This is a genomic window from Brevibacterium gallinarum, from assembly GCF_014836885.1.
In the GTDB taxonomy this organism is placed as follows: domain Bacteria; phylum Actinomycetota; class Actinomycetes; order Actinomycetales; family Brevibacteriaceae; genus Brevibacterium; species Brevibacterium gallinarum.
In genome coordinates, this window is sequence record NZ_JACSPY010000018.1 from 1 (window position 1) to 53,737 (window position 53,737).

Annotated in this window: 44 protein-coding genes, 1 tRNA gene and 1 pseudogene; 17 read left to right on the top strand and 29 right to left on the bottom strand. The window is 67.1% G+C overall.

Annotation, left to right across the window (positions count from 1 at the left end):
- The 8 genes from H9634_RS12965 to H9634_RS13000 all read right to left on the bottom strand — a co-directional run.
- Positions 1-617: IS3 family transposase (locus H9634_RS12965; RefSeq protein ID WP_191727212.1), on the bottom strand; the 617-nt coding region annotated here is incomplete at its 3' end.
- Positions 618-1,059: 442 nt separating this feature from the next.
- Positions 1,060-3,012, bottom strand: a complete 1,953-nt coding sequence (pknB, locus tag H9634_RS12970; RefSeq protein WP_191727213.1) for a Stk1 family PASTA domain-containing Ser/Thr kinase — start codon at positions 3,010-3,012, stop codon at positions 1,060-1,062.
- A gap of 18 nt (positions 3,013-3,030) precedes the next feature.
- On the bottom strand, positions 3,031-4,662 hold the full coding sequence (locus H9634_RS12975) for a protein kinase domain-containing protein (RefSeq protein ID WP_191727215.1): 1,632 nt from the start codon (positions 4,660-4,662) through the stop codon (positions 3,031-3,033).
- Positions 4,659-6,128, bottom strand: coding sequence for a peptidoglycan D,D-transpeptidase FtsI family protein (locus tag H9634_RS12980; protein WP_191727217.1), 1,470 nt, complete (start codon positions 6,126-6,128; stop codon positions 4,659-4,661). Before H9634_RS12980 ends, H9634_RS12975 begins: the two co-directional genes overlap by 4 nt.
- A complete protein-coding gene (locus H9634_RS12985; protein WP_191727219.1) occupies positions 6,125-7,753 on the bottom strand; it encodes an FtsW/RodA/SpoVE family cell cycle protein in 1,629 nt (542 codons plus the stop codon). Before H9634_RS12985 ends, H9634_RS12980 begins: the two co-directional genes overlap by 4 nt.
- A gap of 2 nt (positions 7,754-7,755) precedes the next feature.
- The gene (locus H9634_RS12990) at positions 7,756-9,303 is read right to left on the bottom strand and encodes a PP2C family protein-serine/threonine phosphatase (protein WP_318245117.1); all 1,548 of its coding nucleotides are present in this window, start codon (positions 9,301-9,303) and stop codon (positions 7,756-7,758) included.
- Complete coding sequence (locus H9634_RS12995; RefSeq protein ID WP_191727221.1) at positions 9,300-9,809, bottom strand: FHA domain-containing protein FhaB/FipA; 510 nt, start codon at positions 9,807-9,809, stop codon at positions 9,300-9,302. The genes H9634_RS12990 and H9634_RS12995 overlap by 4 nt, the downstream gene beginning before the upstream one ends.
- A complete protein-coding gene (locus H9634_RS13000) occupies positions 9,809-10,753 on the bottom strand; it encodes an FhaA domain-containing protein (RefSeq protein WP_191727223.1) in 945 nt (314 codons plus the stop codon). The genes H9634_RS12995 and H9634_RS13000 overlap by 1 nt, the downstream gene beginning before the upstream one ends.
- 323 nt (positions 10,754-11,076) lie before the next feature.
- Between H9634_RS13000 and H9634_RS13005 the strand changes: the two genes are divergently transcribed.
- Positions 11,077-11,160, top strand: a tRNA-Leu gene (locus H9634_RS13005).
- A 186-nt stretch (positions 11,161-11,346) separates the two neighbouring features.
- Here H9634_RS13005 and H9634_RS14795 read toward each other — a convergent pair.
- The gene (locus tag H9634_RS14795) at positions 11,347-11,475 is read right to left on the bottom strand and encodes a hypothetical protein (RefSeq protein ID WP_263598816.1); all 129 of its coding nucleotides are present in this window, start codon (positions 11,473-11,475) and stop codon (positions 11,347-11,349) included.
- 20 nt (positions 11,476-11,495) lie between these two features.
- Between H9634_RS14795 and H9634_RS13010 the strand changes: the two genes are divergently transcribed.
- Positions 11,496-11,879: a M20/M25/M40 family metallo-hydrolase gene (locus H9634_RS13010; RefSeq protein WP_191727225.1), complete on the top strand. Its 384-nt coding sequence runs from the start codon at positions 11,496-11,498 to the stop codon at positions 11,877-11,879.
- A 39-nt stretch (positions 11,880-11,918) separates the two neighbouring features.
- On the opposite strand, the gene H9634_RS13015 is transcribed toward H9634_RS13010, so the two are convergent.
- Positions 11,919-13,301 (bottom strand): aminotransferase class I/II-fold pyridoxal phosphate-dependent enzyme, encoded by a 1,383-nt coding sequence (locus H9634_RS13015; RefSeq protein ID WP_318245118.1) that lies wholly within the window; start codon positions 13,299-13,301, stop codon positions 11,919-11,921.
- Between the two features lie 578 nt (positions 13,302-13,879).
- Here H9634_RS13015 and H9634_RS13020 point away from each other — a divergent pair.
- The 5 genes from H9634_RS13020 to H9634_RS13040 are packed head-to-tail and all read left to right on the top strand — an operon-like array spanning position 13,880 to position 17,888.
- A complete protein-coding gene (locus H9634_RS13020) occupies positions 13,880-14,359 on the top strand; it encodes a hypothetical protein (RefSeq protein ID WP_191727228.1) in 480 nt (159 codons plus the stop codon).
- Positions 14,356-15,183 (top strand): nitrilase-related carbon-nitrogen hydrolase, encoded by an 828-nt coding sequence (locus tag H9634_RS13025; protein WP_225210951.1) that lies wholly within the window; start codon positions 14,356-14,358, stop codon positions 15,181-15,183. The genes H9634_RS13020 and H9634_RS13025 overlap by 4 nt, the downstream gene beginning before the upstream one ends.
- A gap of 47 nt (positions 15,184-15,230) precedes the next feature.
- Positions 15,231-16,163, top strand: coding sequence for an ABC transporter substrate-binding protein (locus H9634_RS13030; protein WP_225210952.1), 933 nt, complete (start codon positions 15,231-15,233; stop codon positions 16,161-16,163).
- On the top strand, positions 16,160-17,089 hold the full coding sequence (locus tag H9634_RS13035) for an amino acid ABC transporter permease (RefSeq protein ID WP_191727230.1): 930 nt from the start codon (positions 16,160-16,162) through the stop codon (positions 17,087-17,089). The genes H9634_RS13030 and H9634_RS13035 overlap by 4 nt, the downstream gene beginning before the upstream one ends.
- Entirely contained in the window at positions 17,082-17,888 is an 807-nt protein-coding gene (locus H9634_RS13040) for an amino acid ABC transporter ATP-binding protein (RefSeq protein WP_318245119.1), read from the top strand. Before H9634_RS13035 ends, H9634_RS13040 begins: the two co-directional genes overlap by 8 nt.
- A gap of 91 nt (positions 17,889-17,979) precedes the next feature.
- Here H9634_RS13040 and H9634_RS13045 read toward each other — a convergent pair whose 3' ends face one another.
- Both H9634_RS13045 and H9634_RS13050 read right to left on the bottom strand, forming a co-directional pair.
- Positions 17,980-19,350, bottom strand: a complete 1,371-nt coding sequence (locus tag H9634_RS13045; RefSeq protein WP_191727232.1) for an aspartate aminotransferase family protein — start codon at positions 19,348-19,350, stop codon at positions 17,980-17,982.
- 15 nt (positions 19,351-19,365) lie between these two features.
- Entirely contained in the window at positions 19,366-19,836 is a 471-nt protein-coding gene (locus H9634_RS13050) for an Lrp/AsnC family transcriptional regulator (protein WP_175293494.1), read from the bottom strand.
- A 225-nt stretch (positions 19,837-20,061) separates the two neighbouring features.
- On the opposite strand from H9634_RS13050, the gene H9634_RS13055 reads away from it, so the two are divergent.
- The 8 genes from H9634_RS13055 to H9634_RS13090 all read left to right on the top strand — a co-directional run bounded on the left by H9634_RS13055 (position 20,062) and on the right by H9634_RS13090 (position 30,172).
- Positions 20,062-21,552, top strand: a complete 1,491-nt coding sequence (locus H9634_RS13055; protein ID WP_191727234.1) for an aminobutyraldehyde dehydrogenase — start codon at positions 20,062-20,064, stop codon at positions 21,550-21,552.
- On the top strand, positions 21,549-22,802 hold the full coding sequence (locus tag H9634_RS13060; RefSeq protein WP_191727236.1) for an ABC transporter ATP-binding protein: 1,254 nt from the start codon (positions 21,549-21,551) through the stop codon (positions 22,800-22,802). The genes H9634_RS13055 and H9634_RS13060 overlap by 4 nt, the downstream gene beginning before the upstream one ends.
- The gene (locus tag H9634_RS13065; RefSeq protein WP_191727238.1) at positions 22,795-23,982 is read left to right on the top strand and encodes a polyamine ABC transporter substrate-binding protein; all 1,188 of its coding nucleotides are present in this window, start codon (positions 22,795-22,797) and stop codon (positions 23,980-23,982) included. Before H9634_RS13060 ends, H9634_RS13065 begins: the two co-directional genes overlap by 8 nt.
- A complete protein-coding gene (locus H9634_RS13070) occupies positions 23,979-24,908 on the top strand; it encodes an ABC transporter permease (protein WP_165884120.1) in 930 nt (309 codons plus the stop codon). The genes H9634_RS13065 and H9634_RS13070 overlap by 4 nt, the downstream gene beginning before the upstream one ends.
- Positions 24,905-25,747 carry an ABC transporter permease gene (locus H9634_RS13075; protein WP_191727239.1) on the top strand — a complete coding sequence of 281 codons (843 nt, stop codon included), beginning with the start codon at positions 24,905-24,907 and terminating at the stop codon, positions 25,745-25,747. Before H9634_RS13070 ends, H9634_RS13075 begins: the two co-directional genes overlap by 4 nt.
- A gap of 2 nt (positions 25,748-25,749) precedes the next feature.
- On the top strand, positions 25,750-27,147 hold the full coding sequence (locus H9634_RS13080; RefSeq protein ID WP_191727241.1) for an NAD(P)/FAD-dependent oxidoreductase: 1,398 nt from the start codon (positions 25,750-25,752) through the stop codon (positions 27,145-27,147).
- A 65-nt stretch (positions 27,148-27,212) separates the two neighbouring features.
- Positions 27,213-28,658 (top strand): TIGR01777 family oxidoreductase, encoded by a 1,446-nt coding sequence (locus tag H9634_RS13085; RefSeq protein WP_191727243.1) that lies wholly within the window; start codon positions 27,213-27,215, stop codon positions 28,656-28,658.
- A 137-nt stretch (positions 28,659-28,795) separates the two neighbouring features.
- On the top strand, positions 28,796-30,172 hold the full coding sequence (locus tag H9634_RS13090; RefSeq protein WP_191727245.1) for an NAD-dependent succinate-semialdehyde dehydrogenase: 1,377 nt from the start codon (positions 28,796-28,798) through the stop codon (positions 30,170-30,172).
- 95 nt (positions 30,173-30,267) lie between these two features.
- Here the strand turns inward: H9634_RS13090 and H9634_RS13095 are convergent, their stop codons facing one another.
- The 14 genes from H9634_RS13095 to H9634_RS14800 form a co-directional block, all read right to left on the bottom strand.
- On the bottom strand, positions 30,268-31,062 hold the full coding sequence (locus tag H9634_RS13095; RefSeq protein ID WP_191727247.1) for an ABC transporter ATP-binding protein: 795 nt from the start codon (positions 31,060-31,062) through the stop codon (positions 30,268-30,270).
- Positions 31,059-32,198 (bottom strand): FecCD family ABC transporter permease, encoded by a 1,140-nt coding sequence (locus H9634_RS13100; protein ID WP_191727249.1) that lies wholly within the window; start codon positions 32,196-32,198, stop codon positions 31,059-31,061. The genes H9634_RS13095 and H9634_RS13100 overlap by 4 nt, the downstream gene beginning before the upstream one ends.
- The gene (locus tag H9634_RS13105; RefSeq protein WP_191727251.1) at positions 32,195-33,298 is read right to left on the bottom strand and encodes an ABC transporter substrate-binding protein; all 1,104 of its coding nucleotides are present in this window, start codon (positions 33,296-33,298) and stop codon (positions 32,195-32,197) included. Before H9634_RS13105 ends, H9634_RS13100 begins: the two co-directional genes overlap by 4 nt.
- Before the next feature lie 12 nt (positions 33,299-33,310).
- Positions 33,311-36,934, bottom strand: a complete 3,624-nt coding sequence (locus H9634_RS13110) for an ATP-binding cassette domain-containing protein (protein WP_191727253.1) — start codon at positions 36,932-36,934, stop codon at positions 33,311-33,313.
- Between the two features lie 2 nt (positions 36,935-36,936).
- Positions 36,937-37,206, bottom strand: a complete 270-nt coding sequence (locus H9634_RS13115; protein WP_191727255.1) for a MoaD/ThiS family protein — start codon at positions 37,204-37,206, stop codon at positions 36,937-36,939.
- Positions 37,203-38,447 carry a molybdopterin-synthase adenylyltransferase MoeB gene (gene moeB, locus H9634_RS13120; protein ID WP_191727256.1) on the bottom strand — a complete coding sequence of 415 codons (1,245 nt, stop codon included), beginning with the start codon at positions 38,445-38,447 and terminating at the stop codon, positions 37,203-37,205. The genes H9634_RS13115 and moeB overlap by 4 nt, the downstream gene beginning before the upstream one ends.
- Entirely contained in the window at positions 38,447-40,444 is a 1,998-nt protein-coding gene (locus H9634_RS13125) for an alpha/beta fold hydrolase (protein ID WP_191727258.1), read from the bottom strand. The genes moeB and H9634_RS13125 overlap by 1 nt, the downstream gene beginning before the upstream one ends.
- Positions 40,441-41,808, bottom strand: a complete 1,368-nt coding sequence (locus H9634_RS13130) for an MATE family efflux transporter (protein WP_191727260.1) — start codon at positions 41,806-41,808, stop codon at positions 40,441-40,443. Before H9634_RS13130 ends, H9634_RS13125 begins: the two co-directional genes overlap by 4 nt.
- Positions 41,805-42,941 (bottom strand): TfuA-like protein, encoded by a 1,137-nt coding sequence (locus H9634_RS13135; RefSeq protein ID WP_191727262.1) that lies wholly within the window; start codon positions 42,939-42,941, stop codon positions 41,805-41,807. Before H9634_RS13135 ends, H9634_RS13130 begins: the two co-directional genes overlap by 4 nt.
- Entirely contained in the window at positions 42,938-44,242 is a 1,305-nt protein-coding gene (locus H9634_RS13140) for a YcaO-like family protein (RefSeq protein WP_191727263.1), read from the bottom strand. Before H9634_RS13140 ends, H9634_RS13135 begins: the two co-directional genes overlap by 4 nt.
- Positions 44,239-44,865, bottom strand: a complete 627-nt coding sequence (locus H9634_RS15015; protein WP_191727265.1) for a hypothetical protein — start codon at positions 44,863-44,865, stop codon at positions 44,239-44,241. Before H9634_RS15015 ends, H9634_RS13140 begins: the two co-directional genes overlap by 4 nt.
- 524 nt (positions 44,866-45,389) lie before the next feature.
- Positions 45,390-46,766: a YcaO-like family protein gene (locus H9634_RS13150; protein ID WP_191727267.1), complete on the bottom strand. Its 1,377-nt coding sequence runs from the start codon at positions 46,764-46,766 to the stop codon at positions 45,390-45,392.
- Positions 46,763-47,614, bottom strand: coding sequence for a hypothetical protein (locus H9634_RS13155; RefSeq protein WP_191727268.1), 852 nt, complete (start codon positions 47,612-47,614; stop codon positions 46,763-46,765). The genes H9634_RS13150 and H9634_RS13155 overlap by 4 nt, the downstream gene beginning before the upstream one ends.
- A gap of 108 nt (positions 47,615-47,722) precedes the next feature.
- Positions 47,723-47,848, bottom strand: a complete 126-nt coding sequence (locus H9634_RS14800) for a hypothetical protein (RefSeq protein WP_263598817.1) — start codon at positions 47,846-47,848, stop codon at positions 47,723-47,725.
- Between the two features lie 284 nt (positions 47,849-48,132).
- Here H9634_RS14800 and H9634_RS13160 point away from each other — a divergent pair, with 284 nt between their 5' ends.
- Both H9634_RS13160 and H9634_RS13165 read left to right on the top strand, forming a co-directional pair.
- Entirely contained in the window at positions 48,133-48,867 is a 735-nt protein-coding gene (locus tag H9634_RS13160) for a type 1 glutamine amidotransferase (RefSeq protein WP_191727269.1), read from the top strand.
- Between the two features lie 189 nt (positions 48,868-49,056).
- Positions 49,057-50,718 (top strand): alanine/glycine:cation symporter family protein, encoded by a 1,662-nt coding sequence (locus tag H9634_RS13165; protein ID WP_191727270.1) that lies wholly within the window; start codon positions 49,057-49,059, stop codon positions 50,716-50,718.
- A 123-nt stretch (positions 50,719-50,841) separates the two neighbouring features.
- Here H9634_RS13165 and H9634_RS13170 read toward each other — a convergent pair whose 3' ends face one another.
- From H9634_RS13170 to H9634_RS13180, 3 genes and pseudogenes are all read right to left on the bottom strand, one after another.
- Positions 50,842-51,591, bottom strand: coding sequence for a sulfite exporter TauE/SafE family protein (locus tag H9634_RS13170; protein WP_191727271.1), 750 nt, complete (start codon positions 51,589-51,591; stop codon positions 50,842-50,844).
- Positions 51,592-51,642: 51 nt separating this feature from the next.
- Complete coding sequence (locus H9634_RS13175; protein WP_191727272.1) at positions 51,643-52,311, bottom strand: biliverdin-producing heme oxygenase; 669 nt, start codon at positions 52,309-52,311, stop codon at positions 51,643-51,645.
- Positions 52,312-52,405: 94 nt separating this feature from the next.
- A pseudogene (locus tag H9634_RS13180) lies at positions 52,406-53,737 on the bottom strand (hypothetical protein); the annotation flags it as partial.

A 53,737-nucleotide genomic window follows, 5' to 3' on the forward strand; every position in this document is an offset into this window, starting at 1 on the left:
AGCATCGAGCCCACACCGCTATCGGAGGCCTCACCCCAGCCGACCGCGTTCACAACCTCACGGGGAACTACATCTAGCGCCAGGAGCGGCAGGCCGTCGGTGTGGAGGGTTGCAGAGACGGCCCAGCCGACGATTTTGCGGGTGCACACATCAGTGATGAACGCGACGTAGCAGAACCCGGCGAGGATCCGCACGTAGGTGATGTCTGCAACCCACAGACGGTGCGGTCGGTCTGCAGTGAAGCGGCGTTCGACGAGGTCTGGGCGGGCATCGGGCACCTGGGCAGGTCGTGTGGTGACTGGTTTGCGGCCACGCCTCACTCCCTGCAGGTCAGCTGCTCGCATGAGGCGGGCGACCTGGTCACGGCCCACGTCCCAGCCGGCGCGGCGCATCGCGTGGTGCATCTTCGGCACCCCGTAGACGCTGTAGTTCTCACTGTGGGTCCGTCGGATCTCCGGCAGGAGCACTTCATCCCGCAGCGTCCTGGCAGAGGCTGGACGCGCCTTGGCGGCCCGGTAGCCGCGGGAGGTGATGAACCCACATTCTGTCGCGCTGAGCACGCGACAGACGGCCTCGACCCCGAACTGATCACGGTGCTCGTCGATGAACCGGATCATCTCGTCGTGGGGCGGTCGAGTTCCGCGGCGAAAAAGCTGAAGCCTTGCGCAGGATCTCGCTCGCGCGGCGCAGCTCGAGGTTCTCCTTGCGCAGCTTCGTGATCTCCTCGGCCTCAGCGGTGCTGAGTCCTGGGGCTTCGCCACGATCGATACGTCCCACCGAGGGCTTCGCCCACGGCGGTGCAGGCGACCCAACCGGAGCACTGCTCGGTACGGATGCGCTCTTTTGTGAGCTCCAGGGCTCGGGTCTTGAACTCAGGACTGTACTTCTGGGGCATGTTCCGATTCTCCTTGAGGAAATAGATCGGAACAAAACCCCGGACGCTTCAATTCGGCGAGTTATTTCGTTTGTGTCTCCGCTGCTCTCAGCGCGCAGCTGGGCTCACTCCTGAATGCATTGACCGGCCGGAGGAATCCCGGCCGGTCAGTCGTCACGCACAGCTCAGCTGGTGAAGCCGAAGCGTCCGCGCATGCGGTTCAGGGCATCGTCTGCGACCTCGTCGAGCCGGTTGCCCGGGTTGAAGGTGTTGTCCGGCCACGGCCACTCGAGGCCGCCGCCATCGTCATCGTCGTCGGTCGGCTCCGGTGACGGAGTCGGGGTCTCGGTCGGCTCCGGCGGGGCCTTGGCGATCGTGATGGTGATGGTGGCATGCTGCTCGACCTCCTCACCGGCATCGGCGCTCTGCCTGAAGACCTTGCCCTCTTCGTGATCGGCGGTCTCCTCTTCCCTGACGTCGCACTCCAACTGGTAGTCCTCGCTTTTGAGCGCGTCGCAGGCCTCCTGCTCGGTCCTGCCGAGCACATCGGGCACATCGATCCGTCCGGTCGAGAGCACCAGGTCGACGTTGGAGTCCTTGTCGACCTCGGTGCCGGCCTTCGGGCGCGTCTCGATGACTGTGCCGGCTTCGACGTCCGGTGAGTTCTCGTCGATGTTGTTGCCGGCCTTGAGGTCGGCGTCGTTGATGCGCTGGCGGGCCAGCGACTCGGTCTCCCCGGACACGTCGGGCACGGAGACCACGTCGGGGCCGGTGGAGACGTAGACCTTGATCGTGTCGCCGTGTTTGACCTGGGAGCCGGCCGGAGGATCGGTCTTGACGACGTTGCCCTCCTTGATCTCATCATCGGCGATCGGCTCACGATCAGGTGTGAGGTTCTGGTTGATGAGGTAGCTGTCGGCATCATCGGCTGAGCGGTCGCGCAGATCCGCCAGCTCGAAGGTCACCGGCTCCCGTTCTTTCGTGGCGTTGTAGACCCACAGGCCGAGCCCGGCGAGCACGACGGCGACAAGCGCAGCACCGATCCACATCCAGGTCTTGCGCTTGCGCTCCTTCTCCTCATCGACACCGTCCTCATCCTCCGGCACGGTGGCGACGGCGTTCGTCATCGGCGCGGTGTTCATCGCCTGAGTCGGCACACCGGTGGCGTAGGCCGACTGCGGGGTGCCGAGGCCGGCTGCGGCTGCACCGAGCCCGGCACCGGCCAGGGCGGCCGGCGGGCTGAACATCTGGGTCGCGTCATCGGCATCGCCGTCGAGCGAAGTCGGGCGGCCGTCGCGCACGGCCAGCACGTCCTCGCGGAAGGTGAAGGCATCCTGGTAGCGGATGTCGCGGTCCTTCTCCAGGGCGTGCATGAGCAGCCGGTCGAGCGCAGGCGGCACCTCGGGGTTGAACTCCGAGGGAGCCTTCGGTCGCTCGCCGACGTGCTGGTAGGCGACCGCGAGCTGCGAATCGCCCTGGAAAGGCGGCCGGCCGGCGACGAGTTCGTACAGCAGGCAGGCGGTGGAGTACAGATCCGAGCGGGCGTCGACGATCTCGCCGCGCGCCTGCTCAGGTGAGAGGTACTGGGCGGTGCCGACGACCGACTGGGTCTGGGTCAGGCTGCCGGTGTCCTCCAGGGCGCGGGCGATGCCGAAGTCCATCACCTTGATGTCGCCCTCAGGGGTGAGCATGACGTTGGCGGGTTTGATGTCGCGGTGGACGATCCCGTTGCGGTGGCTGTACTCCAGCGGGCCGAGCACACCTGCGGTGACGTCGAGGGCCTCGCGGATCGTCAGGCTGCCATGGGTGGAGATCACCTCGCGCAGCGTGTGCCCCTCGACGTACTCCATGACGATGAAGGGCACCTGCATGGTCGAGCCGCCGGATTCGGAGAAGACCTCCTCACCGGAGTCGTAGACGGCCACGATGCCGGGGTGGTTGAGACCCGCGGCCGCCTGCGCCTCGCGCTTGAGGCGGGCATGGAAGGACGGGTCGCGGGCGAGGTCGGAGCGCAGCAGCTTGATGGCAACACGACGGCCCAGGCGGGTGTCGAGGCCCTCATGGACCTCGGCCATGCCGCCCCGTCCCAGCAGCCGATGCACTTCGTATCGGCCGGAGAGTATCCGCGGTTCGCTCATGCTGTTCCTTCTCGTCTGTCAGTTTCCGCCGCGGCCGGAGTTCTGTCCCGGTCCGCTGCCGTTGTTGCCACCGCCGTTGCCGTTGCCGTTGCCGTTGCCGCCGTCACCGCCACCGTCGCCACCATCATCGCCGCCGTCGTCCGGCGGCTGGGTGGGCTCAGGTTCGGGTTCCTGCGTCGGCTGCGGGCTGCGCGTGGGCTCACGTTCCTGCGTCGGCTCCGGGGCGCGGGTCGGCTCCTGGCGCTGCGGTCCTTCCGACACTTCGATCGTGACGGTGTCACCAGGGGCAAAAGTGTAGCCGTTGCTGCCCTCGCGGACATCGACGACCGTGCCGGCAGGCTGATCGGAGGTCACCATCGTCGACTTGACCTTCAGCCCCAGCTGCTCGAGGTTCGAGGTCGCCGAGGCTTCGGAGAGGCCGATGTAGTCGCTGGGCTTGATGGTGATCTCCTCCTGCGTCGGCGTGGCCGTCGCCGTCGGAGCAGGAGCCGGTTCGTTGTCCTTGGGGCCGAAGAACAGCCAGCCGATCCAGGCGAGACCGGCCAGCAGCAGGATCACCAGGATCGTGACGATGATCGCCGGGGCCTTCGACTTCTTCTCGTCCTCGTCGGCCTCCGGGTCCTCGGCCAGCTGACGGTCGGACCCGTACGGGGCGACGGCAGCCGCACCGGTATGGCTGCCCGGCTGATAGGCGCGGGTCTGCTGGGTGGCCGGCATGACGCGGGTCGAGGAGTCCTCAGGCTGGCTGAACACACGGGTGACCGCCTCGGAAGCGGCTGCGGCAGCCGCTCCAGCGGCGAGCATCTGCGGGACCGCCGCCTCGGCTGCGGGCACATCGCCGTTCATGAGAGCACGCGCTGCAGTCGCCAGAGCGGCACCGGAGGCCGGGCGCTTCTCCGGCTGCTTCGACAGCAGCGAGTCGACCAGCCGGCGGACCGGTTCGGAGACCGTCTCCGGCAGCGGCGGGTGCTGGCGGTTGACCTGCGCGATGGCGATCTCGACCTGCGAGTCGCCGGTGAACGGGCGGTTTCCGGCCAGCGCCTCGTAGGCGATGATGCCGAGTGAGTACAGGTCCGACTTCGGTGTCGAGCCCTTGCCGGTCGCTTGCTCTGGGGCCAGGTACTGGGCGGTGCCCATTACCTGGCCGGTCTTCGTCAAAGGCGCCTGGTCAGCGACCCGGGCGATGCCGAAGTCGGTGATCTTGACCCGGAAGTCCGGGGTGATGAGCAGGTTGCCGGGCTTGACGTCGCGGTGGACGACCCCGGACATGTGCGCTGCATGCAGCGCCTGCGCGGCCTGCGCGACGATCGAGAGCGTATCGGCCTCGCTCATCGGGCCGCGGTCGAGCAGAGCGGCCAGCGACTCACCGGGCACGAACTCCATGACGAGGTACGGTGAGCCGTTCTCCTCGCCGTAGTCGTACACACCGGCGATGCCGGGATCGGACACAGCACCCATCGAACGCGCCTCGGCCCGGAAGCGGGCGAGGAATCCCTGATCGGACAGGTACTCGTCCTTCATGATCTTCGCGGCGACCTCGCGTTCGAGGACGGTGTCGCGTCCGCGCCACACCTCGCCCATGCCGCCGACGGCGATCCGGCTGGTGAGCTCGTAACGGCCGCCGAGCAGCGTGCCTGGTTCTGGCCTCATGAATCCATCACCGCTTCCATGACTGATTTTGCGATCGGGCCCGCGACGCGTCCACCGGAGGCCTCATTGCCGGCATTGCCGCCGCTTTCGACGACGACTGCCACGGCGACCTGCGGGTCGTCTGCCGGGGCGAAGGAGGTGAACCATGCATGCGGTGCCCTGCCCTTCGCGTGCTGTGCCGTGCCGGTCTTCGCTGCGACATCGACACCGGGGATCTTCGCGGCTGTGCCGGTTCCCGAGTCGACGACGTTGACCATCATGTCCGTCAGCTGACCGGCGGTGTCGCTGCTGATCGGGTTGGAGAAGGTCCGCGGCCGCGGCTCCTCGATGAGATCGAGGGTGCGGGCATTGCGGATCTGGGAGATGAGCTGGGGCTGCATGAGCTCTCCGTCGTTGGCGATCGCCGAGGCGACCATCGCCATCTGGATGGGGGTGGCGCGCACCTCGAACTGGCCGAGCGACGACTGGGCGAGCTGCGGTTCGTTGACATCGGAGGGGAACGACGAGGCAGTGACCGCCAGCGGCATGTCGAAGCTCTCCCCGAACCCGAACTTCTTCGCCTGCTCATTCATCGCATCAGCACCCAGGTCCATGCCCAGCTGCGCGAAGGTCGTGTTGCACGACTTCGTCAGCGCATGGTCGAGGCTGGCAGTGCTGCCATTGCCGCAGGAGGCACCGCCGGCGTTGCGGATCGTCGCCGAGGTCTGCGGCAGGTCGAGAACGGTCGGCGAGGGCAGCTCGGAGTCCTTGCTGTACTGCCCGGATTCGATGGCGGCCGCGGCAGTGACGAGCTTGAACGTCGAGCCCGGCGGGTAGAGGTTGCCGCCGATCGCCCGGTTGTAGGCCGGGTTGGCGTCGTTGTCGATGAGCGAGTTGTACGCATCGAGGGCGGCGTCCCGGTTGTGGGTGGCCAGCGCGTTCGGGTCCCAGCCCGGCGTCGAGACCATGGCGAGGACCTTGCCGGTCTTCGGGTCGAGGGCGACAGCGGCGCCGCGCTGGCCGCTCAGGCCGTCCCAGGCGGCCTTCTGGGCCTTCGGGTTGATGGTGAGTTCGACGGCGGCGCCGGCCGGCTGCTGGCCGGTGAGCAGATTGGAGACCTTGTCGTAGAACAGCGCATCGTCGGTGCCGGAGAGCAGTCCGTTCTCGGTGCGCTCGAGCCCAGAGGTGCCCGAGGTGATGGAGAAGTAGCCGGTGAGGCTGGCGTACATCTCCGCCGACATCCCCTCGGCACCGTATCTGCGCTGGAACTTGTACGGGTCGTCGACGGGCTCGGAGTAGGCGATCGGGGTGCCGTCGACGAGGATCGGCCCGCGGTCGCGGGAGAGCTCGTCGAGCAGCGTCCGGTTGTTCAGCGGATTGTCCTTCAGCGACTGCGCGGCGAAGTACTGCACGTAGCTCGTCGAGCCGAACAGTAGCGCGAACATCACGAAGCCGACGACGGCCAGATGCTTGAGCGGGTTCTTCACTGGTTCTCACCTCCGCGCTGGAAGTTCGTCGTCGGGGTGTCATCGGCGTCGATTCCCGCGCCCGAGGCGGGGGTGGGGTGCTGCTCGCCGGTCGCGTACACCTCGGGAGGGGTCACCGGTGCGTCATCGGGACGGCGGACCTTGCGCTTGGAGCGCAGCCGGCCGAGCGTCGAAGCGAGCGCCGATTCGTGGGCCTCGTCCTCGTCGACGGGCTTCTGGATGGTGAGCACGCCGGTCTGGAACTCCTCGGCCGGGCGGCGGGCGTTGTCGCTCATTCGCAGCATCAGGCCGATGATGATCCAGTTCGCGATGAGCGAGGAGCCGCCGTAGGCCAGGAACGGGGTGGTCAGGCCGGTGAGCGGGATGAGCCGGGTGACGCCGCCGATGACGATGAAGCACTGCAGGGCGATGGTGAAGGACAGGCCGGTGGCCAGCAGGGTGCCGAAGCCGTCGCGCAGCTGCTGGGCGATCTTCATGCCGCGTTCGAAGAGCACGACGTAGAGCAGCAGGATCGCGAACATGCCCACCAGTCCGAGCTCTTCGCCGAGGGAGGCGTAGATGAAGTCGGATTCGGCATAGGGCACGATGTGGGGCCGGCCGTTGCCCAGGCCCGCACCGGTCAGTCCGCCCTTGGCCATGCCGAACAGGCCCTGCACGAGCTGGTAGGACCCGCCGATCTCACGGTTGTACATGTCCGGGTTGAGCGCATCGAGCCAGCCGTCGAGACGCTGCTGGACGTGGCTGAAGATGCGCGAGGCGATGAGCGCACCGGCGGTGAACATGCCCAGGCCGAGGAAGATCCAGGCCTTCTTGCCGGTGCCGACGTAGAGGACGGCGACGAAGAGGCCGAAGAACAGCAGCGAGGTGCCGAGGTCGCGCTGCAGGACGAGGATGCCGACGCTGGCGATCCAGGCGATGATGATCGGCCCGAGGTCGCGTGGGCGCGGGAACTGCATGCCGAGGAACTTGGGTCCGGCGAGCACGAGCTGGTCGCGGAAGCTGACGAGGTAGCCGGCGAAGAAGATCGCCAGGCAGATCTTGGCGATCTCACCGGGCTGGAAGGACATGCCGCCGATGCCGATCCATATGCGGGCGCCGTTGATGGTCTTGCCGAGGCCGGGCACGAGCGGCAGCATGAGCAGCACGAGGGCGGCTAAGCCGGTGAGGTAGGTGTAGCGGCGCAGCATCCGGTGATCGCGCAGGAACGCGATGACGAGGGCGCACAGGATGATCCCGAGGGTCATCCAGATGAGCTGGGAGACGGCGGCATTCGATTCGCGTCCGGCGGCGGTCTTGGCGACGTCGATGCGGTAGATCATCGCCAGGCCGAGTCCGTTGAGCAGCACGGCCAGCGGCACGAGGACCGGGTCGGCGTAGCGGGCCCGCCACCACACGATGAGGTGCAGGGCGAGGGCGAGGGCTGCCAGCCAGCCGGCGTACTGGTAGACGTTGGCCGGCACGGTCTGTTCGCTGCCGAGGCCCACGAGTGCGTAGGCCCCGGCGGAGATGACGACGGCCAGCGCGGTCAGCAGCAGCTCGGAGATCCGCAGCGCCTGCGGGCTCCGGTGCCGCTGGGACGTCGTCCCGGCCGGGGAGAGTGCGGGAGCGTCAGGTGCGTAGCTCATGCTCACCCGCCCGTGCCCGAGGGCCGTTCGGGCACGCCCTGCCCTTGCTGGTCGGTGCTGTCCGGGTTCGGTTCGCCGGTGTCCTCCGGCGGCGGTGCCGGGTCGGTTGAGGCGTCGGCGGCGCCGGCGCTCATCTTCTTCGCGGCGTTCTGCTCGGCCTCATCGCGCAGGTTGCCGATGAGTCTGTCGGCATCGGCGCGTGAGCTGGCCGGGATGGTCTGCTCGATGCGGCGCTGCGAGTACGCCGAGAGGTCATCGACGCGCACATCGGTGGTCTCGTCGAGTTCGGAGAGTTCGATCGGCCCGAGCTTCTGGGCGATGCCGCGGTAGACGGCGACATTGCCGGCATCGGCGGCGACGTAGTACTGCCCGCGGATGAAGGTGTAGCCGACGACGCCAGCGAGCACGAGTGCTGCGAGCACGGCGATGGTGACGATGATGCCGAGCAGCGGGCGGCGCCTGGGCCGCTCGTCGTCGTCCCAGTCCTCGTCGTGGCGGACGATCTCCTGGGTCTCAGCGGCGGTCGCGGTGCGCGTGCCGCGACCGCGGGCAGCTGAGCCGGCGGTCCCGGCGGCGGAGGCCCCGGCGGGGCCAGCGGCCGTGCCCGAGGCGGTGCTCGCCGCGGCAGGTGCGCCGTTGTCGGGCCGGTCGACGATGTCGAGTGGGCGGGTGTCGGTGTTCTCCTCGCCGATGGTGTCGAACTGGCCGGTGTCGATGAGCTCGGTGGGGGTGTCCTTCTGGCCCAGCAGCGCGAACTGGGGGTTGTCGCGCACTGAGCCGACGGATTCGCCGCTGATGGTCTCAGCGCTGTCGTCGGCCTCGACGACGTCGCCGATGACGACGGTGATGTTGTCCGCGCCACCGCCGTCGAGGGCCATCTCGACGAGCCGGTCGCAGCAAGCACCGGGATCGTCGACGGTGGCCAGGGTGTGCTTGATCTCGTCGATGTCGGCGAAGCCGGTCAGACCGTCCGAGCACAGCATCCAGCGGTCGCCGAGGCGGGCCTCGCGGATCGACATGTCGAGGTCGGGGGCCGCGCCGACGTCGCCGAGCACGCGCATGACGACCGAGCGCTGCGGGTGCTGTTCGGCCTCTTCGGCGGTGATGCGGCCTTCGTCGACGAGCATCTGCACGAAGGTGTGGTCGTGGGTGACGAGATCGAGTTCGCCGTCGCGCAGCAGGTAGCCGCGCGAGTCGCCGATGTGGGCCAGCGCCAGCTTCGAACCGGCACGCAGCAGCGCGGTGACGGTGGTGCCCATGCCGGCGAGTTCGGGCTTCTCGGTCACGGAGTTGGTGATGCGCTCATTGGCGTCGAGGATCGCGGTGCGCAGGGCTTCGGAGGCGTCGTGTTCGTGATCGTCGGCATCGAGGTCGGCGAGCCGGGCGACGGTGATCGCCGAGGCGACGTCACCGCCGGCGTGACCGCCCATGCCGTCGGCGATGAGGAGGAAGTTCGGCCCGGCATAGCCGGAGTCCTGGTTGTTCTTGCGCACGGCGCCGACGTGGGAGCGGGCTGCTGAGCGCAGCGTGATGGGATGGGGACTGCTCACGAACGTAGCTCCATGGTGGTGTGGCCGACGGTCACGGCGGTGCCGGGGGAGATGGGGACGGGGCTGGACAGGCGCTGTTCGCCGATGAAGGTGCCGTTGGTGGAGCCGAGGTCCTCGACGTACCAGCGGCCGCCGGAGGGGACGAACCGGGCGTGGTGGCCGGAGGCGAAGTCGTCGTCGAGGACGACGGTGTTGTCATTCGAGCGGCCGAGCGTGATCGGGCCGGTGCCGAGTGCGATGACCATGCCCTGCATGGCTCCGGAGGTGATGACGAGTGAGTGCGGCGGGCTGGCCGCCGGCGGGTGGCTGGCTGCCGCCGGCTGCGGGGCCGGGCCCGGCGCGGGAGCGGGGGAGGGGCCGCTGCGGCGGCCGCGTTTGGAGGCGCGGTTCCTGCTGCGGCGCGGGCCGAAGAGGTCTTGGCGCAGGACACCGGCGATGAGGAAGACGAAGAGCCACAGCAGAACGAAGAATGCCAACCGCAGCACCAGGACGGTGAACTCGCTCATCAGCCTCCCATTTCCCTGTGCCTGAAGAGCACCTCGGTGTCCCCGGCAGTGATCCGGGCGCCATCGGTGAGTGTGACGGAGGTGATGCGGCGGCCGTCGAGCAGCGTGCCGTTCGTCGACCCGAGGTCGGTGGCCGTCGCGTGGCCGTCGCGCACGGTGATCTCGAAGTGCCGGCGCGAGACACCGGAGTCATCGAGGACGATGTCGGCGCTGTTCGAGGAGCGGCCGAAGACGGTCGTGCCCTCGCCGAGGCGGTAGCTGCGGCCGTTGATCTCGGCGCTGCACTGGATGTTCGAACCCGGTCGCGGATGACCGGCGGCACTGGAGCCGGCACCGCCCGGAGCCGCGGCACCGGGGCGAGCCGCGCCTCGGGGGCGGCCCATCGCCGGGGCCGGGGCGCCGGCGTAGGCGGGCGCCTCGTCGTAGCCGGATGCCTGCGGGGCGACCTGCGGGTTGGGGCGCGAGGAGGTGTGCCCGGAGCGCTGCTCCCATTCCTCGGCGACGATGGGGTTGGCGCGGCTCTCGGGGTCGTAGCCGCCGCGGTTGGGCGGCTGCGCGGCCGGCGAGCCGTCCGGGCGCAGGGTGTTCGAGCGCACCCGGTAGATGCCGGTGTCGAGGTCCTCGGCGCGTTCGAAGCCGACGTTGATCGGGCCGACGAAGCTGTAGCCCTGTTCGACGGCGTGGTCGCCGACGACCTGGCGCAGGTCGCGGCGCAGCTCGGCCTGGATCGGCTCGAGGCGCTCATAGTCCGAGGCCGAGAGTTCGATGGTGTAGCTGTTGGCCGTCAGCGTGCGGCCGCGGGAGACGACGGCGGCGCGGTTGTCGGATTCGGTGCGCAGCGCCCCGGCGAGCTCGACGGGCTCGACCTGGGAGCGGAAGGCCTTGGCGAAGGCACCGTTGACGACGCGTTCGATACGTCTTTCGAAGCGGTCGAGTACGCCCATCGGTGCCTCCTTCCTGGTGCGCTGCCGAGGCATCTCGGCTGGTGGTACAGTCTGTGGCCGTGCGCGCACGCTGAGGGGCTCAGCGTGCGAGCTGTCAACACTCCATGCTAACGCGATCGCTTGTCAATCACATGCCATCGGCTCTGTATATCTGCCCAGAAAGGCCTCAGGGTGCCGTGCCTGAGCTTCTGACCTGGGATTTCGCCGGTGGCGCGGGGCGATTGGCGGGGTCAGAGCGCCGTCTCACGGGGCCGGCAGATGTGACTCGAGTCGCCGGATTGGAACTGTCGCGTCAGTGGTGTTAGAGTTTCCTGGTGCTGCTCGCGCGAGTGGCGGAATTGGTAGACGCGCTGGCTTCAGGTGCCAGTGATCGCAAGATCGTGGGGGTTCAAGTCCCCCCTCGCGCACGTTGTGAAAACAGCCCCTCACCAGGCATGATGCCGGTGAGGGGCTGTTGCGTTCCGGGCTGGTCGGCCCGGCGAGCAGTGCGACTGTGGTGCCCGACTCTGGCCCGTGACCCTGGTCCGTGCGGCCCAGGTTCGGGTGGCCCAGGCCTGAGGGGTCCAGATCCGGGCGGCTCAGGGCCTCACGGTTCAGGCTGTCGCGTCCGTCGCCTCTGGCGCGTCGGGCTCCAATAGCGTCGGATCGGGCTCATCGGCGCCGATCGGCTCCGGCCGGCGGATCCCCAGCGCGACGAGGTAGGCGATGAGACTGCCGAGCATGCCGAACACCGCATACGGCCATGAGGAACGCCCCGTACAGCGCCAGCAGCCAGACCGGGATGCCGGCGATCGCCGAAGCCCACCAGATGAGCGCCGAGATCGAGGTCATGCCCGACTACCCGGTCACCGTCAATGACGCGACCGAGACCGCGTACGCCTGCCGGGTCATCGAGGCGACGTTCGGGGAGGGTGCGTGGACCGAACTGCCCGAACCGCTGACCGGATCTGAGGACTTCTCCCATGTGCTCGCCGAGGTCCCGGGCACCTATGCGCTCGTCGGCACCGAACCGTACGGAGACGCCAACGAGACGAACCACTCGCCGCGCGCCTCCTTCGGCGACACGGCGCTCGACGACGTCGCCGAGTTCCTCGCCAATGCCGCCTGGCTGCGCGGACGGGTGTGAGCGTTAGCTGCGTTTCAATCCAGGCCAGCACCGATCGGATCACGCAAGGTGTGGGCTGGGCGCCTCAGAAGCGATTGCGATGGCTGCAGCCGCAGCGGGAATCTTTTCGGCGCTCAGTGCCCCGACTGTGACACGTATGAATGGTTGTTGCCGTTTGATGCGTGTGAGCTCCGACGAGGTAACCGCGTAGCCGTGCGCCGCGAGCACGAGCTGGGCCCCAGCGTCATCACGTACCGGTAAAGCCATCACAAGGCCGTCGTGTGAAAGCGGTGTGACGCCGTGCTCAGCTAGGGACTCGACGAGCGCTGCGCGTCGATCTGAGTAGGCGCGCCGTGCGTAGTCGACTGCTTTGATCGAGTCTTGATCCGTCAGTAAGAAGGCCAGCGCATTCTGTAAGATGCGGCTCACCCACCCCGCTCCATAATGCAAAGTGTCGCGAGCCAGCTCTATAGGACGTGGCTTGCAGCTGCCGATGACTCCGATGCGCAAGTCAGGGCCATGCGACTTAGAGAAGCTTCGGATGAGGACCGTCATTTCCGGTAGGAGCTCGCCCAAGCTGACGAGCGGTTGTTCTGAAATGTCGCCCGATCCGTCGTCTTCGATGATGAGCGTTTCGTGACGAGCCAGAACAGTTGCAAGCTCCTGCCTGCGTTCCGGGGTCATGGAAACACCGAGCAACGCGCTGCAGCGAGGCTCGCAAATGAACGCAATAACCCCGCTGGAAAGTACCTCTGCGGCGGAGGAAGGCAGCGGTCCTCGAGAGTCAGTCGCAACGGGGACTGGCCGAAGCCCACACCGGTCGAGGATGTCGAGGGTGCGGGGTGAGGCTGGATCCGCGACTGCAACACGGTCGCCTGGTGAAGCGAGGCCTTGCAGTAGGAGTAGAAGGCCCTCGTACCCACCGCTGACGGCTAGCCAATGTCTTGCTGGGAACGGCCAGAGTTCGAGTAGAGCTTCCCTCAGTGCCGGAGTGATGTCCTGGCGGGAGTAGCTATGTAGGTCGGGATCAGCTTGTGTCGCGAACGTTAGAGCTGATGACAGATCCGGTAGGAGAGCCGGATCGGGAGTGGCGTAAGTCAGGTCGGCCGTGCCCTTAGGCCAGTAGCCGGAAATGTGGTCAAACCGCCTCGGGCCGACGTTTGGCGCAGACGACGAGATCCAGGACCCCTGCCGTCCTGCTCCTTCCACGTAACCGCGAGTTCGGAGCGTCTTCCAAGCGGCGGAAACAGTCGCGCTACTGACGTGGAGAGCTCTGGCCAGGTCCCGAACTTTTGGCAACCGAGCTCCAGTCGAGACTTCCCCGTTTCGGATCATCTGAGTGACGGCTGCGGCGATTCCCGCTGCGGAAGCCTCGCGAGTGCGCGTCATGACCATCTCCACGGTGATCGCAACTGGTTCGGACGCCATGGGCCCCTCTTTCATTGTTCAGAATCAATAGTAGCTATTGTTTCTCAATCATACTGAACTTAATGTTAACCACACCACATCGTCGAAAGGTCTAAAAGTTGTCAGAGCCACTTAGAGTCGGAACTCGCCAGTGGGACCACGTTTTTCCCATCGCTATGGGGGACGTGGGAAGCCCGTCTGGACGTCAGGTGAACCTCACGAGACTGGATCACACCCCTGATCTCTGGACAGACTCGGCCTATGTTGCCGGCGAGACCTCACTGAGCCGTTACATTCGCCGTCGTGTAGCCGGGGATGACTCGGTTATCGCACTTCCGATATTCCTGATGCGTGGGTTCCGGCACCGGTGCATAATCGTGCCCGAGTCGTCAGAAGCAAGGGCGATTCCCGACCTAGCGCGAGCCAGGATCGGGGTCACCGGGTGGCCAGACTCGGGCAACACGTGGACCCGAGCTCTACTCACGGAGTCGGGCATCGAGCTGTCTAGCGTCGAGTGGACGGTAGGACGGTTGACGCCGCAGCATCCGGTGACCGATCGGTTTGATGGCGTGAGGCCACGGAGCGATCTTTCCGTCCGGACCAGCGACAAACCGATGACCGAGATGCTTGCAGACGGTCAGCTTGATGCAGTTTTCAGCCCGTTCCTTCCTCCAGGGTTCCGTGACCCCGATAGCGGGATGCGACTGCTGTTCGACGACGTGACACGTGAAGAACAGAAGTTCCTTCAGAAGCACGGTTATGTTCCGGGGATCCACGTTTTGGCTGTCAGAGCCGAAGCCTTGCGTACCGATCCGACTCTCCCCAACGAGCTCGGGTGCATGTTTCGTCAGTCCGAGCAGGTCGCGGCAGCACGGCATCGCAAGCTGTTGGACGTCACGCCGTGGCTGAACAGTGCATTCGATCTGCTTGACGCTACAGGATTTGGAGAGCCCAATCGCGTTGGCGTCGGAGCAAATCGCACTATGCTTCACGACTTCTTAAGGCATATGTCCACTCAAGGTCTCATTTTGGAGTCGCCGAGCCTGGACCAGTTATTCCCGTACGACTTGACCGAGGAAGGTGAGATGCGATGAGCGGAGATCCCAATACAGAGATCAAGGTAGCTGTCGGCCAGTTCCCCGTCGCTGAAGACTGGCAGACCAATATTGATATGGCGGGGTTCTTGATGGACAGAGCAGAGACTGCGGGGGTAGACCTCCTTGTTCTACCAGAGGGGATCATGACCCGGTTTATCGACCGCAAGGAACTGATTCGAGACGCCGCTCAGGCACTTGATGGCCCCTTTGTCACAGCAATGCTCGATCTCTCCCGCGACCGTCGTGTGACCGTCATCTTCGGTATTCATGAAAGCTCAGCTGAGCCGCGCCCGTTCAACACCCTCGTTGCGATCCAGAATGGGGAAGTGCGAGGGGTCTATCGGAAGTTGCATCTCTACGATGCTTTTGCGGCGGTCGAATCCGAGAACGTCCGATCTGGTGATGAACGACCGCCGATAATCGATGTTTGTGGCTTCAACGTCGGGCTCATGACCTGCTACGACGTTCGATTTCCTGAGCTAGCGCGCGACCTAGCGGACCGGGGCGCTGAAATTGTCGCTTTGCCAGCGGCATGGGCGGCTGGCAGAACAAAAGAGTTTCAGTGGGCGACCTTGGTATCGGCGCGCGCACTCGATGCAACGGTCTTCGTGGCCGCATCAGGTGAGTCTGGGCCAGCTTGCGTTGGCGGCTCACGGATCATCGATCCGCTTGGCATGCCGCTCGCGACCTGCACGCAGGAGACCGATCTTGCCACTGCCACGTTGAGCAAGCACCAGTTGAAAGAAAGTCGCATAAAGCTGCCGGTGCTGCAACACCGTCGGTACGAGTTGTCATTTAAGCCCGAGCACACCGTCGCCTGATTGCCATTCACAGCCGACGCTCCGAAAGTGAAGAGTTAGGAATAGTCATGAACTCCACCATCAAGTCGAAGCCGATCTGGACAGCGATCGCGATGAGCGCCGCGCTCACCTTGACCGCGGGCTGCACAGTGGATGAGTCCGGTGACAAGGACGAACCCGGAGGCGATTCAATCGAGGTGAAGAAGCAGGAACTCAACCAGAAGCTCCACGATCAGCTGCCTGACAAGATCAAGGACGCAGGATCCGTGACGTCTGTGAACACCGGTTCATTCCCTCCATACACGATTGTCGACGGAGAGAACAAAGTTACAGGCGCAAGCGCCGACCTCGCTGAAGCAATGGGTCAGATGCTTGGAGTAGACGTCGAGCATCAAACAATCGATGGCCTGGCCAGCGTGCTGACGGGTATGGAGGCTGGTCGGTACGACCTCAGTATCGGCCCGACCGGCGACTTCCCGGAACGACAGGAGCAGGCGACGTTCATTGATTGGGTGCAGGAATATGTGGTCTTCGCCGTCCAAAAGGGTAACCCTCAGGATATCGACGGTCTCGATACGACGTGTGGTCGGAAAATTGCTGTTCAAGCAGGCGGATCCGCCGAATCGGTGATCAAGGAACAGTCTTCAACGTGCGAGAACGGGGGCAAAGAGTCAATCGAGGTCCAGTCCTATAAAGACCAGCCGAGTGCCATCCTCTCGGTGCAGTCCGGGAGAGCCGACGCGTTCTTTTCCTCGCGGGCACCCCTGACCTATTTCGTCAACGACTCCGGCGGCAAGCTGGAACTTGTAGGCACCGAAGACAAGAACGGCTTCGATGACCTCTACCAAGGGATCATGGTGCCTAAAGACTCTGAGATGACTGATGTCCTGTTGGCCTGCCTCGAGGAACTTCACGCTAACGGCACCTACGACGCCATCATGGACAAGTGGGATCTAGACGCCAACAAGCTCGACACCCCTGGTATCAACCTGGCGAAATGATGATGACTGAACGCACTGAACACCTGGATATCAGCAACGCTCACAGGAAGAGGCACCCGTGGCAGATCGTTGGAGCGGCTGTTGCCCTGCTTCTTGCTGGGCAGGTCGTCTATCTACTTTTCACAACGCCAAACTTTGGCTGGGATGTAGTCGCGACCTATCTTTTTGAGAAGTCGATCATGCGCGGTTTGGGCATGACGCTTCTCCTGACTGTTATCGCGATGACCATCGGAATCATCCTTGGTGTGATCCTTGCGCTTTGCCGTATGTCAGACAACCCGGTACTGAAGCCACTAGCTGCCTTCTACATCTGGTTCTTCCGAGGTACGCCGACGCTGATCCAGCTGATCTTCTTCTACAACCTCTCAGCGCTGTTTCCAGTTTTGGCGGTTGGTGTTCCCTTCGGTGGGCCGACGTTTGCGGAGGCTCCTACGAACCGGATCGTGACAGCCTTCCTGGCAGCGATCCTGTGTTTGGGCCTGAACGAGGCGGCGCTGATGGCTGAAATAATCCGAGGCGGCTTGATGTCGGTAAAGCGTGGGCAGCGTGAAGCTGCCGCGGCCATCGGAATGTCGCCCTTCAGGAGCTTCCATCGGATCGTGCTCCCTCAGGCTATGAGGTTCATCATTCCTCCGACCGGGAACCAGGTGATCTCGATGGTGAAGAGTACAGCGTTGGTGAGTGTTATCGCTTTGGCAGATCTGCTCTACTCGGCCCAGGCAATCTACAACCGAAACTTCGAAACCATACCGCTTCTGATAGTCGCTTGTATCTGGTATCTCGTCGTCACGTCACTACTGAATATCGGGCAGCACTTCATCGAACGGCACTACGGAAAGTCTGACCAACCGACCGGTGGAACGAGCCTCCGCACCAGGCTTTCCAGAATCTTCGCAAGTCAGAAGGAGGTGGCGGCACGTGTCTGACCAGCCGAAGAGGACGATCGAGGCGAAACAGCACACGACGGAGCCGGTTTTGCAGGCAATCGGTGTCGAAAAGCGCTTCGGTGACGCATCGGTGCTGAAGGGAATCGATCTCGAAGTCGCCGAAGGGGAATCAGTGGTCATCCTCGGGCCCTCCGGATCGGGAAAGTCCACCTTTCTTCGGTGCGTCAACCTTCTGGAACAACCTGACGGTGGGCGGATCCTTGTGAAAGGCCAGGATGTCGGTTACACAGTGAAACGCGGAAGGCTCCACCAGGTTCCGCCGCGCGAGCTTGCACGGCGTCGAGCCCAGATTGGGATGGTGTTCCAGCAGTTCAATCTCTTCTCCCACATGACAGTTCTTGAGAACATCACAGAAGGACCAGTAGGAGTTCTCGGCCGCAAGCGTTCCGACGCAAATGGCCGCGCCACTGAGTTGCTCGAATTGGTTGGGCTTGCTGGCCGCGAGAAGGCATATCCAGAGCAGCTATCAGGCGGACAGCAGCAGCGCGTTGCGATCGCTAGGGCACTCGCAATGGACCCAGCATTGGTTCTCTTCGACGAACCGACGTCTGCGCTCGATCCTGAGCTCGTTGGTGAAGTACTGGCAACGATGCGAACACTAGCTGACGGTGGTCTGACAATGGTTGTGGTGACACATGAGATCTCGTTCGCTCGTGAGGCGGCCGACCGAGTCGTATTTATCGATGGCGGAGTGATTGTGGAAGAGGGCCCGCCAGAGAAGGTTCTAGACAACCCGCAGCACGTCCGAACGCGCGAGTTCCTAGCCAGATTCCTCTGATCAAATCAAACCGACCGAAGACCCGCCGAACGACTGTTCGGCGGGTCTTCGGCTTTTGGCGCAGCGACCGTGAGTTAGCCGTGCGCCCCGATCAGATCATCTCCCACGCGTCGGTGAGCACCGAGCGGATGATCTGCTCCATCTCCTCGAACTCCTCCGGGCCACAGGTGAGCGGCGGGGAAAGCTGGATGACCGGTTCGCCGCGGTCATCGGCGCGGCAGTACAGGCCGCGCTCGTACAGTGCAGAGGAGACGAAGCCCTTGAGGACGCGCTCGCACTCCTCAGCGGTGAAGGTCTCCTTCGTCGCCTGATCCTTGACCAGCTCGATGCCGTAGAAGTAGCCCTCGCCGCGCACGTCGCCGACGATCGGCAGGTCGAGCAGCTTTTCCAGCGTCTTGCGGAACGTCGGTGCGTTCGTGGCGACCCGGGTGTTGAGCTCTTCGCTTTCGAAGATGTCGAGATTGGCCATCGCGACGTGGCAGGCAACGGGGTGACCGCCGAATGTGTAGCCGTGGTAGAACGTCTCCCCGCCCTTGCCGAAGGGTTCGAACAGACGATCCGATGCGATCATCGCACCGAGCGGGGCGTAACCGGAGGTGATGCCCTTGGCGCAGGTGATGATGTCGGGGACGAAGTCGAAGTCGTTGCAGGCGAACATCGAGCCGATGCGGCCGAAGGCGCAGATCGTCTCATCGGAGACGAGCAGCACGTCATGCTCATCGCAGATCTCGCGCACCCGCTCGAAATAGCCCGGCGGCGGCGGGAAGCAGCCGCCGGAGTTCTGCACCGGCTCGAGGAACACGGCTGCCACCGAATCGGCGCCCTCGAATTCGATGGCCTCCTCGATGCGGTCGGCGGCCCACTGGCCGAAGGCCTTCTCATCACCGGCGAAGCGGTCATCGGCCCGGTAGAAGTTCGTGTTCGGCACCTTGTGGGCACCGGGCACGAGCGGAGCGAACTGATTGCGCAGATCCGGCAGCGAGGTGACGCTCAGCGCACCGTGCGGAGTGCCGTGGTAGGCGGTGGCGCGGGAGATGACCTTGTGCTTTCCGGGCTTGCCGGTGAGCCGGAAGTAGTTCTTCGCCAGCTTGAGCGCCGACTCGACCGAGTCGCCGCCGCCGGAGGTGAGGAACACGCGGTTGAGGTCACCGGGGGCGTAGCCGGCCAGGCGCTCGGAGAGCTGGATGGCCGGTTCGTGGGTGTAGGACCACAGGGGGAAGAAGCCGAGCTTCTTCGTCTGGTTGTAGGCGGCCTGGGCGAGTTCCTCACGGCCATGGCCGACCTGGACGACGAACAGCCCGGCGAGACCGTCGATGAGCTTTCTGCCGGTGTCGTCGAAGATGTGGTGGCCCTCGCCGTGGGTGATGACCGGGGTGCGGCCGCCCTCGAAGAGGTGCTTGTGATTGGCCATGTGCATCCATACGTGATCGCGGATGCCGGTTTGAAGGTTGTGCTGTTCCACGTGGTTCTCCACTTCCTAGCGTGTGCCCCAGTTGTACTTCTGGTCCCAGAGCTTGAGGTACATCATCGTTTCGGTCGATTCGACATGCTCGATCGAGCGCAGCTGCCGCAGCAGGCTCAGCAGTTCATCGTCATCAGCGCAGACGACTTCGATGAGGATGTCGTAGACCCCAGCGGTGACGACGGTGTAGTCGACCTGCGGCAGCTGGCTGAGGATCTCGGCGGTCTCAGTGATGTCTCCGCTGACCTTCACCCCGATCATCGCCTGCCGGTGAAAGCCCAGCTGCAGGGGAGAGGTGACGGCCACGATCTGCATGACCCCGGCTGCGGTGAGCTTGGAAACCCGCTGGCGCACGGCCGCCTCGGACATGCCGATGTCGCGGCCGATCTCGGCGTAGCTGCGCCTGCCGTCCTGCTGAAGGGCCTCGATGATCGCCTTCGACTTGGCATCGAGCTCCGTATCCGGCGCAGGGGTCTCAGCGGTCATGACGCCTCCTTCAGAACTCATCATAACAATGTAATCAGTGGTTCTGACCATATCTGATTGCGAAAACAGCTTGCAAGAGTGACCAGAAGTACGAAATCAGTAGACATTGCGGGGAGGTGTCGTTACTCTGGTGAAACGCTGATGTGCCTCGCCTCACACCACGGCACCACCTGTGCCGGGGCAGGACCCCAGTTCAGCACCACCGACACGGAGGTTCGAAGACCCATGCACGTCATCAACGGGCAGCGCACCCCCGGCACAGGACCGGAGTTCGTCCGCTGCTCACCGGCCACCGGCGCAGAGGTCGCCCGCTACCGCCTGGCCAGCCCTGCCGACGTCGACGCAGCGGTCACCGCGGCAGCCGAGGCCTTCCCCGGCTGGAAGAACACCACACCCGGCGAGCGCTCCGATCTGCTCTTCGCCCTCGCCGCAGGACTCGAGGCCCGCGCCGCCGAACTCGCCGAGCTCGAATCGGCCCAGACGGGCAAGTCGATCCGCCTGGCCACCGAGTTCGATGTGCCCGGCAGCATCGACAACGCCCGGTTCTTCGCCGGCGCCGCCCGCCAGCTCACCGGACTGGCCGCAGGCTCCTACTGGCCGAACTCGACGTCGATGACCCGGCGGGAGCCGATCGGCGTCATCGGCTCGATCGCCCCGTGGAACTACCCGCTGCAGATGGCGGCCTGGAAGATCTTCCCCGCTGTGGCCGCCGGCAACACCATCGTGCTCAAGACCTCCGAGCTGACACCGGGCACCTCGCTCATCCTCGCCGAGGTCGCCGCCGAGGTCGGCTTCCCGCCCGGCGTCATCAATGTCATCGCAGGCGACGGGCAGAGCGCCGGAGAGGCGCTCGTGCGCGACGCGCGGGTCGTCATGACCTCCTTCACCGGCTCGACGGCTGTCGGCCGGAAGGTCATGGAGATGTGCGCAGCCAAGGGTGCGCGCGTCCACCTCGAGCTCGGCGGTAAGGCCCCGTTCGTCGTCTTCGACGACGCCGATGTCGAAGCCGCAGCCCGCGGCGCAGTCGCCGGCTCCCTCATCAACGGCGGCCAGGACTGCACCGCCGCCACCCGCGCGATCGTCCACCGCAGCATCTTCGAGGACTTCTGCACCCGCGTCACCGAGCTCATGAACGGCGTCATCATCGGCGATCCCGACGATGCGACCACCGACCTCGGCTCCCTCATCAGCACCGAGCACCGCGACCGGGTCGCAGGAGCCGTCGACCGCGCCCGCGAAGCCGGCGCCCGGATCCGGTGCGGGGGCACAATCCCAGCCACCGCCTCGGGCGCGGGGGAGAGCGCCTACTACGCACCGACCCTCATCACCGGCATCGGCACCGACGCCGAGGTGTGGCGTGAGGAGATCTTCGGTCCCGTGCTCGTGGCCATGCCCTTCGACGACGATGACGAGGCGATCGAACTGGCCAACGACACCGTCTATGGGCTGGCCGCCAGCGCCTGGACGACCACGACCCGCCGGGCGCTGCGCACGGCAGCCGAGATCGAGGCCGGCTGCGTGTGGATCAACGAGCACATCCCGATCATCTCCGAGATGCCGCACGGCGGATACAAGGCTTCTGGCTTCGGCAAGGACATGTCGCAGTACTCCTTCGAGGAGTACACGCAGGTCAAACACGTCCTCATCGACGAAAGCCCAGGCGCCCACCGCGACTGGCAGGACATCATCTTCACCACCGACAAGGAGCGGGCATGAGCGCGCACACCGAGACCACCGCCGCACAGCCTCCCGGCACCAGGGCCGGCACCGCGGGCACCCGCCACAGCGGCGAGGGCCCCGGGCAGCTGGAGATCCGCGGGGTGACCAAGCGCTTCGGCAGCCACACCGCCCTGAGCGAACTCGACCTCACCGTCGAGGCCGGGGAGTTCCTGTCCCTGCTCGGGCCCTCCGGCTGCGGCAAGACGACCCTGCTGCGGATGATCGCCGGCTTCGAGGAGCCGACCACCGGGCACATCCTGCTCTCCGGCCAGGACCTTGTCGGCGTGCCGGCTCACCGCCGGCCGGTCAACACCGTCTTCCAGTCCTACGCTCTGTTCCCGCACATGAGCGTGTCCGACAACGTCGCCTATGGGCTCAAGCAGAAGCGCGTGCCCAAGACCGAGATCCGCGAGCGCGTCATCGAAGCGCTGCGGCTGGTGCAGATGGACGGGTTCGCCGACCGCAAGCCCGACCAGCTCTCCGGCGGCCAGCAGCAGCGTGTCGCCCTCGCCCGGGCGCTGGTCAATCGGCCGCAGGTGCTGCTGCTCGATGAGCCGATGTCGGCACTCGATCGCAAGCTGCGCGAGGAAATGCAGATTGAGCTCAAGCGCCTGCACGCCGAACTCGGTATGACCTTCGTCTTCGTCACCCACGACCAGGAGGAGGCGCTGGCGATGAGCGACCGGATCGTCGTGCTCAACGCCGGGAAGATCCAGCAGGTCGGCACCGCCGAGGAGATCTACTCCAGGCCCGCCAACCGGTTCGTCGCAGGCTTCATCGGCAAGCAGAACTTCGTCTCCGCCACCCTCGACTCGATCGACGGCGACACCGCCGTGCTGCGCACCGCCCGCTCCCTCATCACCGTGCCGGCCGGACTGCTGGGACCAGAGGCGAAGCCCGGCGGATCCGTTGAGGCGGCCGTGCGCCCGGAGATCATCGACGTCACCCCGCTCGACGCCGCCGGCAGCGACAGCACGGCCAGCGGTGACAGCAGGGGCGGCAGCGACAGCAGAGCCGGCAGCGGCAGTGCGGCCGGCGGTGACAGCAGGGAGCTCACCGATGCCGTCGACGGGGAGGTCGTCGGGGTGTCCTTCCTCGGCGACGTCGTGCAGTACATCGTCCGGCTGCGCGACGGTCATGAAGTCCTCGCCCGCGTCCCGGCACTCACGAGCGACCACCTCGGGCCCGGCGCCCGGGTGCGGCTGTCATGGGGACGCAACCAGGCGCAGGTGTTCTGCGATGGCTGAGCGCGACCACCGGGTGCGCTTCCTCGCACCCCGCTCCGAGGCCCCGCGCATCCGCCGGCAGCTGCTGAGCGCTGCCGGTCCGAGCCGGCGGGCCTTCCTCACCGGCGTGGGGCTGGCCGGGCTGGCCGGGCTCAGCGCCTGCGGGCAGACCGGCCGGATGGCCAGCTCCCCGCCGGCCGACGGCGAGATCGAGGCGAAGCTCAACCTGTACTCATGGGGCGACTACGACGACCCCGAGATCATCAGCGAATTCAGCGACACCGCCGGCGTGCGCGTGCAGGTCGACTCCTACGGCTCGAACGACGAGCTGATGGCCAAACTCGCCGGCACCCGCGGCACCTCCGGCTACGACATCGTCGTGCCGACCGGCTCACGAGTGCAGCAGATGATCGAACACGACCTCATCCAGCCGCTCGACCTGACGCGGATCCCGAACTTTGCGAACATGGACCCGAACTTCACACACCAGGAGTTCGACCCGGAGAACCGGTACTCGATCTGCAAGGCCTGGGGCACCACCGGCTACGTCTACGACCGCACCGTCATCGACCGGGAGCTGACCAGCTGGCAGGACTTCATCGACGCCGCCGGCAAGGAGGCCTCCGGCTCGACCGCGATCCTCGAAGACCCCTGGGAGCTCACCGCGATCGCCCTCGCCTCGATGGGCGAGGACGTCAACACCGTCGACGAGGCGATCCTGGAGAAAGCCAAGACGATCGTCGTCGACGACATCGCCCCGCATGTGCGCGCCTATATGGGCAACGCCGCCCAGGGCATGACCCAGGGCGGGCTGAGCCTGCTGCACGCCTTCAACGGCGACGCCCGGCAGGGACTGCTCGAATCCGATGACCCGGACCGCTGGCAGTTCGTCTTCCCGACCCCGGTCGCCAACCTGTGGATGGACAACTGGTGCCTGGCCACCGGCGCCCCGCACCCGGATGCCGCCTACGCCTTCATCAACCACATGATCAGCCCTGACGCCGCGCTGCGCAACGTCGACTACATCGGCTACCACGTCGGCACCCAGGGCCTGAAGGAGGAAGCCGCCGACTTCGACTTCCCCGACATCATCTTCCCCGAACAGGAGATCCTCGACCGGCTCGTGCCCTCCGAAGAAGGGGCCGGCATCCAGCCGCGGGTTGAGATCTACACCGCCGCACAGACGAGGAGTTCAGCATGAAGCGCTTCGCCGCCCGCATCCTCGGCCCCGGAGCGCTCGCGTTCCCCACCTGGGCCTACGTCGTGTTCTTCTTCGTCATCCCCGTCGCCCTCGTGCTGTGGTACAGCTTCGGGTACAAGCCCGACGAATTCACCACCGTGTCGATGGAGCAGCTGAGCTTCGACCGCTACTCCGAAGCGCTGACCTCCTCATCGCTGGCGACCTTCCTCGCCACTTTGCGGATCTCGATCGTCGGCACCATCATCTGCCTGCTCATCTCCATCCCGTTCGCCTACTGGCTGGCCGTCAAAGTCCGGCCCGAACGGCGCGGACTGCTGCTGGCGCTGGTGATGGTGCCGTTCTGGACGAACTTCCTCGTGCGCACCCTCGGCTGGCAGATCATGCTCTCCAACGAGGGCTTCGTCTCCAAGACCCTCCAGGCCATCGGCTTATCCGACGGAGGCCTCGATATCCTCTACACCCGCACCGCCGTGCAGATCGGCGTGGTCTACAACTACCTGCCGCTCATGATCCTGCCGCTGTTCGTGGCCATGGACGCAGCCGGACGGCACCTGCGCGAAGCCAGCTACGACCTCGGCGCCGGACCCTGGAAGACCTTCTTCACCGTCACCCTGCCGCTGGCCATGCCTGGCGTGGTCTCCGGCTGTCTGCTCGTGTTCATCCCGCTCAACGGCGACTACGTCACCGCCACCGTGCTCGGCGGGGCGAGCGGCTCGATGGCCGGCCAGCTCATCGCCAACCAGTTCAACACCGCCCAGAACTGGGCCCTCGGCGCGGCGATGGCCGTCATCCTCATGCTCGCCACGCTCATCGTCGTCGCGCTCGGCGGGCTGCTGCTGTGGGCGCTGCGCTCACTGATGGAGAGGCTGAACTCGGTGCGCATCACCCCACCCGAGCCGGCCGTGAGCGAAGGGAGCCGCGCATGAGACGCCAGACCCGCGACCTCGGGTTCACCCTGTGGGGTGTGCTCGTCTTCATCTACCTCTTCGCCCCGATCGCCGTCATCGTCGCCTACTCCTTCAACACCGGGCGCATCCTCGCCTCCTGGCAGGGATTCGGCTTCGACGCCTACATCTCCGGCATCAACAACGACGTCATCGTCTCCTCGGTCATCACCAGCCTGCAGGCCGCCGTCGGCTCCGCGCTGCTGGCCACCGTGCTCGGCACCCTCGGCGGCATCGCGCTCGCCCGCGCCAGGCTCGGCACCTGGTGGGCCCTCGGCCTGACCGGACTGCTGGCGACCACGCTCGTGACCCCGGAGATCGTCGACGGCATCTCGTTCCTGCCGTGGTTCGTCACCCTCGGCGTGGACGCCGACCTCACCTGGTTCAACAACGGGCTTGTGCGCCTCATCGTGTCCCATGCGATGTTCTCCGTGGCCGTCGTGACCTTCATCGTCCGCGCCCGCATGGCCGGCGTCGACACCTCCCTGCAGGAGGCCAGCGCCGATCTCGGCGCGACCCCGTGGACGACCTTCCGCCGGGTCACCCTGCCGATCGCCGCCCCCGGCGTGATGGCCGGTGCGCTCATGTCGTTCACCCTCAGCCTCGACAATACGATCCTCTCCAGCTTCGTCCAGCAGCCCGGCTACACGCCCTGGCCGGTCTACATCTTCTCCGCCGTGCGTGTTGCCCTCCGCCCGGAGGTCGCCGCGATCTCGACGGTGATGCTGCTGCTGACCCTGCTCGCCCTCGCCCTCGTCGGCCTCGTGCTGCGCCGCTCGGGCGAATCATCCACCGACATCGTCAAGACCATCGTGAGGTAGCCATGCCCATCACCCCTGAGATGATCTCCGCAAGCCTCGCCGGCGTCTCGCACGTCCCGTTCTGGCTCGATGACCCCGCCAGGCCCGAGGCGGTGGACGCCCTGGCAGGCGACCGCAGCTGCGATCTCGCCGTCGTCGGCGGCGGATTCACCGGCCTGTGGACGGCCCTGCAGGCCAAGGAGCGCGACCCCAGCCGGCATGTCGTCCTCCTCGAAGGCGGCCGCATCGGCTGGGCCGCCTCCGGGCGCAACGGCGGATTCTGCGAAGCCAGCCTCACCCACGGCCACGAGAACGGCGTCAAGCACCTGCCGGAGGAGAACGACGAGCTCACCCGGCTCGGCTACGAGAACCTCGACGCGATCGAAGACGCTGTCGCCCACTACGGGCTCGACTGCGACTTCGAGCGCACCGGACTCATCCAGATCGCCACCGAGGACTACCAGATCCCCAGCCTGCGTCAAGCGCATAACCCGGAAGAAGGCGAGGTCTACCTCGACCGTGAAGCACTGCGCGAGCGCATCGACTCCCCGACCTATCTGGGCGGGCTGCGGCTCGATCGGGAGTGCGCGATCATCAACCCGGCCAAACTGTGCTGGGAGCTGCTGCGGGTGTGCCGCGAGCTCGGCGTCGAAGTGTACGAGAACACCATCGTGCGCAGCCTCACCGACAGCGGCGACACCGTCACGCTGACCACCGACGCCGGCACCCTCACCGCCGGGCGCGCAGCACTCGGCACGAACGCGTTCCCCGCACTGCTCAAGCGGGTCAAGTGGCACACCGCACCGGTATACGACTACGCGCTCATGACCGAACCGCTCAGCGCTGAGCAGTGGGCGGCGATCGGCTGGGACGGCCGGGAGGGTCTGGCCGACTCGGCCAGCCGGTTCCACTACTACCGGCGCACCGTCGACGGCCGGATCCTGTTCGGCGGCTGGGATGCCGTGTACTACTACGGTCGGCGCGTCTCCAGCAGATTCGACACCCGGCAGGAGACCTTCGAAACCCTCGCCCGGCACTTCTTCGAGACCTTCCCGCAGGCCACCGGCATCCGCTTCACCCACGCCTGGGGCGGGGCGATCGACACCTGCACCCGGTTCTTCTCCTTCTTCGACACCGCCTACGCGGGCAAGGTCGCCTACGCCGCCGGGTTCACCGGCCTCGGCGTCGGGGCCTCCCGGTTCGCCGGCACCGTCATGCTCGATCTGCTCACCGGTGAGCCGACTGAGCTGACCGAACTGGAGATGGTGAAGAAGAAGCCGCTGCCGTTCCCACCCGAGCCGTTCATGTGGGCCGGCGCGAAGATGACGACCCGCGCACTCATCAAGTCCGATGAGAACGAAGGCAGGCGCGGCCCGCTGCTCAAGACGCTCGACGCATTCGGAGTCGGCTTTGACTCATAGCGTCCGCCGGGGCTGTGTCCGCTGGGACTGTGCTCACTGCCAGGTTCTCCTGAAAGAGTAGGACCATGGCAGTCTTCACGAGTTCGCTGGTCGTTCCGTATCCTCTGCACACCGTCTTCGCATGGCATCGACGGCCCGGGGCGCTGACCCGGCTGAGCCCGGAATGGGCGATGCAGATCGAACAGGAAGCCGAGCCCTTGACGCCGGGCTCGCAGGCGTCGATGAAGATCACCCTGCCCGGCACGCACGGGCTCGTGCGCACCCCCTTCTCCGTCGAACACGCCGCCGGGCCGAGTGAGCACTCCTTCATCGACCGGCAGGTGCGGGGTCCGCTGAGCTCCTGGGAGCACACCCACACCTTCACCGAGGTGACCGGCGCTGAATCCGTCGGCTCGGCCTTCACCCGCATCGACGACCACATCGACTACAGCTTCGCTCCCGGGATCCTGCCCGGGGCGACCGAGATCGACGCGACCGCGATGGAACCGACACTGCGGGCGATCTTCAGCGCCCGCAGCGAACGGCTGCTCGCCGACCTCGCCTACCAGGATGAGCTCACCGCGATCGGCGGGCCGCAGCGGAAGAAGATCCTCATCGCCGGTGCCTCAGGCACCGTCGGCTCACAGGTCGCCGCCCTCCTGTCGACCGGCGGACACGAGGTGCGCACACTGGTGCGCGACACCCCGCGGAAGGCCTCCGAGATCAAGTGGAATCCCGACCTCGGCATCCTCGACCCCAACGCACTGGCCTGGGCCGATGTCGTCATCCACTTGGGCGGGGCGACGATCGGCACCCGCTTCTCACCGGCGGCCAAGGACCGGATCATGCGCTCGCGGCGCGATTCGACGAAGCTCATCGTGCTCACCATGGAGCAGCTGTCGGAGACCCGCCGGCCCGAGGCGTTCATCTGCGCCTCGGCGATCGGCTACTACGGCTACGACCGCGGCGACGAAGAACTCAGTGAAGACGCCGGTTCCGGCGGCGGGTTCCTCGCCGAGGTGTGCCGCGCCTGGGAAGAGGAAGCCGCCCAAGCCGAAGCGCTCGGCGTGCGCTGGGTGTCCGTGCGCACCGCCCAGGTGCTCACCGCACTGTCAGGACCGCTGCGCCTGCAGCTGCCGCTGTACCTCTCCGGCCTCGGCGGGCGGATCGGCGACGGCCAGCAGTGGATGTCGTGGATCTCGCTCGACGACATCGCCCGCATCTACGCCCGCGCCGCCGTCGACCCGACGATGAGCGGGCCGGTCAACGCCGCAGCCCCGCAGCCGGTGCGCCAGGCCGAGTTCGCTCAGGCGCTCGCCGGGCTGGCCTCGATGCCGGCATTCGTGCAGACCCCGCGCCTGGGTCCCGAGATGCTGCTGGGCAAGCAGGCCGCCCAGGAGCTCGTGCTCGCCGACCAGCGGGTGGTGCCCACCCGGCTCGGCGAACTCGGCTACCGGTTCCGGTACCCGGAGATCCGGCAGGCGATGGCCGACGCCCTCGGCTTCCCCGACACCGACCACACCGACACCTGAGACCACCAGTTGAGCCCACCGCCTGAGACCACCAGTTGAGCCCACCAGCTGAGCCCACTGCCTGAGCCCAGACCACCCGACCCCGACAGATCCACGCGCCCACCACCTCGGGCGCGGCCGAACCGAAAGGACACCCCATGAGCAGCGCAGGATACCGCGTGCAGAACCCCGCCTCCGGCGAGATCGTCGAGACCTTCGACACCGCCAGCCAGGCCGACGTCGATGCCGCCCTCGACCGCGCCCACACCGCCTACCAGTCGTGGCGGGAGATGACGATCGAAGAGCGCGGCGAGATCGTCTCGCGGGTGGCGAACCTGTTCACCGAACGCAAGGACGCACTCGCCCAGATCATCGCCGAGGAGATGGGCAAGCCGCTGCCCGAAGGCGAGGAGGAGGCCGAATACTGCACGGCGATCTTCGAGTACTTCGCCGAGCACGGCCCGAAGCTGGCCGCTGACCAGGAGATCCCGACCTTCTCCGACGGCAAGGCCTACGTCGAACGCCGCCCGATCGGCGTGCTGCTGGGCATCATGCCGTGGAACTTCCCCTACTACCAGGTCGCCCGCTTCGCCGCACCCAACCTCATGCTCGGCAACACCATCATCCTCAAGCACGCCGAGATCTGCCCGCGCTCAGCGCAGGCGATCCAGCAGATCATGGACGACGCCGGCGTGCCGGCCGGGGTGTACAACAACCTCTTCGCCAGCCACGACCAGATCGCCGAGATCATCGCCGACCCACGCGTGCAGGGCGTCTCGCTCACCGGCTCCGAACGCGCCGGCTCCGTCGTCGGTGCGCTGGCCGGCAAGCACCTGAAGAAGGCCGTGCTCGAACTCGGCGGCTCCGACCCGTACGTCATCCTCGACACCGATGACGTCAAGGAAGCGGCGCAGACCGCCTGGGAGACCCGGATGTACAACACCGGCCAGGCCTGCAACTCGAACAAGCGGATGATCGTCATGGACGACATCTACGACGAGTTCGTCGCCGAGCTCACCCAGCTCGCCGAAGGCATGACCCCCGGCGGGCCGGGTGATGACTACGCCACCACGTACACCCCGCTGTCCTCCGCCGAGGCCGCCGACCGCCTCGACGAACAGGTCCAGCAGGCCGTCAAGGACGGCGCGACACTGCGCGCCGGCGGCACACGCGGCGACGGCGCCTACTACGCTCCGACCGTCATCACCGACGTCACCAGCGACATGGAGGCCTACCGCGAGGAGCTCTTCGGGCCGGTGGCCGTCGTGTACAAGGTGTCGTCGGATGAGGAGGCGCTCACGCTGGCCAACGACACCGACTTCGGCCTCGGCGGTGCGGTGTTCTCAAAGGACAAAGCCCGGGCGGAGAAGATCGCCCAGCAGCTCGACGTCGGCATGTCGAACGTCAACACCCCAGCCGGTGAGGGCGCCGAGGTGCCTTTCGGCGGCGTCAAGCGCTCCGGTTTCGGCCGCGAGCTCGGCCCGCTGGGCATGGACGAGTTCGTCAACAAGCGCATGTACTACGTCGCTGACTGACCTCAGCGGCACAGCACAGAGCTGAGCCTGCGGGGCTCCCCTCCACCGGGAGGGGAGCACCGCGGTCGTGCGTTCGCAGCCGATGACGTATGCCGTCAGTCGATGATGAGCCGCTGGGCGCCGGCCACTTCGATCCACTGCGCGTCGACATCGAAATGCGCGGCAATCACCTCAGGGGTCAGCACCTGCCGCGGCCGGCCGGTCTCCTGCACCTGCCCGCCAGCCAGCAGCACGACGCGATCGCCGAACTGCGCGGCTGCCGTGAGATCGTGCAGCGCCACGACGACGGTGCGGCCCTCGTCGCGGGCCAGGGCGGTGAGCAGCCGCAGGATCGTGCGCTGGTGGCCGATGTCGAGGTGATTGGTCGGCTCATCCATGATGATGAGCTCGGTGTGCTGCGCGAGCACCCGCGCCAGGTGCGTGCGCTGGCGCTCACCGCCCGACAGTGTCGCCAGATCGCGTGCCGCCAGGTGGGTGACTGCCGCCTTCTCCATCGCCTGTGCGACGTGGCGGTCGTCATCGGCACTCAGCCTGCCGAAGGGCCCCTGCAAGGCAGTGCGGCCGAGCTCCACCGCTTCGCGCGTGCGGGTGCCGAGGGCGGCATCCTGCTCCTGGGTCAGAACGCCGATGCGCCTGACTCGCTCGAGTCTGGAGAGCTCCGTGAGGCGGCGACCGCCGAGTCGGATCTCACCAGAGAACGTCCGGGCGCCGAACACGCCGCCGAGCAGCGTGGATTTCCCTGAGCCGTTCGGACCCACAAGCACGGTCACCTCACCGGGAGCGGCATGGAAGCTGACATCGCGCACGAGGATCGTTCGCCCGACTGAGACCGTGACCTGTTCGACGGTGAGTGCCCCGGCGGTGCACTGCGTGCTGTTCGTGTGCTTCACAGGGTGCCCCGCATGCGTGTGATCATGAGGACGGCGAAGACGGTGGAGCCGATGATCGCAGTGATGACGCCCAGCGGGATCTCCGACGGCGGTGTGATGACGCGGGAGACGACGTCAGCCCACGTGAGGAAGGCCGCGCCGGTGGCTGCGGCGGCCGGCAGCAGCCGGCGATGCGCAGTGCCGACGACCAGGCGCACGGCATGGGGGATGACGAGCGAGACGAAGCCGATGCCGCCGGCAGCAGCCACGCCGACACCGACGATGAGCGCGCAGATGGTGATGAGCTCTGCGCGCAGCCGGCCCGGGTGCGTGCCGAGCGCATGTGCGGTGTGATCGCCGAAGGCCAGTGTGTCGAGGCGGCGCGCACGCACCAGCAGATAGGCGATCCCGCACACGAGGACGAAGACCGGCAGCAGCATATCGCCCCACTGCGCACCAGCGACCGAGCCGAGCTGCCAGAAGATCGCCGAGCGCAGCTTGCGGTCATCACCGGCTGCGATGATGACGAAGTCCGTCAGCGCTGCGAGCAGGAACGACACCGCCATGCCTGCGAGCACGAGCTTGAGCGGAGACGCTGCACCGCGTGCCGAAGCGAGCAGGATCGTGAGCGCGAAGCCGACCCCGGCACCTGCGAAGGCCCCGGTGGGGATCGCAAGGCTCAGGGCTGCGCCCGGGGCCAACGCGATCACCCCGACAGCGCCGAGCGCAGCCCCCGAAGTGCCTCCGAGGATCGACGAATCGGCAAGCGGATTGCGCACAACCGCCTGCAGTACACAGCCGACGAGCCCCAGCGACGCCCCGATGATCGCAGCGAGCATCCCGCGCGGCAGCCTCAGCTCCGCGACGAGCAGATCCCCGTCGGGCACATAGTCCACTCCCCATGCACGCCGGTAGGCGATCCCGAGCACGTCGATGAGGCTCCGCTCACCGGAGCCGACCATGCCGGAGGCTCCGAACCCGGCGACGACAAGCGCGAGCATACCGATGACAAGTGCGGCGGTGAGGGCATCGCGCGCGCGATGCCGGCGCGGTGCGCGCACCGCACGTGCGGCCTCGGATCTTCCTGCGCCGGTGGATTCGGTCCTGGCGGACTGGGTATCGGCAGGCGTGCCGGCCGCCGGGCGCAGGATCTTCATTCGCCCTGCGCACCTCGAGCGGACTCCCCGCCGGCCTGCGCATGCTCCCCGCCGGAGACCTGCGCGGCGGCCTCGGCCATCTGGATGATGCCGTCGATTGCCTGCGGGCCGGGCACGTTGCGCGAGTAGTCGAGGGTGATCACCCGGCCGTCGGTCTTCACGGCGTTCATCTTCGCCAGTGCCGGGTTCGACTTCAGATGCTCGAGAAGCCCATCGCGGACCTCATCGCCGCCACCGCCACCGGAGAAGATGATGTCGGGATTGCGGGTCGCGACGTCCTCCCACGATGGAGTGACAAAGGCCTTCTTCTCATCGGCGTAGGCATTCTCCAGACCGGCGCGGGTGAGCAGCTCGTCGGCGAAGCTGCCGCCGCCGGAGACATAGGGCTTCGAAGGATCCTGGTTGCCGTTGATGACGGCCGTGGGCGGGGTGCCGGAGGGCTTCTCAACGGCATCGATCGAGGACTTCCACTCATCGGTGAGCTTCTCACCGGCGTCCTTGGCGCCGATCGCTTCACCGATCGTGCGCACGTCGGTGAGGTAGCCGTCAACCGTGGCGTCGGGCTCGTTCTCGCAGGCCTCGGAGAGGTTGAGGTACGGGATCTTCAGCTCGTCGAGGCGCTTGACGAGGGAGCCGCCCTCGTCGTTGAACCCGTAGGCGACGATGAGGTCCGGCTGCAGGTCGAGCACCGCCTCGGCCGAGGGGAACGGGAAGGTGCCGCCGAGGTTCTCCGTCTTCTTCGCCTCCGCGGCCAGGTTCTCCGGCAGGTCGTCCGGTGCCGCGCCGAAGTACCCGGCGACCTGGTCACCGGCACCGAGTGCGAAGAGCGTTTCCGCCGCGCCGTCGAAGCCGACGATCTTCTCGGGCTTCTTCTCGATTGTCACGTTCTGGCCGCAGTTCTCGACGGTAACCGGGAATCCGTCGCCAGCTTCGGTGGAGGCATCCTGTTCGGGCTTGCTCGGTGCACAGCCGGTGAGCAGAGCCGCAGTCAGAGCGGTGGCAAGCGCCGCCGCCGAGGCGGGTGCCGGTCCTCGCAGCCGGTTGCGCAGGCGTGCGGAACGGTGGATGCGTTCGATGGCGGAGGTGTCATGAGTGTTCATTCTGGGCCCTTCTCATGGGTTGGTTGGGTGATTGGAAGAGAACCGGCGGCCAACGCCTGCAGGCGCCGGTCTGGCGTCGCCGGGAAGCTGCGTGATGGCAGACAGCTGTGGGGTGACGAGAGAGCTGTAGGCCGGGCAGCCGCAGAGCAGCTCTGCGTGGGTGCCGGCCCCAGCCAACCTCCCGGCATCGAAGACGAGGATGTGGTCAGCGAGCAGGACAGAGGACAGCCGGTGCGCGACGAACAGCACGGGGATGCGCTCGGACAGGCCGCGCAGCGCCGCATGCAGGCGGGCTTCCCCATCGACGTCGAGTTGGCTGACCGCTTCGTCGAGGATGAGCGTGCGCGGGGCTGCAAGCAGTGCCCGAGCCAGTGCGAGACGCTGTCGCTGCCCGCCGGAGAGCGTCTGCCCGCCGCCTAGGAGCATCCGGTCGAGTCCCTCGGGGTGATCGGCGATCTCCTCGATCGCCGCTGCCCGCAGCGCTGCCATCAGCTGTTCATCTGACGGATTGCGCACCCGGCTGAGAGTGAGGTTCGCACGGATCGTGTCGTGGAAGAGCGCCGCATTCTGCGCGACCGTGATGACACCGCCTGCGCGCGGGCCGCACCCGGCACTGGTGATCAGACGTCCGCCGGCCAATGGCAGATGGCCGGCCAGAGCAGAGACCAGGGTGGACTTCCCGGCTCCTGAGGAGCCGACGACTGCGGTGATGCCCTGTGCCGGGACGGTCGCCGTGACATCGCGCAGCGCGCAGGTGTCCGCCTGCGGCCAGCGGACGCTGATGTCGTCAAGATGCATCGCAGCCGCACGCCGCACATCAGCACCGTCTGCGTCCATGCAGCCCGCGCTGCGCGGCTCGGCGGCGAGCGGCTCAGCGGTGAGCACCGCATCGATCTGCTCGACGGCGCTGTTCGTCTCGCTGCTGTGCCGCGTCACGCGGATGAGGTGCTCGACCGGGCCGGTGAGTGCCCACGCGAGTGCGATGAGCGACAGCTGCCAGGCGCTCGCCGGGAGGCCGAGCGCTGGCTTGGCTGCCAGCTCGGGGAAGAGCGCAAGCCCGGCGGCCGCGCTGAGCGGCACGAGCGCCACCCACGCGGACACTGCAGCGTCCTCGAGTCCACGCAGACGGCCGATGCGCAGCGCTGCGGCGGCCTGGTCGCGGGAGCAGGCGGCGATCTGTCGGCGCGTCTGCTCGCGTCGATCGAAGGCGAGGATCTGGCGAATGGTGCCCAGCACCTCGGCGATGGTGTCCGCGAGCCTCGCACGCGCCTCAGCCACCGCCGCGTTGAGCACGGCTGCGCGACGGCGAATGACGAGGGGGATGAGGCCCCCGGCGGCCAGACACGCAGCGAGCAGCACCGCGAAGCCCGGGCTCAGCACAGAGATCGCAGCGACGCCCAGCAGCGGCACGCCGATTCCGGTGAGCAGGTAGATCGAGGTATGCGCATAGAACACTTCGAGCTTCTCGGCATCTCGCAGCAGCACCGAGGACAGGGCGTGGGGCGAGCGGCGGCCCAAGCCGTGGGGCAGCAGATGGCACAGCGCCCGCAGCAGGCGGTTGCGCAGATCCGCTGACACGTCGAAGGACAGCAGGTGCGACCAGTAGTTCTCGAGCCAATGCGCAATCGCAGCGGTGACGACGCCAGCTGCAGCGATCCACAGCAGCACATCTCCCGCCCGGGATCCTGCGGCTGCCGAACCGGAGACGGTGAAGACGGTCAGCACTGCAGCGACGGCGACCACCTCGGCGATCTGCGCGAGGACACCCGCTCCGGCAGCACCGGCGAAGGCGCGGCCGTGCCCGCGCAGTGCCCGCAGCAGGCCGCACAGACCACGACCGATGCTGCGCATATCGCGTTCAGGCAGCAGAGGGTCGGTGCTGACCGGCGCCCCTGGCAGGGGAGTGTCCGGCTGGTCGGCGGAGGGGAGCAGGGGTGGACTGAGCACCCGGTGGACGAACCCTCCTGCCACCATGAGCTCGGGAACCGAGCCGGATTCGATGACCTGTCCGGCTGAGAGGACGATGACATGGTCGGCCGCCGCGATCGTCGCCGGTCGATGGGCGACGACGATCGTCGTGCGGCCGCGGCGGCGCAGACGGATCTGCTCGAGCAGGCGTGCCTCACTCTCACCGTCGAGCCCTGAGGTCGCCTCATCGAGCAGCAGCAGCGGATGGTCGAGCAGCAGTGCTCGTGCGGTGCTCACGCGCGCCCGCTGCCCGCCGGACAGCAGCGATCCTCCAGTGCCCACCGGCGTGTCGAGCCCGCGCTCGGCGAGCAGGGGACCGAGTCCCAGCTCAGTGCACATCTGCGTGATCTGCGCATCGGTGAACCGGGATTCGGGGTCGATGTTCGCCCGCAGTGTGTCGTCGAAGAGCACCGGGCTCTGCTCGACCTCGGCGATCGCGCGCGCACAGCTGCTGAGGGGAATGCTGCGCAGTTCGACATCCCGGGCCGCATCAGTGCTGCAGACGATCTCACCGGTGTAGCGGTCGTCGGTGCGGCGCAGCAGGGAGAGCAGCGTCGATTTGCCCGAGCCTGAAGCACCGATCACTGCAGTGGTGCATCCGGCAGGGATATCGCAGCTGACGGAGCTGAGCACCGGATCCGGTTGATCCGGATAGCTGAAGGTGAGGTTGCGGAAGCGCAGCTGCGGAACATCGGCGAGCCGGTGGCCGGGCACGGCTGCGTCATCACCGGCGCAGGGGCGCTGCTCGCTGAGCGCATGCACGGAGCGCGCAGCGATGAGCCCGAAGAACCCTTCGTGCCAGCGGGTGCGCAGCTCCGCGAGCGGGCGGGAGATCTCCAGCACGATGAAGGCCGCTGGGAGCAGCAGCTGCGAAGCGGGGCCGGTCAGCCACAGAGCTGCGATCGCACCGACACCGGCGAGTGCGGTCGCGACAGTGGTGAGGGTCCACGACCCGAGTGAGACTCGCAGGTCGTGCTGAGCCGTCTGGCGCAGGGCCTCGGCACGCGCTCCGAGGCGTTCGACGATCACCCGCGTGCCGCCGGTGTCGATGATCGTCGACATCTTCTCCAGCGCTTCGGACACATCGGCGATATAGCGTTCCTGAGCCTGCCACACCGCCTGGCCCGCCCGATTGGTGACGGCTCTCCAGATCTGCTGTGCGGCGAAGGTCAGGGCGATGCCGGCCAGCACGCAGACGGCGGCAGCCAAGCCGGGCAGCCCGAGCAGCATGAGCGCAATGAGCCCCGCCGGTACGGAGAGGAGAACGGCCGCGAGCTGGGTGAGGTATTCGGCCGTATAGGCGGAGAGCTTCGCGGTGGCATCGACGACGGTGGTGACGGCAGCACCGGTGCGGCGCGTGCGGGCATGCACTTCCCCGAGGTCGATGAGCTGGTCCATGAGGCCCTGACGCAGCGCTGTGGTCATCGCTGCGGAGAAGCGCGAGAGGCACCGACCGGCCGCAGTCGAGGCGAGAAGGCGCACGCCGGTGAAGGCGAAGGCTGCGGTGAGCGCGGTGCTCCAGCCGGCGGGCAGCGCAATGACCGCGAAGCCGAGTGCCCCGGCTGCGGCGAACCCGGCCAGTGCAGCCAGTGTGCGCAGCAGGGCGGCAGCGACCCACCAGCCGGGGGCCGTGCCGATGAAGCGAAGGGCGCGCGGATCGAGCAGCACGTCTAGCCCCCTGCAACCGCAGTGAGGAAGCGGATCTGCGCGGCCGTGGCTGTCGGTGCATCCATCCCTCCCAGATCCTCGGCGGGTTGTCCATCGATGAGCGCGTGGACATAGGGCACGAGCTGTCCCTCGCGCAGCACTGCAGCGCCGAACTGCGGATGATCCGCGTTGATGGCTGTGATGATGTCCCGCAGGGTCTCGCCGCGTGCGTGCGCATCGGGTGAATCGGCGACGAATCGCCGCAGCGGTGTGGCGAACGCGATCTCGGTCATGGGGTCTGCTCCTGTTCTTCAGCGATCGGCTCGTGTCCGGCTGGGTCGGCACCGGGAATGCTGCTGTGGCTCGGGTCGGCATGCAGCGGGCGCTCAGTCGGCAGGCCGGCTGCCTTCCAGGCCGCGATCCCGCCGTGCAGACTGAATGCGGGGATGCCCGCTTCTGTCAGGATGTCTGCTGCCTGCAGGGAGCGGGCACCGGACTGGCATCCGATGATGAGCTCACGATGGGGCCCGGATGCGAGGCGTTCGCGCAGCGCAGCTGCCTGCGTGCGGTCCTCCATGAGCTCGGCGAGTGGAAGGTGCACAGCATTCGGATACGCGAGCTCGGCTGTCTCCTCATCGGTGCGGACGTCGACGAGCAGTGCCTGTCCGTTTGACAGCCGGCTGTGCGCCTCGTGCGGTGTGAGTTCGGCGACTGCGGTCTCGCAGGCTTCGCTGACTGCTTCGAGCTCTGTGATCGGACGGCGGTCTGCACGGCGGCGTACCGGAACCTCCTCCGTCCGGCCGGAAAGGGCATCGACGAGGACAAGGCGACCGAGCATCGGTTCTCCCACTCCGGTGATGAGTTTGACGGCTTCGAGCGCCATGGCTGAGCCGATCACCCCGCACAGCGCACCGAGGACGCCGGCTTCCGCACACGAAGGGGCGAATCCCGGTGGCGGCGGACTCGGATAGGCGTCTCGATAGTCCACGCCAAGGCCGTCTGGAGCACTGTCCCAGAACACCGAGTACTGGCCTTCGAAGCGCAGCAGTGAACCCCAGATGCTCGGCCGTCCGGTCAGTGCGCAAGCGTCGTTGACGAGGTAGCGGGAGGCGAAGTTGTCGCTGCCGTCGATGACGAGGTCCCACTCCCCGATGATCCGGCAGGCGTTGTCGATGTCCAAGCGGACCGGCAGCTCTTCGATCTGCACGTGCGGGCTCAAGGCAGTGAGCGTCTGCTGGGCCGACGCGGTCTTGGGCCCTCCGACGCGGTCGGCGCGGTGCAGGATCTGCCGCTGCAGGTTGCTCACCGACACGGTGTCGTCGTCGACGATGCCCAGTGCTCCGACCCCGGCTGCGGCGAGGTAGAGCGCTGCCGGACTTCCGAGACCTCCGGCGCCGATGATGAGCACCCGGGCAGCGCGCAGGCGACGCTGTGCGGTTTCACCGAACTCCGGCATTCGCAGGTGACGGGAGAACCAGGTGCGCTCTTCCGCGCTCAGCGGCGCACCAGGGGCGAGAAGCGGTGGCAGAGACATCAGCGGGCTCCTTTCGCATGATCGTCGAAGCAGGGGGCTGGATCGGATGCAGCGGTTCGTGCGGGAAGCGGTTCGAGAGCCAGGTGTTCGCTGAGGAAGTCGAGCGCTGCGTTATAGAACCGCATGCGGTTGGAGAAGCGGACGAGCCCGTGCCCTTCATCGGCGAAGCGGAGGATGCGGGCCGTGAGCCCGCGGTCGCGCAGCGCTTGGCCGATGAGGTCAATATGGGAGGAGGGCACGCGCGGATCGTGTTCGCCGTGTGCCAACAGCAGCGGTACGGCGAGGTCTCCGATGCAGTTGATCGGCGACACCGCCTCGAGGTCGCGGCGCGAAGCGGGATCCGCCGGGTCGCCGACCCGGGTCGTGAGAATCGCGCGAAGAGGCTCCCAATAGGCAGGGATTCCCTCGATGAGACCGGGCAGATCCGTCGGCGCCATCGATGCGACCGCGCAGCAGTACGCGAAATGCCCGGATCGCTGCGCGCGGCAGGCGGCGAGAAGCGCTGCGTAGCCGCCATAGGACGCTCCCATGATCGCCACGCGCTGCGGGTCGATGAGGCCGCTGCGCACGAAATGGGCTGCGGCGTCGTCGAGATCCTGTGACATCGCCCTGCCCCATTCGCGATCACCTGCGTGGAGGAATGACGTGCCGAACCCTGCCGAGCCGCGGAAGTTCACGCGGATGACCGCACAGCCGGCGGTGGTCAGCGCCGTCACCTCGGGATCGAAGTGCGCTTCATCGCGCTCCCAGGGTCCGCCGTGGACAAGGACGACTGCCGGAATGGGCTCGGTGCGGGGTCGTGCGGTCGATGTCTCAGCCGCCGGCACCGAAAGATAGCACGGCAGCTGGACGCCGTCTGCGGCAGGCACGTCGACGGCGACTGTGTGCACGTCCGGCAGCTGCGATACGCCCGGCAGCTGAGGCGGCAGCCAGACGATCCGTTCAGCGGTCGGCACCCACACGCCGCTCTGCGGGCTGGAGCGGCCGTTGTCCCGGTGCAGTGCCCACGGCACCTGGGGATCACTGCTGCGCCGGTCGATATGGATGTAGTGACGGCCGTCGGGCTCAGCGCGCATCCGGTCGATGACAGCCGCGGTGGAGTCGTCGAATGCAGTGATGTGCTGCGTGTGCCGCCCGTATTCGACGGCTGTCGGTGCGCCCGTCGCCGGGTCAGTCCAGACATCGTCGATGGAGCAGTCGGGGAATGCGGCGAGCACTCTGTGGTCGGTGATCTGCGTGCCGTTGAGGACGCATTCCAGCAGCTGAGTATGATCACTGCCGTGACAGGCGGTCATCCACAGACGCTCGGAACCGTCGACTGAGCCGATTCCCACGACGGCGCTGCCGGTTGCTTCCGAAGGGCTGGACTGCCACCGCAGCGGGCGTGCGAGCTCCTGACCGGAACGGTCCCATCGCAGCTCTGTTTCGACCCCGGCATCGGGCAGCATGCGGGTGCCGCCCCGCACCTGCCCGGCATGGTCGAGGATCCATGAGTCGTACCCGGGATTCTCGGTATGGAGTCGGGTGGATCCTGAGCGGGTGTCGAGGATGTGAAGGTCGTGCAGCTGCGGATCACGGTCGTTGAGACCGATGTACACGCTGTGCGGGTGCGTGTGGCGATGCACGTAGAGCCTGCACTGCACGCCCTCTGGGGTCACCGCCCGGGGCGCTGCCGAACCTCTGCGGTCGAGGAGCACCGCGCGAGTGTTCTCGTCTCCGTGCGGGTCGATGAGGCAGAAGATGTGCGTATTGTCGTGCAGCAGCGCGTATCCGCGCAACTCCTCTCCGGCGAAGAGCATCTGCGGCTCAGCGCTGGTGCTGCCGGCGCAGTGCGCCGCGATCGTCTCAGCCGCTGCCGGCCCCGAAGGCAGCGGCAGCCCCATGAGCGCAGGACCCTGCTCGCCGGGGTCGATCCAGGCGAGCATCCGTCCGTCAGGGGAGATCGTGACGGCGCTGTACTGGCGGTCTCCGAAGATCTCCGGCAGCCATCTCCTCATGCGCTCGCCCCCGTCGACAGACGGCGCCAGCGCGGCAGCAGCCGGACGGCGCACACGAGCAGCGCGGAAGCCCAGTAGGCAAGGTGAGTGATGAAGACGCCTGTCAGGCCGAGCTCATAATGACGGGTCAGCAGCCAGCCGAGTGGGAGGAACACCGCATATTCGGCGATGATGGCGGCTGCCATCGGGCCCCGCGTGTCCTTGAGCGAGCGCAGGCCGGCAGTCATCGCCACCTGTACCGCCATGATGAGTGCTTGAGCGAAGGCCAGCCACACGACGGTCTGTGCCGCTGCAGCGATCTGCGGCTGCGTGATCTGCCGCAGCAGCGGCGGCAGAGCGAAGGGCCCCAGGAGGACCGCGAGTGCGCCGATGCCCAGGGTGAAAGCCGTTGTCGAACGCCACACGTGCTTCCACTGGTCTGCGTCTGCCGCACCGGCGGCACGGCCGAGCAGGGTCGTGGCTGCGGCTCCGACGCTGGAGAGAATCGTGAACACGACCATGACCGAGGCGATCTCGAGGAAGCGCGCGGCTGAGAGCAGAGTGGGGGAGAAGGGCGACAGCAGCCAGGTGACGACGAGTCCGGCACCGGCGCTGGCAGCGAAGAAGACAGCCTCCGGCCATCCCAATGCCAGCAGCGAACGCAGTGCGCGCGGGCTGACGACGAGGAGCATCCGAAGCTGCGGCGGCGGGATCTCCGCACTCGTCGAGCGGCGTACGAGCCAGAGGAAGACTGCTGCCCCGGAGACCGTTCCGATCAGCGTCCCCAAGGCAACGCCGAAAGGCCCGATGAGGGCGTTGAGCGTCAGGGAGGCGAGAATGTCGACGGCGGCGGAGGCGGCTGAGGCAGCGAACAGGCCGCGGGTGGCGCCGAGTCCGGAGACACGGGCGCGCAGTGCCGAAGTCAGGCCGATGAACGGAAGCGCCAGCAGGGTGATCTGCAGATACCGGCTGGCGAAGACAGGGTCGATGGCGGCACCGCCGAGCAGTGAGAGTACCGGCGGTCCGGCAGCGGCGACGACCACGGCAGCCGCAGTGCCGATCCAGACGCCGGCCCAGATCGCTGTGCTGCTTGCACGGGCGGCGTGGTCGCGGCGGCCGGCGCCTGCTGCTCGGGCGATGAGGATCTGTGCCGAGGAGACGAGACCGGCGACCGACATCGCGAGAATCGACTGCAGGGATGAGGAGGCGACAACGGAGGCGAGCACACTGGCGGACGCGCTGCCGAGCAGTACGGCGTCATTGCTGCTGATGGTGAGGGTGACGAGGCCGGACAGAGCGATCGGCCAGGCGATCGCGAACAGCTCTCGCCAGGTGCGCAGCAGCTGCTTCGGTCCGGAATCGGTGGTCGGAGTCTCACGCGTCATGTCTGGGCCTCACGACCATCGTCTGCCCGGTCAGCGGCCAGCTGCCGGCCCACGTCCACAGCCAGCAGGTGATCCGGGACGGCTGCTGCCGCCTCGTCCCCGTAGCGATCCCAGGCCTGCTGGAGCAGCGACTGCACGGTGGCGAAGCGTATGAGGTCGGTGTCGCTCAGATGCCGGCTGCGTGCCCAGGCGGGAAGCGCATCGGCAGAGATGCCGAGGCTGCCGGCAAGCTCTGCACAGGCCTCTCCTGGGGTGGGTGCAGTGAGATCGGGTGCGGCTCCCTGTGCGAGGAGAGCGCGGACGAGTCCGGCGCGCAGTGCGTCATAGGGGAGGTCCGGGTCCTGCGGAGTCGTCTGCGGCTGTGAGGCGGCTGAGTGTGCTCGGCTGAGCAGGGTGTGTCTGAGGCGACGCAGCTGCTGGGTCGGCTGGTTCGGTTCTGCGGGTGGGAACGCAGGGTCAGCTGCTTCAGCCGGTTCGGCCAGCAGCTGCGGAAGCGCCTGCAGAGCGGATTCGGCGTCGCGGGTCTTGAGTCCGGTGCGTGCCGCGGCGAAGGACCGGAAGGCGCTGCGTGTCGTCACTGGCAGCGGCTGCAGGATCGCGTTCCAGCTGCGGTCTGCATAGAAGAGGGATTCGGCGGCCTCCACGCAGGCTGCTGCGGCTGCCGGGCTGAGCACTCCGGCGGCGACGGCGGCCTGCGCATGATCGTCGAGGTCGGCCAGCGGCACGCTCAGCGGCCGATGCTCGTCATCGGAATCGGCATGGGCGAGTGCCACGACATCATCTGCAGCGATGCGACCTGCGCGATATGCGGCTGCAATGCTGCCGAGGCCGCGTGCGCCCCACGGTTCGGTTTCCACCGCCCGCAGCGCTCCCATGCTCGAGCATCCGAAGACCCGCGCACCGGAGGAGAGCAGAGACAGGATCTCTTTGTGCCACACGGCGGGTGCGCCTTCGAAGATGCCGTCGATGATGAGGACATCACAGGCCTGACCGTGGAGGGCCTCAATGCTGCCGCAGCGCGCAGGCGGATGGAACTCGGCGGGCTGGGAGAGGCGCAGCCGTGCCTGTGCGGCGGTGATCGTGGGGCCGCAGAAGACGTGCAGCTGCCGCGTTCGGGAATGCGGACCCGTCATGAGCCGGCCTCCTCAGTGATAGCCAGCGCGCGCTTTCCGGGCAGGCAGGGGGTGCCGTACTGAGCGCCGGAGCCTTCGAGGCCGGGGGCCCAGACGCGAGTGACGGTGACCTCTGCGCCGGAGGCGCGCAGTGCGCCGAGCTGCAGGCTGAGAACTGGGTTGCCGGTGAGCGCTGTGATGCGCGCGGCCAGATCCTCCGGCCCCAGTGCGGCGAGCGCCGCTTCCGGCTCCGCTGTCAGCGCTGTCGTGTGCGGTGGTGGTGCCGAGCACAGTCGCGTGTCGAGGTCGCAGCGTGCTGCCGGGTCGAGGATCCGGTCATACTCAGCCGGCAGCAGGTCGTCACGGGCCCCGGCGATGGTGATGAGCCGGGATTGCGCGGCCTCGGTCAGCGCGCGAGCGGCGGCTGCGTCGGGGTCCGTATCCGCTGCGGTGCCCATTGTGACGGGCACCGGCCGGAACATATGCGAGTGGGCATCACTGAGCACGGCGGCCATGGCTGGGATCGCCGTATCGGAACGGAGGTCGACGAGGCGGACTCGGGCGCCGTGTGCTTCGAGCTGGTCTGCAAGTGCGGCTGTGCGTGGGCCGCATGACGCAGCCGTGACAGCCGGTGTGAGCGGGGGCAGCGGTTCCCCGACGGACTGCGCCCGTGCGGAGGCCACCGCAAGGGCATCGCGTTCGATGAGCTCCAGCAGCGCATGCCGGGCAGCTGCCGACGGTTCGAAGCCGGCACCGAGCCCCGCCGAGTCCTGGACCAGGCCGAGGGCAGACGGAGGCTGCGTCCAATCGGTGTGAACGGCGTCGAAGGGAACGAGAACCCGTTCGCCGGTGAGCAGCTCCTCGGCCTCGGTCCACCAGGTCTCGGCGGCAAGCCGGATCGGTGTGCGGTGCGGAAGGAGACGCGGATCCACGATCCGCCGCGAGGCGCGAAGCTGAAGGTATGAACCGTGAATGCACGGCGGTCGGCAGGTCTCGGCCGTCCATGCTTCGATTGCTTCCATGCTCGCGGACACTGCAGCTGCGGCAGTGGTCTCACCCCGGCCGCTGAACACCGACAGGGAGCGGGCGGCCGGTCGGATTGCGGAGACAACAGGAATGCCGAAGGTGTCGAGGCCGGTGATCTCAGCCAGCCGCGAGACGCCGATGCGCCCGAAGAGCTCGCGCAGCTGGGCCACACGTGGGTCGTTGAGCCAGTGCGGTGAGGAGAGCAGGCTGGGAAAGGACGCCGGTTCTGAACCTGTGGTCGGCGTCGTCTCGCCCGTGGTCGCCGGCGGCGCCGGTGTCGTGTGCTGATCGTTCATGCCAGCGGCACCGGAAGCTCGTCGGGGTGTGCGCTGCGCGGCAGCGGAGCGAGGGTCGTCGGTGAGAGTGCGCGCCACACGGTCGAACCCGTGGCGGCCGTTTCCGGTGAGCGCAGCTGCACCGCCCAGACGCGGTGGCCGGCCGTACAGAGCTGTGACAGCGGATCGCACCCGCGTGGGCGCTCAGCTCGCTCCGGAACAGCGAATGCCGGATCGACCGCCTCGGAAAGGTGTGCCGCGATCGCAGCGCTGAAGCGCATATCTGCGAGGGCCAGCAGGGTGTGTGCCAGCGAAGTGCACTCGCTCGGCGGGAGGTCGAGGTAGCGGTGCGAGGCATCGGCTGCAACGCCGAGGAGCTCGGCTGGAGCAGCAGCGAGCCGGTGGAGAGCTGCCAGGCTCACGATCGCCTCCTCAGCCGCCTTGAGGCACGACGCTTCGAGATCCGGCCCGGCGGCTGCACCGACGGTGCGCCAGCCGGTTCGCGCGTCGACGGCCTGGGCGAGACAGCAGCAGCTTGTGATGCTGAAGAGCTCGACGCGGCAGGAGGTTCCGGCGGCGGCTTCGACGGCCGCCGGCGCTGTGAGGCGGACAGCAGGCAGCTCGCCGCGCCACCATCGGGTCACGGCGTCGCGTTCGAGCAGTTCCCACAGTGCGGAGCCAAGCGTGGGGTCGCCGGCAGGCGCAGACCGGCAGTCTGCAGAATCGCCTGCAGGACCCGAGGCCAGGCCAGCACTGCCGTGAGGGAACCAACCGGTCGTTCCGAGCAGGACCGCTGCGGCATCGACTGCAGCGGTGGCTGCCCAGCCCTCAGGGCGGAGTTCGCGGACAGCGGTGCGTGCACCGCTGCGCTGAGCTAAGGGGCCGAACTCCGGCGTGATATCTGTGACGCACCGCCCGGGTGGTGCCACCGGCTCGCCATGCCAGGCGGCTGCACGTTCGACTGCCTCGCCCTGCATCCGTGAAACGGCTCGAGCCGGACTGAACGCAGCCGCTCCGCTGACGGTATCGGGTGAGCCGAAGAGTGCGCCGGTGCACGTCCAGACTCGGCTTCCGGGCAGCGCGAGCCGCACCGGGTCGGGAGCGCAGGTTCCACAGCGGCTGTCGGTGATGGCGGCGCGGCCTGAGAGCTGGTCTGGAATTGCTGTCATCAGGTGTGCGGCAGGGGGAGAATCGGGGACGTGACGTCCAGCGGTTGTTCGACGAGACCGAGCTGCTGCGGCTCGGTGCACCAGCGGGAGCCTCCGCGCAGGGGGAAGCCGGCGGCGGCGTTGGAGTAGGTGCCTGGTGCGATGACACGCACGACGGAGTGCCCGGCAGCGGCGACATCCGGAGTGGTGAGGTCGACGGAGACCGGGTCGTGGCCGAGTTCTGCCAGTCGCTGGCGGTAAGCCTCATGCACATCTCCGGCGACGGGGCGAAGCACAGCCGGCGAAGCCGTCTCCTTCGGGCTGCGCAGATGGGCGACCCGCTGTTGTGCGCGGGCGTCGAGATAGTACTGCGAGTTGCAGCACAGATCCGGCATGTCTGCGAAATCGCTGCGGAACGAATCGCAGTAGTGTCTGTCGCTGCGGAATGGTTTGAGCAGAGACGCACCGAAGAGTCCGAGCTCAACTGCCTTCCAAGGTCCTCCCGCAGGATCGAGCAGCCCCTTGGAGTACGAACGCAGGCTGACCGCCTCCGCGGCGGCTTTATAAGCGGCAGAGAGCACTTCAGGGCGTGCAGCAGTGCCGACGGCGAGGATGTCGTACTCGGGGTCGAACAGAACGACGGCAACGACCGGGACCTGCCAGCGGTTGGGCACGGCCAGCACTGTGTACTCGAACTGATCGGTCTGCGAGGACAGAGCCGCGCTCAGGCCCGGCAGCAGCTCCTCCGGCACAGCGCAGGCGCTGCCGCCTGCGCGCCACCAGATCTCCACCGCATCCCGTTCGATGATCTCCTGCATGGCAGCGAGCTCGGCTTCACGGCGGCTGCGGCCAGCTGCGAGACCGGCGAAGAGCAGCGCATTCGTCCGCGGCTCGCCTGCATAGACGGTCGAGTGGAAGTTCGCGAAAACGATCCCGGCAGGAGCCAGCATCGGAGCCTCGCTGCTCATGCTCCGCCCTGCCGCCCACCTGACCCGGAGGTCGGCAGTGAAGGGGACGAAGGGGAACTCCTCAGTCGCATACTGCTCGTCGCTGTACAGCCGCAGCGAACGCGGATCGATCGCCCTCACCCCTGCGGCGCTGAGCTGAGCGAATGAGGCCTGCGGCAGCCCGGCGGGCACGAAATTCGCACAGTAGCGTTCGAGGGCCTCTCCGACCGCAGCGCGGGATGCGGCCGCATGCGAGGCGAAGACCATCCCGGTCGACATGCGATCAGCAGGCCAGTCTCCGTTGAGATTGGTGTCTGCGACATGTCCGACGGACATCGAGAAGGTGCGCGGCCATTCCGGCGGATTGGCGTAGTGTTCGATCTCTGTCAGCAGACCGGTACGACGATCGACAGCGGCTGCGGCAGTGGCATCTGTGCTGGTCGGCTTCATCGCTGAGTGCTTTCAGGCACGGTCAGGATGAGCTGTTCAGGTCGGGCAGGGTGAGCGCCGTCGGCGCGTGGAACAGGAAGCACGCGGTGATGGCTCAGCTCGCCGGCAGCGCTCACCACGGTCTCCGTGTGGCGCAGCAGATCCGGGGTGCTGTGCAGAGCCGTGCGCAGCCAGGCCGCTGCCAGCAGGCACGTGTCCTCGGCCGGGTGCGCGAGGCGGGCACCGTCGGGAGGGAACCACAGCGTGCTGAGCATCTCAGGTGCTGGGTGCGCGGCGAGGCGCCGGTCACGCAGGTCGAAGGAGCTGGGAAGGCCGCCGGGGGCCTCCGGCAGGGTTCTGAACGGCTGCGGCCACGGGCCGATGACGATCGAGCTTCCCTCAGCGCTGACGGGCAGGGGCACGCAGGAAAGCTCACGGCCGCAGGCCTCGACGTCGGCAGGGTTGGGGCGCACGGCGGCGAGGACGACGATCTCCTCAGGTGCACCGGGCCAGACCGGGATGGGGCCCTCACTGCAGAGCAGACGTTCGAGAGCGGAGCGCAGCGGGCCGGTGGAGGCCTCTGTGGTGGCAGAGATGATGCGGATCCGGGACTGTGCCGGCACCTGGGCGGAGACGACATAGCCCTCCGCACGGAGCGCTGAGAGGGCCTCGGCGGCCTGTGGGGAGATGAGTTCGCCGAAGCGGCCTGCGAGCATCCGCTCGGCATCGTCGACCGGCAGAGTGAGGCGGGCGAAGGATTCAGCTGCGTTGACGACGATGAGGACACCCGGTTCTGCCTGCCAGACGGAGACGTCTGGTGAGAACACGAGTTCAGGCTGCTCATGGTCGTGGCTGGGGTGAGTCGTCATGATGCGGGCTGTGCGATCTGCTTCCGGTGAAAGGGGCTGGGCGATGCGCTGGGCTTCCGGTTCTGAGCGTGGTGGTGGCCCAGCATGATGCCGGGCCACCACGGGGACTCACTTCCACGCCGACAGCGCAATCGGGCTGTTGTGGTTCGACGAGTGCAGTGCAACGCCGGCCGGGCGAACGCCGATCTTGCTGAAGGCAGGAGCCTCAGAGTTCTGGTTCTGCTTGTCAGCCATGGTTTCCCTCCTTCCTCTGCTGGGGGAGTGCTCGCGGGTTCGCGAACGTGGTGGCGAGTCTTCCGGCCCCGTTTTCTTATGGTCAAATGGGGATATCTTGATGGCCGCATATGTGTGTGGGGCGTCGGCTTCGGATCGGTCTTCGGCTCTGCTCGTCCTTGTCCGTATCGCGGACTCCTCGACGATGCACCGCCTCCTCAGGCCCGCTTCGCACAGGCTCGACTGCATGACTGTTGGCGGCTCGGGCCTCGTGCGGTGCCAGAACGCACCGCTACTGTGGAGACATGTCACCGCGGATCCTCGTCATCGAACACGAAGCCGGCACTGATGCTTGGCGCTTCGGCGACTGGCTCGAACGCGCCGGTGCCGAGCTCATCGTCGCCCGCCCCTACCTCGGGCCCGGCCACGCCGACCTCGGCCCGCCGCTGCCGGCCGATGCCGCAGCGCTGCGCGCAGACTACGACGCCCTCATCGTCCTCGGCGGAGCCGCCGGCCCGCTCGATGACGAGGGCAACCCGTGGTTCCCGCACGTGCGCAGCCTGCTCGCCGCCTCGGCCGAGGGTGCCTTCCCAAGCTTCAACATCTGCCTGGGCGGCGAGCTGCTCGCCGCCGCCACCGGTGGGCAGCTGCGCCGGCGCCGCGTCCCGCAGGTCGGGGCGTACATCGTCGCCGCTCGGCCCGAAGCCGCAGGCGACCCGGTGTTCTCGGCGATGCCCGCCTCGGCGCCGGCGGTCTTATGGCACCAGGAGGAGATGGGCCTGCCGCCGGGCGCGGTCCACCTCGTCGACGGCACCGACGCACCTGTGCAGGCGTTCCGGATCGGTCAGGCGTGGGGCACCCAGTTCCATCCCGAGACCACTGGATCGCAGGCGCGCAGCTGGGGGCAGAACGTGTCGATGCCGGTGTGGTGCGGCAAGGCGCACGAGCAGGTGATCGCGGAGATCACGAATGCCGAACCCGAGGTGGAGGCTGCGATGGCCCCGATCGCGGCGGCTTTCGTGGCGTATCTTCGCAGATGAGGCACCAGATTCGTCGATCTACCGCGCGGCCTGCGGGTGGTGGGAAGGTCGGTGCGGCGCGTCACGAAGCGGTGACGTTTTGACTCTGAGCATTGGATTGGCAATGACTGAGTTGTTACTCTGCACACTGGCGCCGCAGCCGAACCGACCCTTTGGCCGTACGTCTACTCTGCGCCTTGAGGCAACCCTATGAGTGCTCCCCTGTCCTTGTTCGCCGGATCTGTCGACCAGGTGATCGACGATCTCTTCGCTCCCTTTGCGACGCGACTGTCCAACGTCGTCTTCTACGAGCTCGAACTCTTCGGAGTCGGAATCCCGCTCATCGTCGTGTGGCTCATGGTCGGCGCGATCTTCCTCACGGTCTTCCTGCGTTTCCAGCCGATCACCGGACTCGGGCACTCCCTCAAAGTCATCCGCGGCAAGTTCACCCGCAAGACCGACCCCGGTGAGGTCTCGTCCTTCCAGGCGCTGGCCACCGAGCTGTCGGGCACCGTCGGCCTGGGCAACATCGCCGGTGTCGCTGTGGCGATCACCATCGGCGGGCCGGGTGCGGCGCTGTGGATCATCATCTTCGGTCTGCTGGCCATGTCGATGAAGATGGCCGAGGCGACCCTGGGCGTGAAGTACCGCCAGATCGCCGGTGACGGCACCACCTCGGGCGGTCCGATGTACTACCTGCGCGAAGGTCTGGCCGAAGTCGGCTGGCCGCGCCTGGGCAAGTTCCTAGCCGTCTTCTACGCCATCACCACCCTCATCGGCGTCTTCGGCGCCGGCAACCTCTTCCAGGCCAACCAGGTCGCAGCCATCATCGTCGACTCCACCGGCGGCGACTCCAGCTTCCTGGCCGACAAGCTGTGGATCATCGGTCTCGTCATGGCGCTCGTGGCCGGCTTCGTCATCATCGGCGGCATCAAGAAGATCGCCGACTGGACCTCGGCGATCACCCCTGCGATGGCGATCCTGTACACCGTGTCCGTGCTCATCATCCTTGCGATGAACATCACCAACATCCCGCACGCCTTCTGGCTCATGATCGAAGGCGCGTTCACCGGTGAAGGCGTGGCCGGCGGCATCGTCGGCGTGGCGATCGTCGGCATCCAGCGTGCGCTGTTCTCCAACGTCGGCGGTGTCGGCACCGCCGGCATGGCCCACTCGGCGGTCAAGACCGACGAGCCGGCGACCGAGGGCTACACCGCGATGTGGGAGCCGCTGGTCGACTCCGTCATCATCTGTACGCTCACGGCCCTGGCCATCATCACCACCGGCCTGCACGAGGCTGACGCCGGCGACGGCTCGACCGGTGCCGGTGTGGCGCTGACGAGCCAGGCGTTCGCGACCGTCTCGGCATGGTTCCCGTACCTGCTGACCGTCGCCGTTGTGCTCTTCGGCTTCTCGACAGTGCTCTCCTACGCCTACTACGGCCAGAAGGCCCTCGGTTACCTGACGAAGAACTCGGCTGTGGCCGACAAGATCTTCCAGTTCGTGTGGGTTGCCGCCGTCGTCGTCGGCTCGGCTGTCTCGCTCGACAGCGTCGTCGCCTTCTCCGATGCGACCCTGTTCCTCATGGCCGTGCCGAACCTGCTGGGACTGTACTTCCTGTCCAAGCTCGTGCGCCTGGAGATCCTGCGGCACAAGAAGAAGGCCGTTGTCGGCACCATCCGCGAGGTGCCCGAGGACCTGCAGGTCGGTCTGCGCGACCACGAGCCCACCCCTGAGCAGATCGAGCGGGAGAAGACCCGCCGCCACAAGGCGCGCGAACACCGCAAGCGGGTGCGCTCCGGCTTCCGCAGCGCCCAGCGCAAGCGCGGTGTCGACGTCGACGCGCTCGAAGACCCCGATAAGAAGGTCTGAGCCGAGCTCAGCTGAGACCGCACGCGAGGCGGGCAGACGAGGGATCGTCTGCCCGCCTTGCGGCATTCACGCACCGGTGTCCACCGCCCCGGGCACGGTTGCCACCGCCTCGGGCACGGTGGGTCAGCCGAGCATGAGGATCCCGCGCACGAGCGCGACCGCGGCCCCTGCACCGGCGAGCGTGATCGCCAGCCTGCGGGCGGCCTCGGCGGTCACGAGCTTCGCGAGCTTCCCGCCGGCGATGATGCCCAGGCCCACGGCTGCGAAGATGACCGGGAAGAGCCACCACGGCGGCAGCTGGGCGATCGTCATCGCCCCGACTGCGAGCTTCGAGCCGACCGACAGCGCCCCGAAGGTCGCGAACGTCGGCTGCATCGTGGCGGCGAACGAGCGCTGCGGCCAGCGGGCGAACTTCGCGTAGATGACCATCCCGGGCGCGGCGACGCCGGCGGAGGTGTTGAGGAACGCCCCGGCCGCGCCACCGGCGGCGGCGAGCCAGCGGGTGCGGATGTGCGGGACACGCGGGGTGCCGAAGGTCAGGGCCAAGGCGATGAGCACGACGAGGCCGATGACGATGTTGAGCCAGGCGGCCGAGAGTTCGCGGACGAGCAGGGCGGCCGGGATCGCGCCGAGGATGCCGGCGGGCAGGAAGATGAGGTAGCGGCGCCAGTCGACGTCCTTGAGCACGGCGAGCATGATGATCGTGCCCGACAGCATCGTCGTCGCATTCGCCATGAACACCCCGAGGGCTGGGCCCATGAGCAGTGCGAGCACCGGGGCGACGACGAGGCCGACACCGGTGCCTGAGAGCCGCTGCAGGGTCGCGCCGAGGAAGACGGCTGCGAGGGTGGCTGCCACGATGCCCAAGGTCATGCGGCAATCCTAGCGCCGGCCCCGGGGCCGAGGCGGTGGGCGCGTGCCGGGTTAGGCGGCGGCGGTGTGCATGAGGCCGAGTTCGGCGAAGATCGCCTGGTTGAGCCGGTAGCCGATGGCGGCTTCGTCGATGACCGCGTCCTGCTGGGCTGGGCTCAGCTCGGCGGAATCGAGGAGTGCGCGGTAGCGGTCCTTGAAGACCTTCGGTTTGGTGATGCCCTCGAAGCGCCACATCGACAGCGCTTCGGGTTCGATGCCGTAGTGGCGGCTGACGAGCCGGCCGATCGCGAGCCCGCCGGAGAGGTCGCCGAGGTAGCGCAGGTAGTGGTGGGCCAGCAGCCGCTCAGCCGGCAGCTCCGAGTTGATCCGTTTGGCCAGCGCCCGGGTGGCCGGCAGGGCGACTGGCGGCAGGCGGTCTGGGCCGGCCAGGGCGTTGAGGTCGGCGTTGATCGCCGCGGTCCGGGCCAATCCGGGATGGTCGAAGGCGCTGAGCACCGAGGAGGCGGGCTGTTCGCGGACGACGACTTCGAGGGTCGGGTAGAGCACGGCGTACTGCTCCAGCAGCGCCTGGTAGGCGCCGCGGTCGAGCCGGCCGGCCATGAGGTCGGCGATGAAGGGTTCGGATTCGGCTTCGCGGTGCGGGCGCATCGTCTCCTCGCGCAGCCGCTGGGAGAAGGTCAGGGCAGGGGGTGCGTCGGTTTCGTGTGTCGTCATGGTCATGGTGTCTCCTTGCGTGAGTGGTCAGTCTGCCAGCGCCGCCGGGAACCAGGGCCGGAAGAGGCTGAGGGGTCGCTGTGGAATCGGGTGCGCGGGCTCAGACCCAGGTGCCGGGATCGAGGCCGATCCGGCGGCGCAGCAGCCAGCCCAGACCCCAGGTGGCGGCCACGGCCGTGCCGGCGACTCCGCCGCCGAGCGCCCAGCCGCGCCAGCCGATGCCTGCGATGCCGTGGGATTCGCGTGCGTCAGCTGCCGCCGCGGCGAACGCGGTGTTGTCCTCGGTCTGGGCTGCGGCAGCCGGTGCGGTGTTCGGCCCGGCCGCGTTCGGCCCTCCTGGACCGCTGGCGGACCCGCCGGGTCCGGCTGGTGCGTGCTGCCCGCTGCCGCCGGGGGTGGTGCCGTCTCCGCCTCCGGTGTTGGCGCTGGTGCTGTAGTCCGATGCCGGCGGCTGGTAGTCCGCACTCAGGGCGATGGTCAGCGGGGCTGCCGGTTTGCGCGCATCGGCGATGCCGCCGGAGGTGTACCAGTAGGAGTGCTGGCCGGTCTTCTGGTTGAAGTCGACCCAGCTGGGCGGGAACGACCCCCAGCCCTCGACCGAGCGGTCCTGCGGGGTGCCGGTGCGGGGAGTGGCGTACTTCACCCCTGTGAAGTCCGGGTGGACGGTGAATCCGCCCTCGGCGATCGCCTTCGTGACGTCGACGCCGGAGAAGGTCGCCATCGTGATGGTCTCCGGGGTGATCTTCTCCCATTTGCTCAGGTCATCCATATCGGCGCCGAAGCCGGATGCGGTGCCGACGAGCTCACCGGTGCCGTCGGCGTTGACCTTCAGGTGCGGGTCCGAGATCGACCAGTAGGTCATGCCGGAGTAGAACACGATCGTGAACCCGCCCTTCCAGCTGGCTTCGATGCCCTTGTCGGTCGCATCGGCGGTGCCCTTGCCGATGGTGACGCGGGATTCATGCTGGGACTTCGGGTCCTTGGTCGTCACCGGTTTGCCGGTGCGGTCGATGCACTTGTTCTCCCAGGTGGCGGTGTGGAAGGTGCCGGAGGCATCCGGTTTCTCGATCCGCACAGCGCCGTCGGATGGCTTGTACAGCTTGCCCGGCTTCGTCCACACGGTCGCCCCGCCGTTGTCCGGGGAGACCCCGGCGGAGAGGAAGTTGCAGGTGCCGGGCGCGAAGCCAGCCGCGCTCGTCTCGGCGTTGACCGGCCAGTACATCGTGGCCGCGCCCGTGCCCGGGGTGTCTCCCGGGGGCGGCTTCGGTGGTCCGGGCTCCTCCTTGCCGCCATCATCGTCGTCCTTGGGCGGGGTGTCATCGTCAGGCGGGATGATAGTGGTGCCATCGAAGCTGACGTTGATGGGTGTGGTGGGTTTGCGGGGGTCAGCAGCCCCGCCGGAGGTGTACCAGTACTGCTTCTGCCCGGTCTT

Excerpts from the sequence above, each read along its gene's own strand:
- pknB (WP_191727213.1), bottom strand. The coding sequence starts at position 3,012 with ATGAGCGAACCGCGGATACTCTCCGGCCGATACGAAGTGCATCGGCTG.
- H9634_RS12975 (WP_191727215.1), bottom strand. The coding sequence starts at position 4,662 with ATGAGGCCAGAACCAGGCACGCTGCTCGGCGGCCGTTACGAGCTCACC.
- H9634_RS12985 (WP_191727219.1), bottom strand. The coding sequence starts at position 7,753 with ATGAGCTACGCACCTGACGCTCCCGCACTCTCCCCGGCCGGGACGACG.
- H9634_RS12995 (WP_191727221.1), bottom strand. The coding sequence starts at position 9,809 with ATGAGCGAGTTCACCGTCCTGGTGCTGCGGTTGGCATTCTTCGTTCTG.
- H9634_RS13000 (WP_191727223.1), bottom strand. The coding sequence starts at position 10,753 with ATGGGCGTACTCGACCGCTTCGAAAGACGTATCGAACGCGTCGTCAAC.
- H9634_RS14795 (WP_263598816.1), bottom strand. The coding sequence starts at position 11,475 with ATGCTCGGCAGTCTCATCGCCTACCTCGTCGCGCTGGGGATCCGCCGG.
- H9634_RS13010 (WP_191727225.1), top strand. The coding sequence starts at position 11,496 with ATGAGGAACGCCCCGTACAGCGCCAGCAGCCAGACCGGGATGCCGGCG.
- H9634_RS13015 (WP_318245118.1), bottom strand. The coding sequence starts at position 13,301 with ATGAAAGAGGGGCCCATGGCGTCCGAACCAGTTGCGATCACCGTGGAG.
- H9634_RS13020 (WP_191727228.1), top strand. The coding sequence starts at position 13,880 with ATGACCGAGATGCTTGCAGACGGTCAGCTTGATGCAGTTTTCAGCCCG.
- H9634_RS13025 (WP_225210951.1), top strand. The coding sequence starts at position 14,356 with ATGAGCGGAGATCCCAATACAGAGATCAAGGTAGCTGTCGGCCAGTTC.
- H9634_RS13030 (WP_225210952.1), top strand. The coding sequence starts at position 15,231 with ATGAACTCCACCATCAAGTCGAAGCCGATCTGGACAGCGATCGCGATG.
- H9634_RS13035 (WP_191727230.1), top strand. The coding sequence starts at position 16,160 with ATGATGATGACTGAACGCACTGAACACCTGGATATCAGCAACGCTCAC.
- H9634_RS13050 (WP_175293494.1), bottom strand. The coding sequence starts at position 19,836 with ATGACCGCTGAGACCCCTGCGCCGGATACGGAGCTCGATGCCAAGTCG.
- H9634_RS13055 (WP_191727234.1), top strand. The coding sequence starts at position 20,062 with ATGCACGTCATCAACGGGCAGCGCACCCCCGGCACAGGACCGGAGTTC.
- H9634_RS13060 (WP_191727236.1), top strand. The coding sequence starts at position 21,549 with ATGAGCGCGCACACCGAGACCACCGCCGCACAGCCTCCCGGCACCAGG.
- H9634_RS13065 (WP_191727238.1), top strand. The coding sequence starts at position 22,795 with ATGGCTGAGCGCGACCACCGGGTGCGCTTCCTCGCACCCCGCTCCGAG.
- H9634_RS13070 (WP_165884120.1), top strand. The coding sequence starts at position 23,979 with ATGAAGCGCTTCGCCGCCCGCATCCTCGGCCCCGGAGCGCTCGCGTTC.
- H9634_RS13075 (WP_191727239.1), top strand. The coding sequence starts at position 24,905 with ATGAGACGCCAGACCCGCGACCTCGGGTTCACCCTGTGGGGTGTGCTC.
- H9634_RS13080 (WP_191727241.1), top strand. The coding sequence starts at position 25,750 with ATGCCCATCACCCCTGAGATGATCTCCGCAAGCCTCGCCGGCGTCTCG.
- H9634_RS13085 (WP_191727243.1), top strand. The coding sequence starts at position 27,213 with ATGGCAGTCTTCACGAGTTCGCTGGTCGTTCCGTATCCTCTGCACACC.
- H9634_RS13090 (WP_191727245.1), top strand. The coding sequence starts at position 28,796 with ATGAGCAGCGCAGGATACCGCGTGCAGAACCCCGCCTCCGGCGAGATC.
- H9634_RS13100 (WP_191727249.1), bottom strand. The coding sequence starts at position 32,198 with ATGAAGATCCTGCGCCCGGCGGCCGGCACGCCTGCCGATACCCAGTCC.
- H9634_RS13105 (WP_191727251.1), bottom strand. The coding sequence starts at position 33,298 with ATGAACACTCATGACACCTCCGCCATCGAACGCATCCACCGTTCCGCA.
- H9634_RS13115 (WP_191727255.1), bottom strand. The coding sequence starts at position 37,206 with ATGACCGAGATCGCGTTCGCCACACCGCTGCGGCGATTCGTCGCCGAT.
- moeB (WP_191727256.1), bottom strand. The coding sequence starts at position 38,447 with ATGTCTCTGCCACCGCTTCTCGCCCCTGGTGCGCCGCTGAGCGCGGAA.
- H9634_RS13125 (WP_191727258.1), bottom strand. The coding sequence starts at position 40,444 with ATGAGGAGATGGCTGCCGGAGATCTTCGGAGACCGCCAGTACAGCGCC.
- H9634_RS13130 (WP_191727260.1), bottom strand. The coding sequence starts at position 41,808 with ATGACGCGTGAGACTCCGACCACCGATTCCGGACCGAAGCAGCTGCTG.
- H9634_RS13135 (WP_191727262.1), bottom strand. The coding sequence starts at position 42,941 with ATGACGGGTCCGCATTCCCGAACGCGGCAGCTGCACGTCTTCTGCGGC.
- H9634_RS13140 (WP_191727263.1), bottom strand. The coding sequence starts at position 44,242 with ATGAACGATCAGCACACGACACCGGCGCCGCCGGCGACCACGGGCGAG.
- H9634_RS13150 (WP_191727267.1), bottom strand. The coding sequence starts at position 46,766 with ATGAAGCCGACCAGCACAGATGCCACTGCCGCAGCCGCTGTCGATCGT.
- H9634_RS13155 (WP_191727268.1), bottom strand. The coding sequence starts at position 47,614 with ATGACGACTCACCCCAGCCACGACCATGAGCAGCCTGAACTCGTGTTC.
- H9634_RS14800 (WP_263598817.1), bottom strand. The coding sequence starts at position 47,848 with ATGGCTGACAAGCAGAACCAGAACTCTGAGGCTCCTGCCTTCAGCAAG.
- H9634_RS13160 (WP_191727269.1), top strand. The coding sequence starts at position 48,133 with ATGTCACCGCGGATCCTCGTCATCGAACACGAAGCCGGCACTGATGCT.
- H9634_RS13165 (WP_191727270.1), top strand. The coding sequence starts at position 49,057 with ATGAGTGCTCCCCTGTCCTTGTTCGCCGGATCTGTCGACCAGGTGATC.
- H9634_RS13170 (WP_191727271.1), bottom strand. The coding sequence starts at position 51,591 with ATGACCTTGGGCATCGTGGCAGCCACCCTCGCAGCCGTCTTCCTCGGC.
- H9634_RS13175 (WP_191727272.1), bottom strand. The coding sequence starts at position 52,311 with ATGACCATGACGACACACGAAACCGACGCACCCCCTGCCCTGACCTTC.